The organism is Mesorhizobium norvegicum, assembly GCF_004919685.1.
GTDB classification, from domain to species: domain Bacteria; phylum Pseudomonadota; class Alphaproteobacteria; order Rhizobiales; family Rhizobiaceae; genus Mesorhizobium; species Mesorhizobium norvegicum.
This window is the reverse complement of the sequence record NZ_SMYZ01000079.1, coordinates 1-55,494: the sequence shown is the minus strand read 5'-3', so window position 1 is coordinate 55,494 and position 55,494 is coordinate 1. Positions and strand designations below refer to the sequence as shown.

Sequence of the window (55,494 nt, the reverse complement as noted above, 5' to 3'; positions counted from 1 at the left end):
CGCGAGGTGGGCAGCGGCGAGGCGTTGGCTGGGCGCCTGCGCCGTCCAGGGGCCGGCGGCAAGCTGAAGAGCGAAACGGATCCGAGCCTGATTGACGATCTGCGAGCGCTCATCGAGCCCGACACGCGGGGCGATCCGCAGTCGCCGCTGCTTTGGACCTGCAAGAGCCTGAGCAAGCTTGCCGGCGCGCTGTGCGACATGGGTCACCAGATCGGCCGCTCGCTGGTAGGCGAACTCCTGCACAAGCTCGGCTACAGGCTGCAAGCCAACCGCAAGACACGCGAGGGGGCGAACCATCCCGATCGCGACACCCAATTCCACTACATCAAAAACTAGGTCAAGGCGGCGCTGGCGGCCGGCGAACCGGCGATCTCGGTTGACACGAAGAAGAAGGAACTGGTCGGCGATTTCAAGCATACCGGGCGCGAATGGCATCCCCAAGGCTCGCCGCCGCAGGTGCGGGTGCACGACTTCATCATCCCGGAGTTGGGGCGCGCGGTGCCCTACGGCGTCTACGACATCGCCAACAATACCGGCTGGGTGAGCGTCGGCATCGATCACGACACGGCGGCGTTCGCGGTCAACGCTATCGGCAACTGGTGGACGCAGATGGGCCGCGAGCGTTACCCGGACGCCACGCGCCTGATGATCACGCGCCGACGGTGGCGGCAGCAATGGTTCGCGGGTGCGGTTGTGGAAACTGCAGCTCCAGAGGCTCGCCGACGACCTGCGCATGCCGATCACCGTCTGCCACCTGCCGCCCGGCACCAGCAAGTGGAACCGCATCGAGCATCGCCTGTTCTCGTTCATCACCGCCAACTGGCGCGGCAAGCCGCTGATCAGTCACAAGGTCATCGTCGAGCTGATCGCTGCGACGACCACCGATGCCGGATTGAAGGTGCGCAGCCAACTCGATACCAACACCTATCCGGCCGGCGTCAAAGTCTCGGAAGCTGAATTGCAAGCGGTCAATCTCGTCCGCCATGCCTTCGATGGCGACTGGAACTGCACGATCCAACCGAGCGCCCCGCCTCCAACGTAGTTATCATCCAGTACAGTCAGCATGTTGAGGGCGGCGGTGCCGAGTTCTATGCGGCTGTCGAGAAGATGGGGCTCGAAGGCATGGTATCGAAGCGCCGCGGTGGGCGGTATCTGAGCGGACCATCCGACTCCTGGGTCAAGACGAAGTGTTGGGAGATCGGCGACTTCGAATTGATGGGCATCAAGAGCGAGCCAGGCAAGCAGACGACGGCATTCATGGCTCGCGACATGCGCGATCGGTTATGGCAGCAGGTCCAGAAAGCGAGAGCCGACCAGCCGGTTGGTGTGCCGAAGGCCGTGACTGGCCCGGGCGTCGAGTGGGTCAAGCCCGGCATCAACGCCAGGGTCAGACATCTGCGCGGCGAGACGAAGCTTCGCCACGCCACGGTGCAGGCTCTGGTTGACGACGGAACCCGAGCTCGCCGCCGGTGCGGCTTTGCCGGAACACTTCGGCGTCTTCGATCTCGACGGTTTCCATGTGGGCGAGCTTGGAGGCCTTGAAGGTCCAGCGGCTGTAGCGGTGGACGGTCATGCCCTTCCGACCTTCGGTCGGTCATCCTGATCCGCGCGATATCTCTCGCGCAGATCGAAGAAGAGCTCCGAGCGCTCGGCTGGCTCGTCCGGTGTGTTTTCAATGAACCACCAGAGGGCTTCGACGAGCGGAAGCGTGGCAATGTAGTCTTTGTAGCTGGTCACAGCCTCATCTCCCTCACGAGGATTTGGTTTCTGCGGTGGCACCAGACAGCCAGGCGCTTCGCAGACTCGATCGCTGCCCTGGGCCAGCTGGCCGAGCGGTCGACGATCAGCTTCTCGATCGTGGCGTCAGGCTCGCTGACGTGCTGCCGGCCGACCAGCCAACGCACCTGCTGGATCGGGACTTTGGGGTGTAGCTTGTGGCGCTTGCCGTCGAGGGTGAACGATTTCACGGTCTTGACTCCCGGTCAGATTTTGGAACAGAATGAGAACATGCAGACTGAGAAAGACCTCGCTGCTCGCATCCTGGTGAATGCCAGGGCGGGCAAAGGCGTCCGATTGACAGCGGACACGGCCTACTTTGTGGGGCCGAAGCTCATGACAGCGTCGGAGAAGCCGACGCTTCGTGACATCGTCGCCGTGATCTGTGACTCGAAGTGCGATCAGCCCTGCTACGTCGATGAAACACATCGACATAAACCAGGCTAAGAGGAACATCCGAGCCACGCTCGGCACCCTGGAGGAATGGTATGTCCTCCTGGGCAACTGCTATGCATGCGAGCACATTGGGATGCTCGACCGTTGGGAGCTTCAGCGCCGGCTCGGTCGAGACACCCGGATTAAGGCATTGGAGGTGATGCTGGCCTGCACAAAGTGCGGGAACCGGCAGTTCAACGGCTTCTGCATCGCCAAGCAGAAGCGCTAGCTCTCCCACTTGCGATGGGAGGGGTGCGACGGCATGATTACCTATGACGCCGAAGAAGGCCGCGATTGCCGGCGTTGTGAATTGTGAGTAATGATCTTAAACCACGCTGCACCGGTCGGAGATCGTTCAGTGAGTCATATGCGAGAGCTTTCGGCCGAAGCAATGAAGGTGGAGGCGGCGCGCTTGGCGGCTGTGCGCCGCTACGAGATATTAGACACCCCCAGTGACGGCGCTTTTGACCGTGTCACGTCGTCCGATTTCCATTATCAGCCTGGTCGACCATGACCGCATCTGGTTCAAATCGCACCATGGGTTGGAAGCCGAACAGATCGACCGCGGTCCAGGCCTGTGCGCGTCGGCAATCCTTCACGACGGTCCGTGGTTGGTCGAGAACGCCCCGGCCGATCCACGTACTCTCGCGAACCCGCTGGTAGCCGGGGAGTGTGGCCTGAAGTTCTATTTGGGCATCCCGCTCAGAACCAGCGATGGCCACAACCTCGGAACTCTTTGCGTCATAGACCGCGAACCCAGGACGGCCAGCGACAGAGAAATTGCCCAACTCAAAGACCTCGCCTCCATCGTCATGGATCAGATGGAGCTTCGATTGTCGGCGCGAACGGCGTTACGGGAGGCGTCCGAAAACCTAGCCTCGTTAGCTGGCGCCGTCTCTGAAAAAGAAGCAGCGCTCAAGCAGTCGGAGTTGATGGCCAAGGAGATCGACCATCGCGTCATGAACAGCCTGCAACTGGTGTCCTCACTCTTGACCCTGCAAAGCCGGATCGCTGATGACGACGAGGCAAGCCGGCAGCTCGCCTCGGCCTCTACCCGCATCACAGCCGTCGCCCGCGTTCATCAGCATCTGTATCTGGGCGAAGAAGTCGAAGCCGTTGATGTGAAATCCTATTTGCAGCGCCTTAGCGATGATCTGTCGCGCGCCGTAGGGCTGCAGGAGGGTGGAACGATCATCGTTGAGAGCGAGAACGTGGAATTAACCTCCAAGCAGATCGTACCGCTTGGCCTTATCGTCAACGAATTGGTTACCAACGCGGCAAAACACGGCGCCGGACAGATCAAGGTGTCTTTTCGGAAGCTTAGCCTCGACGCTTATGAACTGGCCGTTTCTGACGATGGAGGTGGACTTCCAGCAGGGTTCGATCCTTCACAAAGCGGAGGGCTGGGAATGAAGGTTGTCGCCTCGCTAGCCCGGCAGCTCGGCGGTGAATTGGCTTACACCAGCGGGGGAAACGGCGTGGGAACAAGGTTTGCCGTTGATTTCTGACTCTGTTTTCGCGCCGTTGGTGCGAGCGCCGGTGTGCGCCTTTGCCCCAGGCCAGGTGTTTGTGGCGTTTGCCGCATCATTGTCCAAGGCCCATCATATCAGCGTCCACTGGAAATTCATCGTTGAGCTCTCGCCCGTCGGGGCTGTTCTCGCTGATGATGGCCTCGAACTCCGGCTCGCTGTGCTCCTTGAGGAAGTTCAGAGCCTGTTCGTGGAGCTGCGAGCCGGCGTGGGCCTGGGCGTAGACGTGCTCCCAGGCCTTCATGTCGCGCATGTCGCCTTGGAACTGCTCACCGTCGTCACAGGCTTGCAGCTGGAACGACCGGTCGCCGTTCTCATTGAGCTGCGAGCCCGACGCTTCGAAGATGTCCCAGCCCTCGGCCTGGGCCTGCTGCTGATGGTCAATGGGCCATTCGGTCATGGCTACTCCTGATATTTGAGGAACATGCTGCGCTGCCCGGTGAGCGGGCAATCGAACTGGCGCCACAGCTCCTGGCTCCCATCGTAGGGTTTGTCGTCCCAGAAAGAGCAGTTGGACGTGGTGGCGGTGCAGCCGGCGGTGGCGAGGAGAGTGAGTGCGAGGAGTAGGATTTTGGTCATGACGTCCTCTTTGGTCTTGGAAAGAACCTCATCAGGAACATGAGCTCGTCTCGAGCACTCTGGTCGTTCCATCGAGAATTGACCCATGTTTGAACCTTGCCCTGCGTGTTTTCAGCGGGGACTACGGAGTGATCGACATGGCATTATGGAGCGTGATCTCGAGAGCATTTATCGATCCGGGAGATTAGCCGCAGGACCGGCCTGTCTCGCAATACCATCCGCAAATACCTGCGGGTGGGCGGTGTGGAGCCGAAGTTCAAGGTTCCCGAACGGCCGAGCAAGCTTGACCCTTTTGCCGACCGTTTGTCGGCCTGGCTGAGGACGGAAGCCAAAAAGAACCGCAAACAGAAACGCACGATGAAGCAGCTTCATGCCGATCTGCTGAGCCTCGGCTATGAGGGGTCTTACGGTCGTGTTGCTGCTTTCGCCCGGGAGTGGAAGGCGGATCTTCAGAGAGAGCTGCAGACCTCTGGACGCGGCACCTTTGTGCCTCTGACGGAGGCATTCCAGTTCGATTGGTCCGAGGATTGGGCCATCATCGGCAATGAGCGCACCAAGCTGCAGGTGGCCCATACGAAGCTGAGTTACAGCCGCGCCTTCATCGTTCGAGCCTGGAGGCGGCGAGCATCGCTACTTCTCCCTGCCGAACTTTGGCGTCAAAACGAGACATGGGACGATTGGAGAGGGCATTGATGTCCAGTCTGACGGCGCATATGTCGTCGCACCTCCAAGCCGGCACATTTCTGGGAAGCGGTACTCTTGGTTCGAAAACCGTACCCTGAATCGCGCGTCGCTAAAGGTACTGCCCGGGCCTTGGGTTGAGGCAATCAGTGCTAAGACTAATACGACCACTGATAAGCCCGTTCTGCATCCGGAACCTGGCTCTTCGGCTAAAGGTTCAAAGCCTGTCGGGAAGGAAGACCTCCGACCTTAAAGACGCATAGGCCGCGGAAGAACGCGGAAATCAAACCTCAACAACGATCGCAAAGCTCGATCCGAAACTGCAGTTTCGGACGGAGGAGAACCTTTGCCTAACACCAACCCAAGGGAAAAGTAGAATGTCTCATCCTGGCTCTTTTCCAGAACGGCCACAGAGATGAGGAGGGTCTCTTGGCCGCAGCGCGAAACAAGCTGTGTGACCATAAGCGATTGTGAGCAGAGAATGCGGAAACGCCCATGAAGAAAGATGATGGACCTGCCCGCGTATCGGTCGTGTATTTCGGGGGCCAGTGGATCGTCCAAATCGTCGAGCAAGGACAACTCATTAAGCATATAGCTCGAACATGATGCCAGAGATTTTGCAGGAGGTCAGCGATCGCGCGTAGGACTACTCGCTGAAGGGCAGCCATATCCAGTTCAGTCAGGCGCTGCCGGCGAAGCGAAGGCCAGCTTCGCGGCGCACAGCACGTTGAAAGGCGAGTGCAGGCAAGGCAGGCGCTCCGCTGGCGGAGTGGATCAGCCCGATTGGGGCCAATGGGAATTCTCGAAGGCTAGGAAAAGCTGCGCCACGCCTCGCGAGTTCGCGAAGACTGGCTTTGGTCTTGGCTCGACGCCCACTGCCCAGGCATCTACCAGATGGACATCGCACCGCAGAGCGGCTGGTAAGCTGTGTTTAGTCCAGTGAATGGTTGATAGGCATTCCTTTCAACTGCGTGAAGTCGTAGTGCCGCGGGTCGCCGAGTGTTCTACGTCCATGAAGGCGTTCACGCGTTTCTAGCGGCTGAAGTTGCAAGAGCCTGGCAGACTCTTCATGGCTGGCAGGGTCGTTGATGCGTCGTCATTCCAATTCACCGACGTCGCCTCTTTGAAACAGCACCTTCTTCGTGGTTCCTCCGGCAGGTTTGCTCCACGCAATCACACCGGCGTGCTTGCCAGCAAGTGCGGATGCCAAAGCGATCGCGTCCTTTTCGCTTTCAGGCTGTGCGGGCTTATAGGAGGGGATCAGAACTCCGCTCTCGTCCAGATCAAAGGCCGTGACGACGAAGATTTGATCGACTGGATTCGACACTACTTATCCCCTGGGTAGCCGTGCGTTTCTCACGGAACGAGTCGATGCGGGTTATGTTCCAGGCGATGCCAACTGGTGTCGGGCTCGCCCAGGGGCGAGCAGTATGCCGACTGAATGTTCGGATGCCGTTTTCTTTTGGATAGCGGCGGCTTCTCACGAGCGAAGCGCACTTGCCAAAGCTCGTCGTGTCACCGGCGTTGTCGTCCACTGGCTTCAATGCTGCCGCCACGGCCACGCCGGTTCCTAACGGGTTGATCGCCACAAGCCATAGCCCTTGCGAGCGCGACACCGAAACTCTTACCTCATGGGCAAGAAAGGCACGCCATGTTGGCTGGGCTTTCATCAATGCTATCGAGACGTGGCAACTATGGCAAGCGGTCCCAGGATGCCACCGCGGCCCACAAGGCTGCTGCCAACTACGCTGGCGGGCCAAGCCCAGACCATGCTCGCTTGAAGCATTTGCGCGGCGAGGCACGCAACGGCGCGCTCTGCCGCGGCATATTCGACCAGAAGCGATCCGGTACGTCTAATGGGACTACTTCTTCACGATATTGCCGTGGTTCAGGTCGAAGGCCTGCGTGTCTCCGGCCTGCTTGTGAAAATCATCCTGCAGTTCTCCCCATTCCCCGAGATACGCGCCACACTGGCTGCAATGAATGGCCGTGTGCTCCTCCGCGTTGTTCGGGATGTCCAACAGGATCGTCCCGCACGCTTTGCAGTCCAGTTTGTGGTCGAGCCGCTTGCTGTCCATCGGTGCTGTATATCCTGTCGGTCAACAGCATTTTATCCGCAGGCTCGCACACCGTCCAGCCGTTCCAGGAGTATTGGCCCATGTCCCCGAGACAGCCGAAAGTGAGCGGCGCATAAGAGGCTTAAAACGCCTAAGCTTGGCGGCGCTCTTCCGTCTCAAGCGCCGCCCACAGTTCGTCCAGACTATTCGCGCCGTTCGTATATGCTGACATGATTAGCCAAGCGGCATCGTCACGGCCTTGCACGTCCGAAATACCATGGGTGAGGCAAGGGTGCCGTGCCGCGTATAGGCGCTGGCAACTGCCTTCTCGATCTCCTGGGCCGAATGGCCGGTGAGATCCTTGGCGATTTCGCCAATCAGAACGTCCGATAATTTCTGATGATAGTGCTTGCGCAGTTCGCCAAGCGTTCGCGGAGCGGCGATGATGATCAGGTTGGCGATTTGCCCGCCGAGGACCTGTCGGTTGAGCAGATCGGCGGTTCCGGCGGCGAAACTGTCCTCCTCGATCTGACTGTTGTCCGGATTGGCGGAGCTGCTCTGATGACGCGCACCGGATCCCTTGTTCTCGTTTGCCACGTCTTCCACGACCGAGGCCGTCAGTTTTGGATTGGCTTCGTCTCCTGAATTGCGGAACAGATTGAGCCTCTCGCCATCGGCTACAGCAACGGTCGCGCCTTTAGGAATATCCATGTGTAATGTTCTCCGAGATTGCGCCAGCCCTTGGCTACTCGGTTTGGGGGGCCTGCTGACGTCAGTCTTAACGCCCCAAGCCGCCAATGGATGCTTGGATCTGAGCCTTGCATCGGAACCCGGCCACCTGGGGGGCCGCGCCGGCCGGCCGCAAGCTCCCAAATAGCAAGGGGGCTTCATTGCGAGATCGGCATCAGCTGCCTGATGTTGGAGGGATAGGCCGCATTACACGTTGGGCTGGAACGAATGTCGTCGCGCCTCGTTCGCTAGTCGCGCCTCGTTCGCTAAGAGATGGTGGGACAGGGGTGACGCGATGCACGATGCTTTTTTCAGGGTTCCCGTGACGGTCGAGTTGCCAAATGGAGAACTTCGGGCTGTCCAGTGCGTCCGAGGCTGCGATCTTGCTGATGGAGAAGTGGCCTCAGGAGCACGGCTCGATATACCGGGACGCGTTGCAGGCCTGCACAGGCTCGCTGGCTTCGAAGGACGAGGTGGAGAATGCCCGGCAGGCGTTTCTGGCGGCAGCGGAGGAGGCAGGGCGACCGTTCAAGGCGTCCATTACGACGAGGACGCTCCATCGCCGCGTTCGGTAGAACAGCCAAAATCGTCATACATTGCCCATGAGAAACGGCGGGATCGCGGGCATAGGGAGGAACAAGAGGACTTTCTCGTCCGTTTCCTGGCGCGCGAAACCGGGATTACCGAAGCCCAGGCGAGAGATCTGATCAATATGGTCGGTACTGACCGTGGTTCACTTCTGCGAGAGGCCAGAATATTGAAGGCGCAGCATTGAATGCCAGAATTGGGTCCATGTTCCCAATGCCGGGATATTGGTAAGCCCCACAATCTCGGTAGGCTGGCGTTCAGTGCCTGAGGCCGCCGCCGTTGATTGTTGAACGCCAAGGCTTCTTCGGCCGTGTCGAAAGGCGTTGCGCTCAGGTTGCCAGAACGCCCGCCCAGGTACGGGAAACCGTTCATCGGTGGATAGTGACCACGTATACAGGTTGTGAATTTTTCATCACCCTTTGTAGAAGAAGGCGCGCGGGCATTCGCCAAGCAGGCTTCATCGGGGCTGGTGGTGGATCACGATACGCGGCAGCGGTGCATATGTCGGGCGCTCGAATCGGCATCTGATCTGTGTTTTTTCTCATACGCACGGAGGAATCGGGCTAATAGAACCGCCAGCTTCTGGTTTACAGCATCAGAGCCGTTCCTTTTTCGATACCGTTGCGAGTTTCCATGACGACAACCGCCGAACATCTAAAGCCCCTCCTTTGGGAACCCAAGAACCTGGTCCGAGCCATCGAAGCCGCAGGGGTCGCCCTGTGGTCGTGGAACGTGGATAGCGACGCATTGGCAATGGATGACCGAGCCTATGACCTGTGGGGCATCCCTCGCACCACAGACGTCAAGTTCGAAGACCTGTCCGCGCACATCCATCCGGCCGACCGCGACCGAGTACGGGCGGCCTTCAACGCCACGCGGGCGATTGTCGGCCCCTATGAGATCGACTTCCGGATCATGATAGGCGACGAACTCAAATGGATCTCCGCGCGCGGTCAAGGCGACGACGAAGGGATCGTCCAGCGGCTCATGTTCGGCATCTTCATTGATGTGACCGGCCGCAAACAGGCGGAAGAAAGCCGCGAGCTTCTCGCCGGCGAAATGAGCCATCGCGTCAAGAACCTGCTGACCATAGCCTCGGGCCTTACTGCCATCACCTCGCGTTCGACGACCACCACCAATGACATGGCGCGCGAGCTTACACAGCGGCTGACTGCTTTGGGGCGAGCCCATGATCTGGTGCGGCCGGTGCCCGGCCAGACCGAGGCCGCCTCAGCGCTGCTTGGCGACCTGCTTACGGTACTACTTGCGCCTTATGACGATCTGGGAGCGTTCAGCGGGCGCATTCGAGTGTCGGTACCAAGGATGAGCGTCGGCGAGTCCTCGGCAACTATCCTCGCGCTTATCATTCACGAGCTTGCAACCAACTCTCTCAAATACGGTGCCTTGTCTGCCGAGACGGGGACGCTGGACGTTTCCTGCTCGGCGCATGACGACGACGTCACCATCGTCTGGACAGAAAGTGGCGGACCGCTCGTTGAGGCACCTGCAGGTCCGCCCGGCTACGGCAGCAGATTGGTCGAGCGCAGCGTAACTGGGCATCTGCGCGGCTCGATCGCTTATGACTGGTCAAAACATGGCCTGGTCGTCACGCCGAAAATCCAGCCGCAGCGCCTCGCACAATAACCGCGCGCTCGCCTTCAAAGGCCGAAGCTAGTGATCGAGACCCGACCTACCCACGCCATGGAGGAGGAAGAACTGGCTGGCTGGCCATGTCAAGTTGAGACCAGGTCGCGTAAACTTCCCGCTATGGCTGCGTTGTCATACGGCTTGGCCTGACGTCGCTACAATTCTGACGGGTGGCCAGCGGTCGCGAACAGCAGCGGCGAGCTTTATGCCATCCATGCTCCCCGGCATGTCGATGTCGGTGAACATGATCTGGATCTGGGCATTGGCTTCGAGCAAGTCGATTGCCTCATCGGCATTGGCAGCCTCCAATACCTCGAAACCCTCGCCGAGCAGGAAATCCACGATGTCCATGCGGATTAGCGGCTCGTCCTCGACAACCAACACGCAGATGCTAGGCGCCAATGGACCCTCCTGCCAAGATGATGCTGGCGGTCCACAACTCTCTTGTGCCCAGATCGCTCCACAAAAACTTGCAATACAAGCATTTACGCCAAGAGCCGAAGTTCGCGGCCTATTAGCGTCGACGAGCAAGGGATTTGGGGCAACGTGATGCTTCGCGTCCGAAACCCGCCTGACCTAGGCGGGCTTTTTATTGGTTGTCGCTATCAACGCGGTCAATTCCCCTTTGACCCGAGCAAACCATTGATCTAAAAGTGAGCCGATCGGCGGCCCCAGCACTGCATCGATTTGCGCCAAGATGGCGTAGCATGCGAGTTCGACGGTTCGGGGGATGGGGACAGTCCTTTTTTCTCCACTTTGCCCGCGTTCGTAGTTCTCAATGGACCCTCGGGAAACGCCCAGCGTCGTCGCCGCTTCCGTCTGGCTGATTCCGAGGCTGTTGCGCCAAGCTTTAAATTCTTCAGAAGTCATGCACATTCTCCAGTCAGGGGGTGAGAGCTTTCCCCTTCGGTAAGGGCCGGGTTTCCAGGCTCCCTGTGACCTCTAGCTGAAGTAAAGGCCAAGGTTACCGGCCCGACCTTTTATCCTCAGCTTCTACAGGCCGAAGTCTATGGCTCAAGCAGGGCAGCGCCGTACTTGGCCCATAACCGCTCGCAGTCAATCAACCTAAGGCTTGGTGTGCCTGATTCCCCATAGAAGACCATCGCCGCGCGGACATCATATCCGAGCACTGAGGCATTTGCGACGAACTGGATTGCCTCTCCGAGGCGGGCGATGGGGAATTTGGCCTCCGTTTTGTTGTTGAGGTCGAGCACTCCAAGAATTTCCGCGTCGGCATTCCTGGACGACAGTGCCTCGGTCTCAGGCGCACTGCCCAACGCCAGCAGCATCACATTAGTCTCCACTAATATCTAACTACGCACCATACGCTTTGTTCCGTAGCCAATGCAGCCGCGCAGACGAGAGAGATCATTCATACCCGCACCGAGTTGCCGCCGAAATAGGTGACTTCGTCGACGAATTCATGATCCCAAACGCCACGCAGGCGGGGCGGCAAGAATTGACAGCCCGGTGCAGACGGGTTGCTTGAGTTATCCCTGACCTCGGTCGGCCTACCTATTCGAGCCGGAATTCAAGCAAACGCGCATCAGCCTCATTGATGAGGCCGCTGTCGACTGCAGCTTCGAACGCCTTCGCGAAATACTCGTCATCCGAGGCTTGGTGAACTTGGCCTGCAAGATCGATTGGCAGTGCGCCGATCACCCGACCGGTTGCCTTCTCGATAACCGTGACGGTCCGCTGCATCGATCAGGGTTTGTTGACAGTGTCGTCAACTGCGTTCGCCGTCGATTTGACGTCCCTACCGACGCCTCGGACGGTATTAGCGCAAGCGGAAAGAGCCAGGGCGCAGGCAAGAATAGCGATGGGGGCAAGGTGTAACAGTTTCACGGCGATGTCTCCTCTTCATGACGAAACCCACGGGTGCCCATCAAGTTCCAATCAAATAGACGATCAGCCGGAAAGCCGAGCGTAGGGTCCAACAACATCTTTTCGGCTTCCGCCCCACCTTGCGACTGGAGCACGCCTAAAACGAACAAGCCTATCAGGACGACAAAGAAAGCACTGGCAATCGCCACACCCCACATGAGGGTCTGGCGCCGTCTCGCCTGCGAGGTAGTTCCTTCAGCATTGCACCGGTCCTTTCATGATGGTGGGTGGAGAGCGAGCAACGCTCCTTCGTGATGCTTGTTCCCGCAAAACGCCCCGCGATTTAGACAAGTGTACAGCGTGCGACGAGATCTCTGGCTTATTCGACGGTGCAAGGCGGCGACGCGCGGATTTCGACGCCGAGCCTGGTCAAAATGTCGGTAGGAGACTGCCCGCTAACGTCGCGCGAGGCCCCGACTGCATGGTGGTGAAGTTGCATCCAAGGTTCAGCCGTAATGCAGTTCTGGCTTCGTCTCGGTACCATTGAACTGGACTCCGACTCGATCATTCCGGCGCCAGCGCAGTTTCGGGGCTCTGCATCTCCTCGACATCGGGCGGATAGTCGAAGTCTACGGCCGGATTCTCCTCGCCGCTCAGAGGAACTGGACCGGCACGCCGGGACTGAGAAGCTTGCCAAGTTCTCCAGCATCCCAATTGGTCAGGCGTACACAGCCATGTGACCCGGTCTTGTCAATACGGGCGGGCTCGGGGGTCCCGTGGATACCGAAGCTCGGTTCAGACAGGTCGATCCACACCGTGCCGACGGGGCCATTGGGGCCGGGCGGAAGGGTCAGGACCTTGTCGTTGTTGCCCTGTTTGAAATTGAGCTTGGGATTGTAGGTGTAGCTCGGGTTCGAGACCACCGCCCTTACTGTATGCATGCCGGACGGGGATGGGTTCTCCTCGCTGCCAATGGTGGCCGGAAAGGCCGCCAGGAGTGAGCCGTCTTCCGCATAGGCGCGAACCTGGCCTTCGGCCTTGTCTACTTCCAGTCTGACGGCCTTTCCGCGCTTCCCCGAGCCTAGATCGGCCACCGAAATCGTTTCTCCCTCGGCGAAGGTAGCGCCAGGATTGAGTGCCTTCAGAAAATCCTCGTCCATGTGGAAGCGCTCGGCCAGGGCCTCGCTTGGACGAGCGTAGCCGAGATACTTCATCTCGGCCATTTTGGCGTAGTCCTTCGGAATGGCACCCACCACCGTGGAAAGATCGTCCGCCGTGACGACGTAGCTGCCGATCACCTGCTTGTCCGCGTCTATGGCGGCGATGACCTGGGGCCCGATCTTTCCGTCGACCGGAAGGCCACGCATCACTTCAAAGGCTGCGATGGCGTGCCGCAGGTTGCCCCCATCAAGACCGTCAATCACTCCTGGCGACGCCCCTGCCCTGTCCAGCAATACCTGCAGGCGGACAATGGACGGTGAGGGCGTGTCGCTCACGGCGGCCGTGGTGAATTCCGTTGAAGGGGCGACGGCACCGACATTGAACGTGCTACCGGTGGTCAGCGGGTCGATCTTCGAATCTGGGGGCACATCCGTCGGCGAAATTGCTTCGAGGGGCGCTCCGTTGACGGTATCGGGGGTAAGCAATGACACGGCATGAGCCGGTGAGATGACAAACGTTGCCGTGCCAGTGCCTAGCGCCGTGCTAAAGGTGAGTGCAAGTAGACTGAGGCCGCGACGCATGTTGAGTGCTCCTGGCAGCGAAAAGAGGCCGCAAGCGACATTCTTCCGGATTGGTTACTGATCTCTTAACATCGGCCTCCTAATGAACCTCACATGTCCCCTGCAGACCTGATGGGGGAAGTTGGCGCCGTGACGCCCCTTGGGTTCCGAAGTCGTTCAGAAAGGATGCGATCCGCCCCGGTGGAGAGCTAGAAGGCTCTTATCCGTTTCCTTGCGCGCGAACCCGGATTACCGAAGCCCGGACGCGAGAACTGATCAGCATGGGCGGTACCGATCATGGATCACGCTGCGAGAGGCCCGACTATAAGGCGCAGCGGAATGCTCGACGTTACAGAAGCAACACGCCGTTGGAATGGGGGACCAAAATCTCGTTCTAAAGCTGACCAAGATGCGGACGATTAGTTGGTGCCTGCATGGCTGAATACAACGGTGCCGTCGTCCTTGCGAACCTCGACCGCTACAATACCGCGCATGTTTCGAGCGGAAAAGGTCGCCAGCGCGTTATCCCGTGCAGCCTTCTCGGTCTCGAACGACGCATTCTCGACGATGCCTTGCTTGCCGTACCAAATCACCGTGTAAGCCAACGTTTCGGCGTCCTTCTCTGCCTTAGTTTTCTTCGCGTGCGCTCGTAAGGGTGTCGAAAGGGACCAGTTGAGACATTACGCCTTGGGCAGGATATTACAAATCGAGGCATCAGACGTATCTCGGCGGGAAAGTTCGAACCGAGAGGTGAGCAGGTTTGAGGCAACGCCTATCCCGATCTCGCGTGGGCCTTGATGCCTGCCGCCTCTAGATCGACGGCATCGACATTGTAGGAAGCCCGGCAGTAGCGACATTGCCCTACTAGCGGCCAGTTTTTGGCCGCTTTGATTTGTTTACTCAGGCGTTGAGTCTCTCCGCGCCCGAGGCCCCTCGATCGTCCCGGAGAAACCGGTGTGTGTATGCAGAAGGCATAAAACGACGTCATGCCTATTTTTTCAGTGAGGCACTCGACTGTCTATCGTTACAGCCGACCTGTAAGGTTTGGCGAACACCGGCTGATATTCAGACCGCGCGACAGCTTCGACCAGAGACTTCTAGACCACGCCATGTTCATTGATCCCGAGCCGAAAGAGCTCCGGTGGATCCACGACGTTTTTGGAAACTGCGTTGCGGTGCTCGATTTCAAGGGGGCGGCTAAAGCACTGCACTTCGAAACAGCCATTCGGCTTGATCATACGCCTCAGCACGCCCCCGATTTCCGCATCGACGAAGCAGCACTCAGCTATCCAATGATCGCGGCTTTCCATGGAACGAACCTTTGCCTGGAGCGTTTTGTCCCGGATAGGGACACTCTCAGGGAGAGTTGTCATGATAAGGAAACTCCTACTCTCATCGGTGATCGTGGTCACTTGTGCTGTGACCGCCATTTATCCGGCAAACGCCGGCGGTGTCATTATCGGCTTTGGTAGTGGCTATGGCGACGATTATGGAGACAATTACGATTACTATGGTGATGGTGATCGGTACCCCGACTACTACGGTCAAGGCTATTCCCAATACTACGACATGTATGACAACGGCTATAGGCCCCGTTATTACCATCTGCATCATCGACACCATTGCCGCGTAGCGCTGATCAAGCATTGGCGTCATCACCACCGCGTCATCGAGCGAGTTCGCATCTGCAGGAGGTAATGGTATCAGGTCCGGCCAATCTGGCCGGACCTGCGCCATTTCAATGCTCGAGTTCTCTAGTTTTCGCGGCGGATTACGTTACGCGCCCGAACGGCGAGGGTTCTAATTAGGGGTATTGATCACCCGATCGCTACGGCCTTTTCGGCTCTGCGGACCTGCCCATTTAAACGGCCAGACACTGCTTTTCCCATCAACAACTCTGTTCCAGCTTCGCGGGGGTGTCCAGGCGGACCGACATTTGGCCGAGGGGAAGTTTAAATCTCTTCAACCTCCGGCGGCGGCGGCCAAAGCGGAAGCCTAGAGCCAGGTCGGTCCCGGCAATTGATAAAAGTCGCCTTGGGCCTGAGGCAGGTACCCGTCGCTCTTAGGTGACTGAGAGCGACGGGCGGTGTTGCCTGAAAATGCGGGACTGTAACTTAGCCGCAAGTGGGATGCTAAAACCGCACGGTAAATGAAGTCTTAAAAGGCCCCGTCGGGGTTTGAAAGACAAGCATCTTCGGTCAGCAGAGGAGGCCGGGCCATTGATCAGCTTGGCTGGCAAGGGTCTCGCGACTCGGCACTCTTTGCCGCGTCGCGAGACGCCGTTGTCAGTTGGCGCTGGCGACGGGCGCCACCAGCGGCGTGATGCGGCGAATAGCGACGCGGCGGTTCTGCCGTTCGGGCCCTGTCGTGTTCACCTTAAGATAGCGCTCGCCATAGCCTTGGGTCGTCAGGTTCTCTGGCGCGATGCCAAAGGCGTTGGTGAGGGCCTCGGCAACTGCCTCTGCTCGCTGGTCGGACAAGGCCAGGTTCGCATTGTCGCTACCGACGGCATCGGTATGGCCTTCGATCAAGAATGTTTCGGCCGGGTTCTTCTTCAGCAGCCGCTTCATTGCGTCCGCAACGCCTTGCAGCTTTTTGACTTCGCTGTCCGAGATCGCCGCCGAACCGGACTCGAAATTCAACGTGTCGAGATCAACCCGCCGGGCGATATCGCGCACACGCGCCGAGCGCTTGACCTCGTCGACCGAGTAGAGCCGCTGCACCTTTTCCACCGGCGGTTGCTCGAGGAAGGTATAGTAGTCGCCGGCATTCTCGACCAAATCGGACTCCAGGATGTATTGCTTGCGCGGGATGTTCAGCCGCATCGATGGCAAGTCATCTCCAGGATCGCGCCAATCCTGTACGTCCTGGTAATACCTCTCGTCGACATAGCTCAGCACATACTCGCGGCCGTCGGGCGTGATGCGGGAGCGCTGGAAGACGTCGCCATAGCGGTTGCGGATGGTGACGATTTGGTTGCCATTGTCGCGAACGATTGTCTCGCGGGTGCGGCCGCCCGGCAGATCCTCGTAGTACACATCCTTGGCACCACGGTTCATTCGCGGCGCTTCGTTGCTCTCGACAATCGTCTGGTTGTTGAACTGGATGATGACCCGGCCGCCAATTTCGGTGAGGACATCGGCGCCTTTTGGACGCTCCGGCGCCTGGCTATCTGGGGCCTTGTCACGGCGGGTACCCTTTTCGTCCGTCACCGGAACGATCTTCTCCGGCTTGATCTCCTGCTGCGCGGCCTTGTCGTCCGCAGGAGGCGGTCCGGAGTCTACGGGGGCAGCCGCAGGCTTGGGGGCCTGACCGCCATCGCTCTGCTGAGCGGGCGGTTTGCCGTCCTTGCTAGGACGTTTTGCATCCTTTTCGCTGTCGAGAACTGGTGCGGCGTTCGGATCTGCTGGCGCCTCGCCCTGTACTGGCTTTGAGCTTTGGGCGGGCGCCGCCGGCTCACCATTGGCTGGCTTTTCGGAGGCTGGAGGCTGCTGGTCGGTTGCAGGTTGCTCGCCAGTCACGGGCTGCGTTGGTGCAGGCGCCTCGGCGGCAGGTTTCTTTTCTGGCTTGCTCGTAGGTTCCGCCGGCTGTTCACCCTGGGCAGGCGAAGGCTGATCCGTCGTAGCAGGCGCCTGGGGAGCCGGGGTGGGCAAAGGTGCCTGATCTGCGGGCGGCTGGACCTGCTTGACTGGCGCCGATTTGTCGGGAGCCTGAGCGGGCGCAGGCTCGGCTGGCGGCGCTGGCGCGGCCGGTTGAGCAGGCTGTTCCTTCGCGGACGGTTCAGCCGGTGGGGTGGATTCTGGAACGGGAGCCGCCTCAGACGGAGGTGCTGCCTCTTTTGGCTGCTCCTGCGGTTTCTGAGCAGGCTGTGGTTCGGTCGCTGGAGCGTTTTCGGACGGAGCCTCCTGCCTCAGCGCGCAGGCTTCGGCGGACTCGCCCTCCTTGCATTTTAACTTGATAAGAATTGGCGGTGCGGATGCGACGAACCGTGCGGCACCGAATGCTGCGCTGCTGAGGGGCGCGAAGGGCCCGAACGGCGCGGACGCGATCAGCAGACCGAGTGCGGTGCTGGCCAAAATCGTTGGTCGGCGTGTCATTTGAATTCTCCATGTCGTGTCCCGACGATATCCAAACTGGGCACTGCCACATTCGTTCCCGCTAAATCTCGAATGACGCGCTTGCTAACAGACCACGGGCAGATTGCTTCGGCGGCGACGCCGCGAACCGGGCTTAGCCGGAGATACAATCCGTCGGAGGACGCCGCGGCCTGTTCCGGGGTAATCTGCGGTCTGTTGTATAAAACGCCCGCTGGCCGGGAGCCAGCGGGCGACGGGCCTTCCGGCCCTTTTGACCGCTTGGAGGGACCCAGCGGGCAAATGGCTTCAGTGCCGCGATCTGACTTCGCGCGCTGCAGGCGCACGACTTCAATCAGTGTCAAAAAATCCGGCCCCGCCCAGCGATCTCGCCCGGCCCAGCGATCTGGTTTGGATTGCTAACCGGAACCTGTTGCTTGTGCCGTTCATCGCCCTTGGTCGAAGGCGCAGGCGCCTCGGAGAGGCTGCCATGGTTCAGATGTGTGCAGTGCTCATAACCATGGTCGCGCGCACCGCATCGAGAACAGCACATAGGGAGTTGGTCTAACAGCATCTACTAAAATGCACGACTTGGATTTTGGTTGCCCCCCGGCCGAGCACGGTTGTTGGATTTCGGCAAGGCGCCGCCGTCTGCCTAAGGCCAATTTGCCAGACTTGTCATTACTGAGCAGGCTTTCTGGAGTCGCTTTTTTGGACAGTGAGCGGACAGGCCCCTTTTCGCGGCGGATATTCGAAAGCTAACATTTGGCCGCTATATAACCGCCCTGCCAGGCTGAGCAGGCTTCCGGGCAGCTAAGTAGTCTACTGCTCAGACGACCAAGGGAAATTTACATAGCGGTCGCGGCTATCATAGCAGGTGTTACCGTACATGGTCAGGTAAGCGTCCCGGCGGGCTGGGTCGGCGTATACGGACGCAGGGTCCATTAGGTCGGCCTCGTACTGCGAGAGGTTGGACCTCGTCAGCGCTATAGGAAGGATGTCCATCGCCTGCGGGATGCTTTTGCCCTCGAGCCAGTCGGCCGCAAACTCGCCCATGGCATAGCCGAAGACGGGCGAAGACAGCGAGATACTCGCCTTGTATGGACTGTTGCCTTTCCTGATTTCAGCAACCGCCTCCGCCTCGCCATCAATTCCACCAAGGAATTGGTCCGGCCGGTCTTTGCCCGCCGCGCGCAATGCCTGCAGCGCGCCTAGCACGACGGCATCGCCGCCAAGCACCACGTCGACATCCGGGTTCGCGATAAGGATAGTCTGCATGGTGGCGAACCCGCCTTCCTTGTTAACCGGCTTAGGCGCGATATCGGCGACGATCGTTACGCCGGGCATTGCATTCAGACCGTCGCGCATTGCCGCGAACCGCGGCGCCAGAAATTCCATCGTGTCTTGGGTCAGCAGAACGACCCTGGCCTTCCCACCGAGCTTGGTGTTGATATGCTCGATCGCCGCGTTGGTTAGCACCTTTCCCGTCTGATACTGTGGAGCATTAAGCAGCAGCGTTGCCGGTGGAGGCACGATGGTGCCGACAAACGCTCCCGACCAGATTGCCTGTTGAAGCGAGGGGCCGAAAGCCGCCGGATCCGAGGACGTGGCAACCATGGCGCCAACCTTCGCCGCGACGAAAGAATGAACCAGGGCTATCGCCTTTCCCACATCATTTTCCGCCAGAACTCTCCGATATTCTAAGCCACGATTTTTTGCCGCCAGGGACAGGCCATGGTCGACGCCCTGCAGGAAGTCACGGTCGTTCTCCTGCACATAGGCTAGCACTTTTGTAAGACCTGCCGGAGCGTTGCATGAGGACGCGTTCGGATCGAAGGCGGGGAACACCGTCCGCTGCTTAATGCCCGGGGCGCCTTCCTGGGCACCCGCAAAAGTCATCCCGCCCATCGTGGCAATTAAAAGCAGAGCTATCGCTGACCCGGTCGGCCAACGGCAGGCAGTCTTCTTCCGATAAAACACGTCTGTTCCCCCGTCGGCATCAGCCGCTGACGATTATCACATCAACGCTCGTGGTGCTGCCGCAGTTAGTTTTCCATCTTGCGATGGCGCGGTCTGCTATACTCCTGTAGCGCGCCGTGGTTTTGTCGAAAATACCAAATGAGCTACGGTTCCAGGCTGGAGAGTTCGATACTCGATCTTGGCGCCGAGGCTGATGCACATGGCATTGATGATCCTGCTCCCGACCCCAGTCCCTTTGGCGGGCGCGCCCTCGGCCCTTCCAACACCGTCGTCTTCGACCCTCAACTCGGCTTGGTCGCCTGGCACCTTGCTGAGCCGGACGCGGATTTCACCGACGCCATCCGGATAAGCATACTTGAAGGCGTTGGTCACAAGTTCAGTGACCACCACGCCGAGGTTGATGCTGGTGTCCGTTTCAAGCTCAATTGGCTCGATTTCATAAGACAAGCTTACTCCATGAACCTGACTGCGCAGCGACGTGCGCAGGTGGTCGAGCAGCCCAGTAAGATATTCGCCCAGAGCAACCGATCGGACGTCGGACGAGCCATAGAGCCGCCTGTGCACAAGCGAGATCGCAAAGATGCGATCCTGCGTTTCGGCGAGTGCGTCTTTGGAGGCACGATCTCCAACAGCCTTCGACTGCAGGTTCACGAGCGACGAGACAAGGGCAAGACTGTTGGCAACCCTGTGATTGACCTCCGACAAAAGCACTTCGGCCCGATCGCGCGCCTTTGCCAGGTCCTCGGTGCGGGTGGCGACGCGCTGTTCCAGTTCGCTGTTGAGCGCATTGACCTCGTCGCGCGTATCGCGAAGTTCTCTGGTGTAGCGAGCGGCCCCATAGGCTGCGCCACCAACCACGGCGACAATGACAAGCCCGCCAATTGCTGAAACTAGCCGTAGCCATCCGCTGTTGGCACGTTGCTCGGCAACGCCTGACGTAAGCCGGTCATCCGCTCGCCCAATGATCCCGGAGAAGAACACGTTGGCTTCGTCGGTCAGGGCTTTGCCCCTGTTGGTGCGGAATATCGTCAGTATCTCCGCGTCCCGCTGGTCGCGCTTGAGCGCTATCGTCTGGTCGAGTTCATCAAACTTGGTGGTTATGATTGCTGACAGCCTCTGTAGCGTGGAATCAGAATTGGGATAGGATTTCAGAAGGGTCTGCAGCGCTTGTAGGTAGCGTTGTGACTGGGCTTTGGCCGTTTGGTAAGGCCCCAGATAAATCTCGTTCCCGGTGATTACGAAGCCCCGCTCACTCGCCTCGGCTGTCTGCATTGCATTCCGCAACTCCACGGCCGCGACCCGCGTGTCCCGCGCCTCGATCGCCGCATCGAAATAGGATTGCGCTCGTTGACCTAGCCAGAAGTTGGTGGCGACGATAGCCGTCAAAGCCACGAACCCTATCAGCAGGGATGCGGACGTGAATCGAACGAGGTTACGGCTAGACACTGGCATCGGGGCATCTCTGCCGGATTTCAGGAGAACGCGCTATCATGTAGTGACGGCTTATATATGCAATTCCATTTACGAGTCCGTCGGGATGTGCGGAAAGTGTCCGAGGGCGCATGGGCGGACACGTCCCCAATGGCGGGCTTAGCATCGAGACGATCACCTTTAGATCCGGAGAGCTGTTTTCTCGTCGAAGTAGACTGCGCGCCAGTCAAGCAGTTCCAGTCGCTCGCCATCCAGCAGGATCGTGCCGAAAGGAATATCGGGCTGAGGTTTCGAACCCACCCTGGGAAGGCTGCCAGGCGCGACATTCCACTAAGATATCTGGCCGATCGACGCGAATAATATTGATCGAATTCCCCGCTTGACGACGCCGCGAAGAAACCGCTGTTCCTGCCTGGATTAGCAACGCCGCATAGCCGTCGATAAGGTAGCGCCTGGCGCTCGAACTGGCGCGATGAAGATGCTGGTGGCCAGACAATATCATGTCCACGCCACTGCGCGAGAATGCATCCATTGCGAGACTGGCACGGCCGACAATGCCATCGTCGCTTTCGAAATCCAGCCCTTCGAATGGGTGATGCGTGACCACTATCCGGGTAATTTTATCGGACTGACGTGCAAGTTTGGTTTTTGCCGCCTCGAGTTGACGGGCATTGATCCTGCCGTCCTTTATCGTCAGCGATCGTGAGGTGTTGATCCCGACGACAGCGAGCTCGGCATCGGAGTAGAACGGATCCGTATCCGCCTCGATGTAGCGTTTGTAGCGAGCCAGAGGCGTAAAGGCGCGTGCGAAGACATTCCAGAGCGGCACATCGTGGTTGCCGGGTACCACGATGCGAGGGCCAGGAAGGGAATCGAGGAAGGCTCGCGCCTGCAAGAATTCGTTCTTGCGGGCGCGTTGCGTCAAATCCCCCGACACGACGACTAAATCCGGACCGACGGAACGAACCTCCTCACCCATCGCTTCGACAAGCAGGCTCTCTGTTTTTCCAAAATGCAGATCGGAAAGATGGACGAGTGTCCTCACCAAATTGCTCCAGCGACAGGGCCGGCCACTAAATCGAATCCATTTTCGCAGGTGAAAGAACCTGCAACGCAGCTGGGCGAATTCGATAGTCCAGGGGCATATCCATACTGACGGCTTCGCCGTCCAGAGAAACCAGCATAGTGGTTCGATGCGACGTGATTTGGAGGGTTTTTGTTCGATACATCTCTAAATCTCGAGTTGAGTCGATCAAACCCAACGCGATTTTGAATGGGAGCAACGCCAGTCCGAACCACGACTTCCGTTTGACGACATAAACGCATAGCTCTTGTGAGGAGAGGCCTTTGCGACGGCCGAGATCGGCGATGTCGTAGAAATTGTTGCCGACAAACACGCAGGGCGTTCTCAACCTTTTGCGGTCGCCTTGAGCGGCAATATGGACAGCCTGCCAAGACGCGAATCTTAGTGTTCGCGTGAGAGCAGGGCCGATGGCGGCCAGCTTACCCAATCCGTGCCGCCGTTGCTCGGCGGAACGTTTTGCAACGAAGAAGGGATAGACGCCAATCGATGAGTTGTTGAGAAAAACACGGCCGTTGACCTCGGCCACATCGACTGCCATAGGATTGCTCGCCGCGATCGCATCGATCGCCGCATCGAGTTCGATCGGCAAACCTAGATCCTTGGCGAAGTGATTTAGAGTACCCAGCGGAAGGACGCCGAGCACCAGATTAGTTCCGGCCAGTGCCGAGGCTGCGGTGCCAAGAGTCCCGTCACCACCACCCACGACCAATACAGATCGATGGGCGGATTTCGAGTTGTCGGCAACGAAACCACGGGCAATCTCGCCAATCTGGCGCCCAGCCACTAGCTTCACGTCCGCCTCGATGCCGCGTTTCGCAAATCCATCTCGGACGAGCTTTTCAATATCACCGCTGCGAGCGGCAGCGCCCGCGCCTTTGTTGATGAGTGCCAAAATCCTCATTGTACTATCCACGAACTCGGGGCTGCTCTAACCGCAGAGCGACCGTCCAGCACAGGATTGCCCAGCCAGACCCAATGCACCATCCTGCCAGCACATCCGTGGGGTAGTGGACCGCGAGATAGACGCGGCTTACGCCAACAGCAACAGTCAGGAAGACAGCGAGGGCCATGAAATAGATTTTGACCCGCGAGTCAGCGTTAGCACGAGCAAGCAAGGCGCCCACGGTAAGGAAGGTAATCGCTGAAAGCATTGCGTGTCCGCTCGGGAAGCTCGCCGTGAAGACCTGCGTGACGTGGGGTATGTCCGGCCTAGGTCGGTCGAAGCTCCTCTTGAGGATCGTGCTGAGTAGTTCGCCGCCGAACACCGACACAGCCATCAAGATTGCGAGAACCCGTTTATGAATCAAAAGGAGGTACCCGACCCCGGCCAGCAGCACGAAGCCGAGAAACACCACGCTGCCGACCGATGTCACATCTCTGGCCGCTTCGTGAAGCCAGGGCGGACCGATCGGATTGGCCGGATTGCCGGCACTGCGCATTGCTGACATGATGACGAGATCGAAAGCGGTGGTTTCGCCTTCAAGGACTTCTTCAGCAAGCACGCCGAACGTAAGAACAAGGCCTGCCACAAGCAGCCCCGCACCAATAAGCCGATTTCCACCATGCCCAAACGGGCTGCGGATCCGAGACCACGGGTTCGGGTCGCGTCCAGCGAAGAACTTGCGCTCGTTATTTGGGCTCGATTGACGCAAGTGCACCACCTCATGTCCGAGCTCACAACGGACTTCTGAGAGCGAAGTTCCCGTGTTGTCAGCGCGGTATGGCCTGCTGCCGGCGCCCGGCTCGCCCTTGCAATCCGAGGCCGGCGCGAAATAGATGCGGTCGTAGCTCTCGTCATAGAACACACCCGTCGATTTGGGCGTGCCGCCGGTTACCTGTGCCACAAGGCCAAGAAACGAGTCGGACGGGGCGCTGGCGAGCGCATTCGGATAGAAAATCCCGGTACGGGCGAGCGCAGCGAACGAGCTTGTCGGATTTGCGGCGACATAGTTTGCCGATCGAGTGCATGAAGCCCGTCGACGCTGATGAGCAGTACGTGCTTGTAAGGTGCGGCGATGGCGCTGGAATCAGACAGCGCGCCACCCAACGCCGCCGTCAGCTTACGCTGTCGGTCGGGGAAGCCATGCCGCACGTCTTCCGATCCTCTCTCGGCAGCTGTCTCGCGGCGAAGCAGTCCGTGAACGCCGCTGGCGACTTCCTGCGCCAGCGGCTCATCTATTGCTTCTCCGTCAATCAGCACCAGTTGGGTCGCTTGAAATGATGATTCTGGTATAGATTTCAAACTGAGGCTCCACCGTAACTTTCGAGCGCGCCACACCATCCGCGTCCAGTTACCTGCTGCCCCTCGCCTGGTGGGACTTTAAGAATGGTGGCCATGAAAATCGGGGCGGCAACAGAGACAATCCGGGCTTAATAGATCCGATCGGTGCCACTCCAACCTCTTTCAGAAGCACGCGCATTTCGACTGGAGGCGCAAGACAGAAAGTTTGAAAAGTTTCCAAGAACCCCAGGCAGACTGGACGCCGCGGCGGACAATGAGGCTCACGGATATCCCGGCGAACATCCGCATTGGAGCGGTTAATATCGTCGGCAGAAGAGCGTCCGGAAAGGGCTGTCGGCGGCTCCGTCGTGGGAACGAAAAAAGAAGAGAAGCAGAACTTTCGTGTGCGATTTTTGCACACAATATCTTGTAACTAGCTGATTATATTTAACTATCTGCCCCATCCATCATGGGCGCCGTGGCAATTCTTCGCTCTAACATATTAATTTCATTATCTTTTTTCTGTCTCAGTCCGTCCAATACCTCGTTGGATTGACTGAGCAATTTGGAAAGAGCGAGCAGCCGAACGTAACCGAATTTACGATTATGCCGACGCAAACTGAAGGCCATTTAGCATATCACGCCGCTCACTGCACACGTGGTGCACACGAAAGCCGGTTGACCCTTGCCTTGAGCGGCATCAATTGGTGTGAGGTGATTTCGACACCAGAGAAGCCGATCCCATGAACGCGCGCGCTGCGCCTATGGTCCGGCTGCGAGACGATGGCGCATCCCAGCGCCATCGCCCAAAGCCAATTATCAGAAAAACCCCTGCGCTTTGGTCGAGTAGCTGACCAATAGATTCTTTGTCTGCTGATAGTGGTCGAGCATCATCTTGTGGTTTTCCCGTCCGAACCCGGAAGCTTTGTAGCCGCCGAAGGCGGCATGGGCGGGATAGGCGTGATAGCAATTGGTCCACACGCGCCCAGCCTGGATGCCGCGCCCTACCCGGTAGGCGTCGTTGCCATTGCGTGACCAGACGCCGGCGCCCAGACCATAGACGGTATCATTGCCGATGCGGATCGCATCTTCGACGGTCTTGAACGTCGTAACCGACAGGACCGGGCCGAAAATCTCCTCTTGGAATATCCGCATGCTGTTGTCGCCGCTGAACACGGTCGGCTTGAGGAAGTAGCCCTTGTCCAGATCGCCACCGAGATGGACGCGCTCGCCGCCAGTCAGGCATTTGGCGCCTTCCTGCTTGCCGATCTCGATATAGCCAAGGATCTTGGTCAACTGATCTTCGGAAGCCTGCGCGCCCATCTGCGTCGAAGCATCGAGCGGATCACCGACCTTGATCTTTGCAACGCGGACCACCGCGCGCTCCATGAACTTGTCGAAGATCGATTCCTGGACAAGCGCACGCGAAGGGCAGGTGCAAACCTCGCCTTTGTTGAAAGCGAAAAGGGCGAAGCCTTCAAGCGCCTTGTCGAAGAATTCGTCGTCGGCATCCATCACGTCGGCCATGAAAATGTTCGGCGACTTGCCGCCCAATTCCATGGTCTGCGGAATCAGGTGCTCTGCCGCGTACCCCATGATCTGCCTCCCCGTCGTGGTCTCGCCGGTGAACGATACCTTGGAAATGCGCGGATTGGCAGCGATCGCCCGCCCGACCGACGCACCCGGACCCGTGATGACGTTGAGCACGCCGGGCGGCAGGATATCCGCGGTGAGATTGGCGAGGATCAACAGCGTCAGCGGCGTGTTGGAGGCCGGCTTGATCACCGTGCAATTGCCGGCGGCAAGCGCCGGGGCAATCTTCCAGGCCGCCATCAGCAGCGGGAAGTTCCAGGGAATGATCTGGCCGACGACGCCCAGCGGCTCCTTGAAGTGATAGGCGACAGTGTCGTCATCGATTGTGGAAATGGAGCCTTCATCGGCACGGACACAACCAGCGAAGTACCGGAAATGATCGATGGCAAGCGGCACGTCGGCGCCCCGCGTCTCGCGGATCGGCTTGCCGTTGTCCAGCGTTTCGGCCAGCGCCAGCAGCTCGAGATTCTCCTCCATCCGATCGGCGACCTTGTTGAGCAGCCGCGACCGCTCGGCCGGCGACAGGCGCGCCCATCCGTCCTTGGCCTTGTAGGCTGCATCGAGCGCCGCTTCCACGTCCGCAGGCGTCGACTTCGCCACCTCGACGAGGCGTTGGCTGTTGATTGGGCTGTAGTCGGTGAAATACTGCCCGTCCAAAGGCGCGACCCATTTTCCACCGATGAAGTTGCCATAGCGGGCTGGAATATTTCCCTTGGAGCGGACGAGTTCGAGGGCGTGTTGGGACATGGCAATTTCCTTGTCTTGATGCCCCGGAACATTTCCAAGGCCACGGAAACCCCAGCTTTATGCCCTGCTCCGAGACGCACATTGATTTCGGTCAAAACGCCTTCCGCCCCAACACCTAGTCTGGCTTCATCGACAAAGGAGTTGGATTTCATGGTCAAGACAATGAAGGCCGCCGTCGTACGGGCATTCGGCAAGCCGCTTACGATCGAAGATGTTCCGGTGCCCGTGCCGGGGCCAGGTGAACTGCTCGTCAAGGTCATCGCCTGCGGTGTGTGCCATACGGACCTGCATGCCGCCTCCGGCGACTGGCCGGTGAAACCTATGCTGCCCTTCATCCCCGGCCATGAAGTGGCAGGCATTGTGGCCGCGCTCGGGCCAGGTGTGACCGATTTCAAGGAGGGCGATCCAGTCGGCGTGGCCTGGCTGCACGACGCCTGCCTGAGCTGCGAATATTGCGAGACCGGTTGGGAGACGCTGTGCGAGCATCAGCACGATACCGGCTATAGCTGCGATGGCGGGTTCGCCGAATATGTCATCGCTTCGGCAGCCTTCACCGCGCGCCTTCCAGCCGGTGTCGATTTCGCCCAGATGGCCCCGATCCTGTGTGCAGGCGTCACCACCTACAAGGGGTTGAAGGAGACCGAGGCCCGTCCGGGCGAGTGGGTGGCGATTTCAGGCATAGGCGGTCTTGGCCATGTGGCGGTCCAGTATGCCAAGGCAATGGGCTTCAAGGTTGTGGCGCTCGACGTCACGCCCGACAAGCTCGCTCTGGCACGTGCGACCGGAGCGGATGTGGCCATCGACGCCCGCTCTCCGAACGCAGTGGCCGATGTCCTCAAGGCGACGGGTGGCGGCGCCCACGGCATTCTGGTGACGGCCGTCTCGCCCCCCGCGTTCTCGCAAGCGGTGCATATGGTGCGCCGCAAGGGTACGGTTGCCCTCGTCGGTCTGCCGGCGGGAGAATTCCCGACGCCGATCTTCGATGTCGTGCTGAAGCGCATTACCTTGCGCGGATCAATCGTCGGTACGCGACGCGATCTCGACGAGGCCATTGCCTTCGCGGCCGAGGGCAAGGTGCGGGCCGAGATCACCAAGGCGCCGTTGAGCGACATCAACGCGATCCTTGCGCGGCTCAAGGCGGGCAAGATCGAGGGCCGTATGGTGCTGGATCTCACCGCGCCGATAGAGACAAGGGTAAGGCAAACAGAAGCCGCATACGCATAGATCCGGTGGCCGTCTGTCGGCCACCTGGATGCTGCTCAGGCCGTAGCCGTGCACGCGGGCAGGCCGGGGACGGACGGTCGCGATCGATGAACGCATCAAGGACATATACAGGATGGGATCTTGTCACCGAGCCACGCGCTCGGGGGCGCAGAAGCACCTCTTTTCAACACAGTCAGGTTCAGGCCGTCGAAATGCGTGGATAGAGAGGGGCTATGCCCGGCGTAGCGGGCTTCGCGATCGCGAGGATGGTCGACAGATAGCGCAGCACCGTCGCCGGATCCCGGACGAATTTCGAGAGGCGCGCATAGGGCTGCTGGTTTGATCTGGCGCAAGGACGGCGGCGATGTTCATGAACAGAATGGTGGCCGGGATGTATAGCGCTGCTGCTGCTGTCCTGAAGGGAGATCGCTATGAAAGGCATATCAAGAAGGGCAGCACTTGGGCTCGCTGCCGCGATGCTGATGGCCGGCAGTGCCGCTGCCGCCCCGGCTGCGACGCTCGTTCAGGTCTCGCTGTGGGACAAGGGCGCGGAAGTGCAGATGCCGATGGGTCTCGCCTACGCAACGCCAGGACTCGATCTCGCCAAGGCGACCATGGGCATCAAGGCTTTGCCCGGTGCAGTGAAGGCCGGGGACGTCACATTCAATGTGAAAAATGACTCCAAGGACACCGTTCACGAAATGATCGTGATGTACCTTGCCAATCCCGGCAAGCCGCTTCCTTACCTTCATGCTGAGAACCGGGTCGACGAAGACAAGGCTGGCGACAAGGGCGAGGTTTCGGAGCTCGATCCCGGCAAATCAGGTACATTGACCGTCGATCTGAAGGCTGGAAAATACCTGCTTATCTGCAACGTGCCGGGTCACTATGGGGCGGGCATGTGGGCCGAATTTACCGTCGATCCATAGAAACCTGAAGCAGGCAGCCCCTGAACCGGAAGCTGCGACCGTCCGTCATGCATCGGTGCTACCGTCGTGACGACGCTCGCCCACCTCATACCGGTTAGATCGCGGTGCCGACGACAGCGCCGATACCGGCGGTCAGCGCCATTGCCAGGGCGCCCCAGAATGTGACGCGAACGGTTGCCTTCAGCATATTGGCGCCGCCGGCTTTCGCGCCGACGGCGCCCAGTACTGCGAGGAACAGCAGCGAGGCGATGGAGACAATGGCGACAAGTTTTGCGGCCGGCGAAACGAAGACCATCACCAGCGGCATGGCCGCGCCAACGGAAAATGCGGCTGCCGAGGTCAGCGCCGCCTGGATCGGACGCGCTGTGGTCACCTCCGAAATACCGAGTTCGTCGCGCGCGTGCGCGCCAAGCGCATCGTTCGCCATCAACTGGTCCGCGACCTGCAACGCCAATTTCGGCTCAACGCCGCGCGCTACATAGATTTGCGCAAGTTCATCCCGCTCGAACTCGGGCTGCGTTGCAAGTTCGGCGCGCTCGCGGCTGAGGTCGGCTTGCTCGGTGTCGGACTGAGAACTGACCGAAACATACTCACCCGCCGCCATCGACATCGCGCCGGCGACCAGTCCGGCGACACCAGCAACCAGAACATCGGCGGCCGCAGCATTGGCCGCAGCCACACCAACGATCAAGCTCGCCGTCGAGACGATGCCGTCATTAGCGCCAAGCACCGCCGCCCGCAGCCAGCCGATGCGCGATATGAGATGGTTTTCAGCATGAAGGCGGCTCACTTTATCACCGCGCATGCCGAGAGGCTGGCCGCAGCATCCTCATCAGAACATCCGACTTCATGTAGAAATGCTGCCACAGCGCCGCAGCGGCATGGAGACCAACCACGACGATGATAACCGGCTTGGCCAGTTGGTGTATTTCACCCATGGCCGCTAAGCCGAAGTACCATGCTAACGCTCCGGTAATCGGCATCCCGAAAATAAACAGATACAGCAAGAAATGGGTGGCAGCGGCGATCCGCTTCAACACCGCGCTTTCTTCGGATGGTGCTGCCGGCACGCCATGCCTGAGACGGACCGCAAACCGCCAGGTCGCCAGCACCAGAACGGCCAAACCGACATAGACATGAACATTCGCATTGAAGATGTCGTCAGCTGCCGGTTCGGTGCCGCGCGAGAACGCCCGGTAAGCCGGTTTGATGTCCTCACCGATTACAAGCGGCAGGACGATCAGCACCGCGATTGTCCAATGCAGTAATATCTGGGTTCCGGAGTATCCGGTCGGCTCGTTGGCAACAGTCACAGGCAGCTACCTCGCTTGAGAGAACCTTCCTACCTCGCTGCTTATGCGACAACCTTGATCTAGGACAAGTCAATTTGCCGTCTCCCTTGAGCTTTCACAGGGCCTCGCAGCTCGACCTCGGCTGACAGCCAGTTGTCAGCTTGGTCGTGGGATACTGCATCCGAAGCGAACCAGATGGGTCGCCTCTGCAAGGTTCAATGTGGAAAACACACTTCCGATGAAACAGATTGCCCTGTCACTTTTGGTGATCGCCGCCTCCGGCGCTTATGTTTGGGATCAGGCCGGCAAACGGCCAGCCGACGATGTGCTCGGTTCGGCGCTGCCGGCGAACGCGACAGAGGTGCCCGCCGCAGCCGCGCCGATGTTCCGGACGTTGCCGGCGCCCTCACCCCACCTCAGAACAAGGTTCCCGATTGCAAGGGAAACGACGGCGGGCATAGCAATTGCCGCCAAACGGCCAAATGATCCGGTCAAGCAGAATGCGGTTCCGGTGGCACCACAACCATCGCCAGCGCTACCGGAGCAGCCAGTGGCGCCGGCTGTCACCGATCCCGCGTCATCAACGCCTTCATTCGCCGTGACTCCAGCCGTCTACATCCCTGTCCCGCAGCCGAGGCCGGCATATCCGGACGCGCCCGCACGCCTTGTCCCGGCGGGTATGAAGGTCGCCACACAGGGCTATGCCGACGGCGTCTACACCGGCCCGCCCGCCGATGCCTATTATGGCATCATCCAGATACAAGCCCTCGTACAGGGTGGGCAGCTTACGGCGCTGAAGGTGCTGAAATACCCATCCGACCGCCGCACCTCCATCAACATCAACAGGCAGGCGCTGCCCATGCTACGCGACGAAGCGATCAGCGCCCAAAGCGCCAATGTCGACATCATTTCGGGCGCGACGCTGACCAGCAGGGCCTTCATCCAGTCGCTGCGCGGCGCGCTGAAGAAAGCGTCGTCCTAGGTCCATGCGTGAAACGCGTATTTTGATGGGAATGCCCATTACGGTCGACATCGGCGGCGCGTCGAGCGGTGAGCTGATCGAGACGGTCTTCGGCTATTTCGAGCGTATCGACCGGCGCTTCAGCACATACCGGGCCGACAGCGAAATCATGGCCATCAACCGCGGCGACGTTCCCGTCGTCGAGTGGAGCGGCGAGATGACCGAAGTGTTTGCTCTCGCGCGGCAGACGAAAGACGAGACGGACGGATACTTCGACATTCGCAAGCCCGACGGGTCGCTCGATCCATCTGGCATCGTCAAGGGCTGGGCAATCCGCAACGCGGCAGTCATCGTTCAGCGAGCCGGCATCCGCGATTTCTTCATCGAGGCAGGAGGCGACGTGCAGTCCTGCGGCAAGAATGCCTCGGGCCAGGACTGGAGCGTCGGCATCCGCAATCCCTTCAACGCCCACGAGATCGTAAAAATCGTCTATCCCCGTGGTCGCGGACTGGCGACCTCCGGAACCTATGTGCGGGGTCAACACATCTACAACCCGCATGCAATTGACAGTCCGATCCAGGACATCGTCAGCCTGACCGTCATCGGCGCCGATGTGCTCGAAGCTGATCGTTTCGCCACTGCTGCCTTCGCCATGGGCCGGGACGGCATTCTCTTCATCGAGCAGACGCCTGGCCTGGAGGGCTATGTCATAGACACCAATGGCCGCGCCACACCGACACCCGGGTTCGGAGCCCTTTGCCTGCCATGATCAAAACCATCGACCGATTTCTCGATCATCTGACCATGTACCGGCTGGTCCTCTACTATCTGATGGCGCTCGTCAGCGCAGCGCTCGTGCTCGGCTTCGCCAAGCTCGTGCCACATGATCCGATTGCGCTCGCCTTCACGGCGGCTTTGGCGCTAGCCGCCTGCTGGCTTACCAACAAGGTCTTTGCGCATGTCTTTGCGGTCCCGGCCAACAACGAGTCGGTCTACATCACCGCGCTCATCCTTGCGCTCATCCTCGATCCGGTAGCCACCACGGACATCAAGGGAATCGCGGCGGTTGCATTCGCGTCCGTCTGGGCGATTTCATCCAAATTCATTCTCGCCATCAGCCGGAAGCACCTTTTCAATCCGGCTGCGTTGGGCGTGGCGCTGTCAGCGCTGCTGCTCGACCAACCAGCCACCTGGTGGGTTGGCGGCAATCTGCCGTTGCTTCCACTCGTTCTCCTCGGCGGCATGCTCATTGTCCGCAAACTGCGCCGGATTGATCTTGTCTCGACCTTTGTTGTCGTGGCGCTGGCGACCATTCTGGCGACCAGCGATCCGTCGCAGTACTGGACCGCGCTTACGGAGACACTGGGTTCGTCGCCTCTGCTGTTCTTTGCCTTTGTGATGCTAACCGAGCCGCTGACGGCACCGACGATGCGATGGCCGCGCATCACCTTTGCCGCCATCGTCGGCTTTCTGTTTGCTCCCAACATCCATATCGGCTCGTTTTATTTCACCCCGGAACTGGCGCTACTCGCCGGCAACCTGTTTGCCTATGCGGCAGGACCCAAGGGACGCTTTGTGCTGACGCTCGAACGCATCGAGCAATCAGCCGTCGACAGCTTTGACTTCATCTTCCGGTCGCCGCGCAAGCTCGCCTTTGAGGCCGGCCAGTATCTCGAATGGACGCTTGGCCTCGATCGTGCCGACAATCGCGGCAACCGCCGTTATTTCACGGTGGCCTCGGCGCCGACGGAGGAAACGGTCCGCCTCGGCGTCAAGTTCTATCCGCAATCAAGCGCCTTCAAGCGCGAATTAATGACCATGAAGCCAGGCAGCACGATCCACGCCGCGCAACTGGCCGGCAACTTCACGCTCCCCGCCCGGCGTGAAACCAAGATCGCTTTCCTGGCCGGAGGCATCGGCATCACGCCATTCCGCTCGATGCTGCAATATCTGCTCGACTGCAAGGAGCGGCGACCGATCGTCATCCTCTACGGAACCGAGGGACAGCAGGACATCGCTTATCGCGACGTGCTTGGCGCGGCCAGGCAGGAACTTGGCATCAAGACGGTCCACGCTGTGGCGCAAGGGGGCGAGCGCGGGCAGTATCCCGGCTACATCGACGAGCGCCTGATACGTCTGGCAATACCCGACTACCTCGAGCGCACTTTCTACATTTCCGGCCCGCAGGCGATGGTCAAGGCGCTGCGTCAGAAACTGCTGGCCATGGGCGTTCGCCGCTCGAAGATAAAGGTCGACTACTTTCCGGGTTTTGCCTGAAGCACGCTCAACTGTGTCGCGGCAAGGAAATGGTCACGACCAGACCCGGATCGGCGTTGGCCATGGCAAGGCGTCCGCCATAAGCTTCGACGATGTCGGAAACGATGGCCAGGCCAAGACCGCCGCTGCCGCCCTTGCTGTCGAGCTGGACGCCACGCGACAAGGCGGACTCCCGATCGGCATCCGGTATACCTGGGCCATCATCGGCGACAGTGACGATCACCTCCCCAGCGGTTGCGGATGCATCGACACGGACTGACGACTTTGCATAGCGCGCGGCGTTCTCGACCAGATTACCCAGGATTTCCGACAGGTCGCCTTCATCGATTGGCGCCATCAGATCTTCCGCGACCTCCATCGTAAAAGAAAGCTGCCTGCCGCTTGGCGTCCGTTTGACGACGGCAACGACGCCAGCCGCGACGTCCGACACCCCACAGGATGCCTTGCCCGAGACTCCGGGCGCGAGGCGGGCGCGCGCCAGCTCCCGCTCGACATGGCGCCGGATCGCTCCGGCGCTCTTCTCGATCTCATCGGCCAGATCCGTCTCGCCTTTCTTGCGTAAGGCACGGATGTCGGCCGACAGCACTTGCAGCGGCGTCTTGAGGCCGTGCGCCAGATCGGTGGCGCGCGAGCGGGCTCGCGCCAAGGCCTTCTCCTGCGCATCGAGAAGACGATTGATTTCGTCAGCGAGCGGCTGCACCTCGCTTGGCGCCACCACATCGAGCCGTGCCGCTCGCTGCGCAATGACGCTTCCGACGGCGACCCTTAACGTCACCAGCGGCGCAAGGCCGATGGTGATCTGGATGAAAAACGCGGCCATGAGAACTGCAGCGAGCATCAGGAGAGCCGGAGCAAGATCGCGAACATATTCGCTTACAGACACCTCAACGGTTCGATGATCTTCCGCCACGATTGCGCGAAAGGAGCGGTCTCCGGCATCGATGATCGTACGCTCGACCGCAATACTGAGTTCTCCGCCCGGGCCCGTGAACTCCTCGACCGTTCGCAGCCCACCACTTGCGCTCCGGGTAGGCAGGAGCAGCTTGGCGTCCCACAATGATCGCGAACGCTCGAGGCTGCCGGTGGCGATGTCCTCCACCTGCCAGTAGTAACCGGACAGCGGATTGGCAAACCGCGGGTCGGTCAGCACCGGGGTCACGACAAGGCGGCCATCGCTGGCGAAAGTAGTTGCGCCGATCAGTTCGTTGAGGTCGACCGTCAGCTCGCCCACCACGCGCCGCTCGACGTGAAGTTCGAACAGATAGCGCAAACCCGCGCCGGCGATGCCGAGTGCGACAAGAAGCGAGATGGTTGCCGCCAACCACAGCCGGAAGCGGATCGAGTTGCCCATCAGGCGGCATCATCGGGCATCAGATACCCGAACCCGCGTCTTGTTTCGATGACATCGCTGCCGAGCTTCCGTCGCAGCCGCGCTACAATGACCTCGATCGCGTTTGGATCGCGGTCGTTGCCCGAATCGTAAAGATGCTCAGCCAGTTCGGTCGGCGCCACCACGCGCCCGGCATGATGCATCAGAAACGCCAGGAGCCGGTACTCCAGCGGCGAAAGAGAAACGGGAATGCCGCGCAGCGAAATTCGCATCTGGCGCGTGTCCAGAAGCAGCGGGCCGGACCTCAGAACGGGTGCCGCCTGCCCTGCCGAGCGACGCAGGATGGCCCGCAACCGGGCGAGCAGTTCTTCCATTTCAAAAGGCTTGGGAAGATAGTCGTCAGCACCGGAGTTGATACCCTCGACACGCTCCGTCCACATCCCCCTTGCGGTCAGGATGAGAACCGGAAACCGGCGCGCGTTGGCTCGCCAACGTTTCAAGATCGTGAGGCCATCGAGCTTGGGCAATCCGAGATCCAGAATCGCGGCGTCATAATTCTCGACATCGCCTGCGAACCAGGCGGCTTCACCATCCCTTACAACATCGACCGCCATTCCGGACGCCTTGAGGGCAGTCGCGATATCGGCAGCGATACGGGGTTCGTCTTCGGCGAGGAGTATCTTCATCAGTCACCCTCCCCATCGCGCATGATGACACCGGCACCGGCATCGACGTCGACGGTCTTTCGCCGGCCATCGGCACCGACGACCTGGAACCGGTAGACCCATCTGTTGGCCTTGCGGATGAGCTCGACCGCCACGACATCGCCGGGAGCTTGGGCGCGGACAACGTCCAGTATATCGGCAAGGCCCTTGATTTCGCCGTGCTCGTACAAATCCCGCGCCCGGTCATGGTCGCCGTCATCGTCCTCATCGGCACGGGCAGCGACAGGCATGGCCAGGACAAGTCCAGCGAGACCCAGCACCGCCAAACGCTTCAACTGGCTTTTCATCGGCAAGGCATGTCGCACGTTGAAGCTTTCAATTTGCTGTCAGTCATCCTCAGCCCGCAGCAAGCAAAGGGTCCATATCAAGGCATCATCGCGTCCAATCATGGCCGCGCCGAGAAGGATACCAGACCATGCGCAATTCCATGCTTGTCCTTGCAGCACTTGCAGGCCTAACGATCTTTGCTCTGCCGGCGGCCGCTGAATCGGACGAAGGATCATGTGGGGCGCCATCGTCTGTTGACCCGTCCGGCCCGATCGACCTGCAGGCCATCCCGATGCAGGACGCCACCACCCCGAAAGCCATCAAGGGCGATGACGATGCGTGCGACGACCGGCAGGGCGATGAGGCCGACGATAACGACTAGCTCTCTCGTTCGCAGTGCGTGACCCGCCACAGCAGATAGCCCTCGCAAATGTCGTTGACCAAGGCCCGCTGCAAGGCTGGCAATTATCCAAGGTCCCCTACCAATTTCTGGAGAGTTTTCGTGGTCCCCATTCAACACATCCACCCCGTTCTTGTTCATTTTCCTATTGTTCTGATCTACACGCTTGCGGCTATCGACCTTGTAGCGCTGGCTGGCGGCAACGCCGTCACCAGGAAATCGGGCGCAGGCACGATCTCAACTTTTGTGGCCCTGGCTGCCGGAGTGTTCGCCATTGGGACCTGGTTCTTCGGTGGTCTTGCCCTGGATCACGCCGAAGCGGCCGGCTTCAGCAGCGATATCGCGGAAATCCACGAAAGCCTGGGGGGTATCACTGCCTTTGCCTTCCTGATCTGGGGACTTGTGAGGCTCGCGCTTTGGGTACGGAATCGCGAGTTTCGGGCTGTAACGATCGCCATCCCTTTGATCGAAATTTGCGGAGCGCTGCTGGTCACGGCGACGGCCTACTATGGTGGACTGCTTGTCTACGAGCTTGGCGTGAATGTCGCCAAAACCGCGATCGCTGGTTGACCGGCAGGCGCCCGTCATTCGCGACCCCACATTTGGACCATTTGCCTCGATGGCAAAATGATTCAGATCAAGGCGCTTCATGCATCGGAATTCTAAGAAGCCGGAGGTTTGGAAAACTCCGGAGAGCGAACATGCAAGCCGAAGCCATAATGAGCAAGCCAGTCGTCGGCATAGACCCGTCCGCATCGATCGCCGAGGCGGCCGGGTTGATGCTCTTCAAAAAGATCAGCGGCTTTCCCGTCATTCGCGGCGACGGCACCCTGGTCGGGATCGTCAGCGAGGGCGATTTCCTGCGTCGCGGGGAACTGGGCACGCAGCGCAAGCGCTCGCGCTGGCTGGAGTTTCTCGTCAGCCCCGGAAAGGCCGCCGATGAATATGTCCACGCCAACGGGCGACGGATCGAGGAGGTGATGTCGCAAGATGTCGTCACGGCATCCCCCACCGCATCGCTCGCCGAGGTCGTCGAGCTCATGACGCGTCACCATGTCAAACGCATTCCGGTCGTCGACGCTGGGAAAGTCGTCGGCATCATCACCCGCTCTGATCTCCTGCAGGCGTTGCTCGGCGTCCTTCCTGATGCGGTCCCTGTAGCCATCGATGACGAACAGATCCGCCAGAACATCATGACCGAGCTAGCGACGCAGAAATGGGCCGGCAAGGACTTGATCAACGTGAGGGTGAACAATGGCGTGGTGAAATTGAGCGGCGCCATCTTCGACGAACGCGAGCGCCAGGCGGCCATTGTTGCGGCCGAAAACGTCGCCGGCGTCAGAGCGGTCGAAGATGGTCTCTTCTGCGCCGATCCCGTGTCCGTCATCCTTGTTTCATAGCGGGGAGACGACCAGGCGAGTTGTCGAGAATGTCGGCATCACTCGCGAAAACCGTGCCGGAGGGCGACCGTGCCCAAACGAAAGTGTCCGCGTTTGACGCTTGCCATTCGGGCGATGGCAACGCGCCGGCGTTACCTCAATCTTCACCTGTGCCCTTCGCAGATGAACCAGCGCCAGGTTGACACCCGCCCACCGGCAAATCGCGGCGCCACGCAGCAAGACGTGCCGTCCGTTTCCGAAGATTGAGTGAGGTCAGCGATTCAGCCTGAGCGCTACCGATGGCCGTCAACACGCTGCAGTCGTGCGATAAGGTCGCGGTTGCGGCAATAGTCCGGCGGATCATCGGCTTGCTGGTGTTCGTCGAGCCAGGTCGAGCATTCGTCCTGATGCCCACAAGAGCGGCATCGGTCCACCGCCCGATTGGTGACGGCCGCATGACCTGCCACCGATTTCAATTGTCTGTCGACGCCGAGCTTCTGCATCATGCGACCCATTAAGGCGGTCCGGGCATCAACTGAAATCAGGTAGTCGAGAAAGCTCATAATTGATCACTCCTGCCTATTGGCCATCATTGCCATTGTTGGCGGCCGGTGGCGTTGATCTCGGTCAATCGGCGCCCCGCGCGGGGCGATCATTCCAGCCTCGGACTTGAAATTCCCGATGCGACCGACGGTCAATACGACATGAAGCGGTTGATGCTGCTCTCTTCCATCAGCGTTCGGGTGACGCCGCCAAACGCCCATTCCCGCAAGCGGCAATGGCCATAGGCGCCCGAGACGATCAGATCCGCATGGATCGAGCGTGCGAATGTCAGCAACCGCTCGCCATCAGCCTCGCCGGCGATCAGTTCGGTTCGCGCCTTGATGCCATGGTGTTCAAGAAAGACGGCGATATCGTCGAGGCTGTCACGAATGCTTTCGTCGCGGTTGGTGTCTATCGTGGCGACGACAACTTCGTTCGCCTTGGCCAAAAAGGGCAGCGCATCTGCCACCGCCCGTCGCGCCTCCCTGGTGTCCTTCCAGGCAACCAGAACAGTTTTTGCAAGGATATGTTCGGCGTTGCCTGCGGTGACCAGGACCGGACGGCCCGCGCCGAGTGCGAGGCTGCCGATATCCACGGCGCGAAAGACATTTTCTCCTTTCTCGCTGCCGACAACGACGAGATCGGCCGCTCTGGCGGAAGCGCTGAGGAACCGTGTCGGGCTGCAGACGGCCTGCCCCCATTCGCTTGTGATCGAAGCAGGAACCAGCCTCTCGAATTCGGCACGCAATTCGGCAAGCCGCTTTTCGATTTCCGTTCGCTGCATCTGCATGACCTCGCCTTCGTAGACCATGCCGTCGCCCGTCGCGACCAGAGGCGGGACATCCGCTGCCGCCAAGCCGATAAGATGGGCACCAAATCGTTCCGCAAGCTCGATCCCCACCTTTACAATGGGAGCGGGAGGCGCATCGATGGCGAGGTTCACGATGATTGACTTGTAGGACATTGCGGGCGCCTTTCGCTGATGGAATGCGTGATGATTGCATTCGCCAGCGCCCGGCGCCTTGATGCGGGTCAAAGGATGCGCTTTCTCAACTTGCCGATCCACCGTGGCAAGATCGTGCCTTGATTTGAATCACTTTCCGAAATTGCGCAGTGCGACATCGATCGGACGGCGCGCGAGGGCCTGCGAACATCGAACCGGCTCCTTGATCGTGATCAATTTTCTCCCCAGCGAGTGCACTATGGTTCCCGCTTCAAGGGAGAAACACCATGCAAAACATCAAGGTCGATGAAGCACTCTGGGCATCCAGCATGTTGCCTGAAGGCATTGTAGAGCGATGGTTCATCGCTAGCGGCGCCACAATCAAGGTCGGCGAGCGGATCGCGGAAGTTCGAATTGAAGATGCGCTGCACGAGATCGTCGCGCCAGCAAACGGACGCGCGACGATTGTCGCGGCTGCCAATACTATTATCGAACCCGGGGCGATCCTGGCGACGTTGGACACGCCGGGACGCCGCTAGCGGCATTCAAGCCAAACTGGGCTCGCTTTTTTGCGTGGCGCCGGTCATGTCTTGCGTGGCGCCGGTCATGGTCGCGGCAAGCTGCCAATATAGGCGATGATCGCTTCGATCTGAACGGGAGTTGCAACCCACTCGGGCATGTCCGGATGCCCGGTCGATATGCCCTCGGCGAACGCCTCCTCAAGATCGGTGAGCGGATAACGCTGCGAAAGCGTGCGAAAAGCAGGAGCATCAGGATGGCTACTTTTGTCTGTGCTTCCAATCGCATGACATCGCGCGCAATTGGCTTCAACCAGCGCCTTTCCATGCGATATGGGATCAGCGCTCGCCAAGACGGAAGAGAGGCCGAGCGCGGCAACAAGGACCGTCGCACGCGTGTAGTACGCCGAATGCCAGATCACGAATTTCAACTTCATTCAGAATACCTATCCGCCTGGCCGTCAATGGCCACGATTCAGAGCGCATCGGCTTCAGACAAACACACGCAAGCCAAAGCCATGTTGATGTGGATCAAAGTCGACCGTCCTTTTAAGCGCTCAGATGCGGTCCTCGGCAGCGCGAGCCGCACTGCTGAAGCCGGACGCGATGAACGTGGCAACGGTGGAAACGTGATACGGTAAGCCCGCGAGCCATGATCCAAACACGGCCTGCGAACGCCGACCAGGATACCGAGAAAAACAGGAAATCCGATCGATGCTGATCCGCACGCTTGCTGCCCTGGAATGTACGAATGTGCTGCTAGCCAATCGCGTGGGCCGCCTGGCATGCGCGAAAGACGGCCAGCCTTACGTCGTGCCGGGTGCACTATGCGTACGCCGACAATCATCTCTACGCGTTTTCCATGCCGGGCAAGAAGATCGACTGGATGCGCGCCAACCCACTGGTGTCCGTTCAAGTCGACGAACGCGGCGAAGGGCGGAACTGGAAAAGCGTGGTTGTCGATGGCCGCTATGAGGAACTGCCTGACCGGATAGGCCACAAGCTCGAGCGCGACCATGCATGGACGATGCTGAGCAAGCACACTGACTGGTGGGAGCCCGGCGCCCTCAAACCGGTTATGCCTCCGGTGTCAGATAGCACGCCACACATATTCTTCCGGATCCTTGCCGAGCAGGTGTCCGGCCGGGAAGCAAGTGAGTAGGCTGTTTCGGGGCCTCATACATCGACACCGTCGAAGAGCGCGGCCGGGCCGGCGCGGCAGTGCGAAAATCGCGCAGATCAGGCACCATCGTCGGACGCCTCCCAACCTTCGATCTGGCCCTGCCAGTAGACGGTTTCCTTGCCGTCGATTTCCCAGGCGACCTCTCCGGCAAATGGAAGCCACATATTGCCGTGACGACGATAGTCGGAGAAACGGCCGCGCCACGGAGTTGGCAGGATGGGTGCCGTGGCCGAACGCGGTCTATCGGGCGCAAAGGCACCGGCAATCCTCCCCTCGTTGTCGAGGCTGAGCGTGACTTCGGCCGCTGTCTCTCCCACGCCGGCGCTCACGGCCAGCCCGTGGGGACCGTCTTCACGCCAGCGCAGCGTGGCATTGAACAGGATGGCGTCGGGCGCCCAGGCAAGTTCGGCAAGGTATCGCATCAACTCGCCGCGCATCAGCGCCGACGAGCGCTCGGCGCGGGCGACCGGGATGACCCCGAGCGCCATGACATCCAACCGCCCCTGGCCGCCCTTCAACGCATCGCGCACCGAGATCATACCGAAGGGACCAACCCGTGCCCGCCAATCGAAGGCACATTCGCACGTGTCGATCGTTTGTGTTGCGGTAAATGACATCCAGGACGTGGCTCCAAGCCGCTGTTTCATCCGTCCTGTTTGCTTGAGCTTGACCGTCGTTCGGCGCATCTCGGGATTGGCGCCGAGTCGGCGAGCGAGGTCATAGACAGCGGCTGGCAACCGCTGCCTGATCAGAAGATCATCCTCAGCCATCATGCGGCCTTCCTCTATGTTGACGCATTGCTCCACTTCGCCAGCGTGGCCGCTATTCCGGCCACATAGAGGGTCCCGAAGATCAGCTTGTTGCGACGCGCAAGCCATTCTGGAAGATAGATATCGAAGTTGTCGCGGCGATCGTCGGTGTAACAAGCAGCAACGGATGTGAGGGGGCACTGCCATCCGTTCAGGACCAGCACGAGCACCTCCACCAGGACGACGCCGATCGACAGCGTCGCGTAGAAATAGTCACCCCGCAAGGCGAACACCCAGATTGCTAGGATGCACGCGACAAAAAAAGCCCAGACGACAGTGTGAATGGCCTTGATTGTCACGAGCCGTGCCGCCGATGAGGGCGGGCTCTGAACGGGAGCGTTCAAGATATGATTACACTTTCTGTTGGCCGGCGCGCCGAGAAGGGGAGCGCGGCTCCGTAGCCAAAGCGCATGACGAGGTCGGGACGTCGCTCGGGCAAGCCGACAAGCGTCGCCAGTTCCGGCCGCAGGCCAGCGACTTCGACGGGCTGATTGATGAAAGCGTGCTTGAGGCCGAGCGCGGTGGCCTGCAAAGCGAAACGCTGGCAGGCGCGGCCCGCCAGAACCCAATGCTCACGGTCTTCCTTTTGGGCGACGAAGACGGCGACGCCCGCCGAAGAGGCGAGCTGCCGTGCATATTTTTCGTTCTCGGCCTTGGCTTTGAAAACGAGATCGAACATGACCGGACCAAGCCATGCCGGAAGGGCGGGACTACCGCTTGTTGCGCTGAAGAGGCCGTCACCGGTCACGATTGCCTGCCGGGGGCTGAAGCGCAGCCAGGTCTTCAGTTCCTGCACGAACGCGGCGTCGGCGATCTGCGCATTGTTGCCCGCGACCACCAGGTCGCGCAGGCGGCCGATCTGTGGCCGATCCGTGATTAGAACCAGATCGACCCCCGGCACGGCCGCTGCAGCGTAAAGCGTCTGCAAGTCGCGGCTGCTGACGGCTTTGCCCTCATAGTCGCCACGTGTTGATTGCCGCTTCGGGATCGCATCGAACAGCGCCGGCTCGACAGGCGCCCCACCCCCGAACGCGAACATCACGGCGCCGTCATTCGCCGAGCTGAAGCTGAGTTCGCCAGGCTTTCCGCGCCCGCCGCTGGCGATAGCCAGATTTTCTGCCGCGCAACCGAGACTGGCGAAAAGATGGTGATTGTCCGGGTCGACGATCGCGATCTGTCGTGCCATGTCGGGCAGGATTTCTATCCCGACATCGCTGATCTTGAACTGCCACGGTTGGGTGTTGTGACTGTTCGCCGCAAGTGTCGCGTAACGGATCAAGTCGCTCGTCTCAGGCGCTTGCTTCAATGCTGAGCGCGTCGCGGCCACCGAGGCGTTGTATTCCGCCATCGACCCCATGTTTCGGAGCCCAAAATAGGTTGCTGCGGCGCCGGCGGCCATCAGGGCACCTCCGCCGACCAGATATTGCCGCCTGTTCATCGCTTTTGGCCGATCTGTCTTCGACAAGTGCGAAGCGGCCAGAAGTGACCGGTGCGGTTGTCTCTAATGACGTAACCTTCAAATGCGACGGAGGTTCCCCATGATAAATCGCGTCGAAGACAAGAGCGGCTATGCGCTTGCAACCGATTTGGGGGCGAACGCATATTCGAGATTTCCCATCGTCACCCCTGCGTCTCCCGTTCGCGGCATATCACCGGTCGATCTTGCCCGTTCATTGTGTTGGATCAAAGCCTCCTCCGATTTTTGCGACTTAGCTGTCGCGCGAAGTTTGAGGTGACCGTCAGCGCTGGCGAAACTCCGACGAGCATCAATCAAAATCGGAGGAGCATCCATGAACGAGTCTGCCCTGCGACGCGTATTGCTGACCACTGCAATCCTGGGTCTCGTCGTTGGAATCGGAGTCTGGCGAACCGGGCTCGGCCCCCTTGAGGCCGACACGATCTGGACGGTGGCGACCTTGCCCGTGGTGGCGGCTCTCGCCATCTCAATTCTGCGCGATTTCTGGATCGGCCGCTTCGGCGTCGATGCGATTGCGCTGGTGTCGATGTCCGCCGCTCTGCTGCTTGGCCAACCCCTGGCTGCAGTTGTGGTCGCGATCATGTATGCTGGCGGCACGGTGCTCGAGGATTTTGCCCGCGGCCGTGCGGAACGCAGCCTCAAGGCGTTGACAGATCGATCGCCGCGTGTCGCCCATCGGACGTCAACGCTGGGGACAGAAACCATCTCCGTCGAAGACGTTGCTGTCGGCGACGAGCTTCTGGTTCGGGCCGGCGAACTGCTTCCCGTCGACGGCATCCTGCTCGATGCTTCGGCCTCGCTCGACGAGTCGGCGGTGACCGGTGAACCGCTGCCGGAACGGCGGACAGCGGGCGATATGCTGCGCAGCGGCACCATCAATGCGGGTGAGACCTTCAGCATGCGGGCTTCGGCCTTGGCAGAACAGAGCACCTATGCGGCGATCGTGCGCATGGTTGCTGCAGCGCAGACGGCGAAATCCCCCTTCATCCGCATGGCCGACCGCTTTGCCCTGTTCCTACTGCCAGCCGCTCTGCTGGTTTCCGGTGCCGCCTGGTACATCTCCGGCGATCCAATCCGGGCGCTTGCTGTGCTGGTCGTCGCGACACCTTGCCCGCTCATCCTCGCGGCACCCGTTGCCTTCATCGGCGGTGTGTCCCGCGCCGCGCGCGCAGGTATCCTGATGAAAGGCAGCGCGGCTCTGGAGGGTCTTGCACAAGTCCGAACCGCGATCTTCGACAAGACTGGAACCTTGACCATCGGCGGCGCCGAGCTCATCGAAATCGAAGCAGCACCCGGCCGTGACGCGAACCATTTGCTACAGCTGTTGGCATCCCTGGAACAGGCCTCGCACCATGTGCTCGCCGACTCGATCATCCGGGCGGCGCGCGGCAGACAGCTGATGCTTTCGCATCCGCACGATGTCCACGAGCATCGCGGTGCGGGCCTGATGGGCCTAGTCGAAAACATGTCGATCGCGGCGGGATCGCGGGCTCTCGTGCTCGCCGACAAGCCGCTGCCCGGCTGGGCGAAAAGCGGCGAAGAAAAGTATCACGACGAGCCGGTGCTCAGGGTTTTTGTAGCACTCGGCGGACGACTTGCCGGTGTGTTCACGTTCGGGGACGCCCTGCGTGTTGATGCGCACGATGCACTCGGCAAGCTGCGCTCGGCCGGCATTACGCGCATGGTCATGCTGACAGGAGACGACGGCGTAGCAGCCAAGCGCATCTCCGCATTGCTCGAACTTGACGCCATAGTCGCCGATGCGACCCCTGCCGAAAAAGTTGCGACGGTCGAAGCCGAGAAAGCCTCGGCACCGACGATGATGGTCGGCGACGGCATCAACGATGCCCCTGCCCTGGCGGCCGCAACGGTCGGCATTGCCATGGGCGCACGTGGTGCCACCGCCTCCTCCGAGGCAGCTGACGTCATCGTGCTGACCGACAGACTGCAGCCCGTCGCCGACGCGGTTCGGATTGCACGGCGAACGCGATCGATCGCCTTGCAAAGCATCATCGCCGGGCTGGCTTTGTCCGGGCTGGCAATGATCGCGGCTGCCATGGGGCAGATCACCCCGGTTGCCGGAGCGCTGCTTCAGGAAGGGATTGACGTGGCGGTTATCCTGAACGCGTTGCGCACCCTTGGCGATGGAGACCTGCGGCGCGCATAGTGGTTGAGAGCAAAATCGGTAAATGGCCATGGCACAGCAGAATTTGGTGGTTTGCGGCAAATGTGGTGGGGTCAACCGCCTGCCGCCGGGCCGCAATGCCATGGAGGCGAAATGCGGAAAGTGTGGGAACCGACTGTTTTCGGGTCACCCGGAAGACGTCGACACCCGGGTTTTCGATTGTCAGATCGCGCGCAGCAGCCTTCCAGTTGTCGTCGATATTTGGGCACCATGGTGCGGCCCCTGCAAGATGATGGCACCGGCATATGAAGCAGCAGCAAGTGACATGGAGCCGCATGTCCGCCTGATCAAACTCAATTCCGAGAATGAGCAGGCTGTTGCGGCCAGGCTCGGCATTCGCAGCATCCCGACCATGATCCTCTTTCATGGCGGGCGCGAAATCGCGCGCACATCAGGCACAATGACGGCAGGGCAGATCGTCAGGTGGGTTCGCGACCGCCTGCCGACGGTCGCCGTCTAATGGATCCGCTCATCGCCCGGCTTGGACTGGCCCTTGCAATAGGTCTTCTCGTCGGCTTGGAGCGTGGCTGGCAGGAGCGGGATGCACCTGATCGCAGTCGAACGGCCGGCATCCGGACATTCGGTATATCCGGTTTGCTCGGCGGCGTGCTCGCCGCACTCGCCAACGCACTCGGCGCAGTATCCGTGCTGGTCGGCGGGTTCATCGCCTTTGCGGCAATCTTCGCTTGGTACAAGGCCCGCGAGGCGGTCCATGATGAGGATTTCAGCGTTACGAGCGTGATCGCAGGCCTTGCTGTTTTCGCGCTTGGCGCGCTGGCTGTCGCTGGCGATTATCGGGCCGCTTCCGCCGGAGGGGCAGCACTGGCGGCTGTTCTTGCCAGTCGCGAGATCCTGCACGGCCTCCTGAAGCGACTGACCTGGATTGAGCTTCGTTCGGCGTTGATCCTGGCGGTGATGACCGCGATCATCTTGCCCTTGTTGCCTAACCGGACGATTGACCCATGGGGCGGTTTCAATCCGTGGGAGGTCTGGTTCCTGACGGTGCTGATGGCATCGATCTCGTTCGCCGGCTATGTGGCTGTCCGTGTCCTGGGGAACACGCGTGGTCTGCTTGTCAGTTCGCTCGCAGGTTCACTCGTCTCTTCCACCGCAGTCACCTTGGCGCTGGCCCGCAATGGCTCATCCGCGAGCAATCCACTGCCGCTCGCAGGCGCGGCTTCGCTGGCAGCGATGGTTTCGGTGCTGCGGGTTTGCGCCGTGGTGCTGATCATCGAGCCAAGCGTGGTCGCTTCGGTCGGTATCCCCGCTATTGCCGCAGCGCTCGTCTTTGCGGCATGCGGCGCATTGTTGTTGGCCCGCAACGGGAGGGATGGCGAAGGCGGCACGATCACACGCAATCCATTCGAACTGGGCCCTTTACTCCTCTTCGCCTTGTTCTTTGCGTTCGTTGCTACGGCGAGTGCGGGTCTGGCAACTCAATTCGGCGGGCGGGGCCTGCTGGCAAGTTCGATGCTGGCCGGTACGTTTGATGTCGATGTCTCGGTGCTCAGCGCGTTGCGCCTGGTCAAGCATGCAGTCCCTGTCGATACCGTGGGACAGGCGGTGCTCGCTGCGCTGGCAGCAAACGCCATCGGCCGCGTATCGCTGGCAGTATTTGCCGGACCGATCAGGTTCTGGTTGCCGCTGGTTGCAGCAACCTTTATCGCCTTGATGGCCGGCTATGGGGCCATGCTGCTGCCGTCGAACTTCTGACAGCGCCGAGACAACCAATCGGCGAGGCTGCGTGAGTGGCATCAGGTTGGGCGCTCTCTTGTGGCGAGCGACGAAGCTGGTGGGCGCACAGATAGCAGCTGGCTCCCCACGGCTCTCTCTTCATCTGTGGGGATCACAAGCACGTCGACGCTGGAACCAGCAAGGCTGATCACCCCCTCGCCTCGTCGATTCAGCTTGTGGTCAATATCAACCCCAAGCCAGCCGGCCACAGCCCCGATCCTCTCCCGGATAGATGGCGCGTTTTCGCCAATTCCTGCCGTAAACACCAGCGTGTCCAGTCCGCCTATCGCAGCGGCCAGCGACCCGATCTCGCGCCCTATTCGATAGACAAACAGGTCGACGGCTTCGGCGGCCGCAGGACTGTCTGAGTCGATCAGCGTTCGCATGTCACCGGATATCCCAGACACACCGAGCAGACCTGATTGCTCGTAAAGAAGCGCGACCAGTTCTTCGGTCGAAAGCTTCTTCTCCTGCAGGAGATGGAGAATGATCCCCGGGTCGAGCGCACCGCAACGCGTGCTCATCACCAGGCCGTCCAGGGTCGAAAACCCCATCGTCGTCGCGATGCTTCTTCCGGCGTCCATGGCGCACAGGCTGGCGCCGCTGCCGAGATGGGCGACGATCGTGCGGCCGCCGGCGCGAGCGCCGTAGCGGTCACGCAGCCTCGAAGCGATATGGCTGTATGACAGCCCGTGGAAGCCATAGGAAACGATGCCCGCCTCGGTCATCGCGCGCGGCAGCCCGTAGATTTTGGCAAGCTGCGGCCGAGTCGAATGAAACGCCGTGTCGAAGCACCCGATCTGGAGGGCCTGCGGCAGGAGTTCAGTGGCCAGCGCGACAATCTCGAGATTGATCCGTTGGTGGATGGGCGCCATCGGCTCAAGCAAGCGCAATGCTTTGAGCGTGCGTTCGTCGAGCAACGCCGCTTCGGTGAGGCCACGCCCGCCGTGAACGATCCGGTGCCCAACCCTGTCGATGCGTCGCAGCAGATCACTTTCGGCGAGCACGGAGGTGACCGTCGTGAACGCCTTGTCCATATCGATCTGTGCTTCGCCCAGGCTCCTGTCGATCTTGGACCTGCCGGCCGCGGCCTCGACACGTAGCCGTGGTTGACGGCCGAGAGAGGAGATATTGCCGCGCAGCAGCAGCGGGAGTTGGTCACTTCGCTCGAAGACGGCGAACTTCAGGCTCGAAGAACCGCCGTTCAGGACAAGGATCGCATCGGTCATGAAGCCATCCGATATCTTGCGACCCCCTATGTGCTGAAGGTCGGGCAACCGCTCAATCTGGACGCTTTGGCGCCGCATCAGGATCCTGCCCCCACTTCCAGTCAAGGATCTCCGGCATATCCTGCCCATGGGCGCGAATATAGGTCCGGTGTTCTAGCAGCTTGCTGTCCATCGCCTGCCTTAACGCGACCCGGACGCTCTTGAGGCGCGGAACCCAGTCGAGGACGCTTTGGACGATATGAAAGCGGTCGAGACCGTTGAGCACCGTCATGTCGAAAGGCGTCGTCGTCGTGCCCTCCTCGTTGTAGCCGCGCACGTGGATGTTGTCGTGGTTGGTGCGCCGATATGTCAGGCGATGGATGGTCCAGGGATAGCCGTGATAGGCGAAGATGACGGGTTTGTCGGCGGTGAACAGCGCATCGAACTCGCGATCCGACAGACCGTGCGGATGATATTCCTTTGGCTGAAGAGTCATCAGGTCGACGACATTTACCACCCTGATCCTGAGATCAGGAACCTGTTGCCTGAGGATCTGCACGGCCGCCAGCGTTTCGAGGGTCGGGACGTCGCCAGCGCAAGCCATCACGACGTCAGGCTCAGCCCCATCGTCCGTTGACGCCCAGTCCCAGATGCCGACCCCTGCCCTGCAGTGAACGATTGCCCTATCCATCGACAGCCACTGCCATGACGGCGGTTTGCCGGCGACGATGATGTTGATCCGGTTCCAGGTCTGCAGCACATGGTCGGTCACGCAGAGCAAGGTGTTGGCGTCCGGTGGCAGATAGACCCGTACAATGTCGGCCTTCTTGTTGAGTGCGACGTCGATGAAGCCGGGGTCCTGATGGCTGAAGCCGTTGTGTTCCTGGTGCCAGACATGGCTCGACAACAGATAATTCAGCGATGCGATCGGCCGCCGCCACGGGATATCGCCGCAGGCATCCAGCCATTTCGCGTGCTGATTGAACATGGAATCCACGATATGGATAAACGCCTCGTAGCAGGAAAACAGGCCATGGCGCCCGGTGAGCAGGTAGCCTTCGAGCCAGCCCTGGCAGGTGTGCTCTGAAAGGATTTCCATGACCCTGCCGTCACGACCGAGATGAACATCTTCGGGTAGAATTTCTTCCATCCAGGCGCGCTCGGTCACTTCGAACACATCCTGAAGCCGGTTCGAGGCGGTCTCGTCTGGGCCCACGATGCGGAAATTCTTCGCAGCCTGGTTCAACTGCATGACATCACGCAGGAAGCTTCCCATCACCCGCGTCGACTCGGCCTTTATGCCGCCGGGACTCTCGACCGCAATGGCGTGGTCATGCAACCCTGGCAGCTCGAGAGACCTGCGCAGCAGGCCGCCATTGGCATGCGGGTTGGCGCTCATACGCCTTGTGGCTTGGGGTGCGGTGGCACGGATCGAGGCGACCGGAGCGCCGGCGGCGTCGAACAGCTCCTCGGGCCGATAGCTTTTCAACCACTCCTCAAGCAGCTTCAGATGCGCAGGGTTTTCCGCAAGGCCGGACAAGGGTACCTGGTGCGAACGCCAGAAGCCTTCGGTCTTCAGCCCGTCAACCTCTTTAGGTCCGGTCCAGCCCTTTGGGGTGCGCAGCACGATCATCGGCCATTTCGGTCGCGCCATCTGCTCGGAGGAATCAGCGCGCGCCGCATGCTGGATCGCGCGGATGCGATCGAGCGCATCGTCAAGCACATTGGCCATTCGTTGATGCATCAGGGCCGGCTCGTGGCCCTCGACGAACAGCGGTTCATAACCGTAGCCAACGAAAAGCGCGCGCAGTTCGTCTTCGGGAATGCGGGCCAGAATCGTCGGATTGGCGATCTTGTAGCCATTTAGATGCAGGATCGGCAGCACCGCGCCGTCGCGCGCAGGGTTTAGGAATTTGTTGGAATGCCACGCCGCGGCCAGTGGCCCGGTTTCGGCTTCGCCGTCACCGACGACGCAGGCCACGACAAGGTCGGGATTATCGAACGCGGCACCATAGGCATGGGAGAGCGAATAACCAAGCTCGCCGCCCTCGTGGATGGAGCCGGGCACGTCGGGTGCGGCATGGCTTGGAATGCCGCCCGGAAAAGAGAACTGCCGGAACAGCCTGCGCATGCCCTGCTCATCCATCGATATGTCCGGATTGAGCTCGCTGTATGTGCCTTCGAGATAGGTGTTCGCCACCATTGCCGGACCACCATGGCCGGGGCCGCAAACGTAGATCATATCTGCATCCCTGAGCCGGATCGCGCGGTTGAGATGAGCGTAGATGAAACTCAGGCCCGGCGATGTTCCCCAGTGGCCGAGCAGCCGCGGCTTGACGTGCTCAAGCCGCAGCGGCTCGCGAAGCAGCGGATTGTCGAGCAGGTAAATCTGGCCGATCGTCAGATAATTCGCGGCGCGCCAGTATGCATCGATGTCGCGCAACTGGCGCTCTGACAGGCGGTCGCTTGCGGTTGCAATGGTTACGTGTTCGGTCATGCTTGGGCTCCCGTTGCCTGGTTGCGAAATGCCGCAGGACCCGCGACTGGGCTGGGGTCGTCTCTCTCATGCGAATGAACACCAACGCGATGGCGCTCCATTTGGTTCACCACCACCGTGAAGTACTGCCGACGGACATCGGCGGCTGTCGTTCGCAACATTGTTGTGACGACGGACGGTGGGAGCTTTGATCCACCGCAAAGCGTCTGCGCAATCTCCAGTCAGATGCCACTGCGGGGATGGTGTGGCAGCGGCTGCGACCAGCACCTAATCTGCCTGCTATGATGTTCTAGGTAGTTTCCCGTAGGGACATACCCGAATTTCGCGACCCGCCGACACGCGCGACTGCTGTGCCACGGAATAACCGGGAAAACGTCCATGCACGCTTACACGACGTCCAGAATTTCGCTGCCGCCGCAATCCGCGCAGCCAACCCTGGCAGCGGCATTCGACGCGGCACCCCTGCAACCGATCTGCTTCTTTCCCGCGGGTTCGGAAATCTATGCCCAGGGCGAGAAGGCCGGAACCTTCTACCAGATCGAGTTCGGCGCAGTGCGTGTCTACCGCCTGCTTGCCGACGGCCGCCGGCAGATCAGCGCCTTCCATTTGGCTGGCGAAGCGTTCGGCTTCGAAGCTGATACGCGACACATCATTTCTTCGCCGAAGCGATCAACGCTGCTGCCGTCCGCGCCTTCCGGTTCGCCGCCGGGGTGGACATGTCCCGTCAGCTGCTGCCTCTGGCGCTCAAGGGGCTGACAAGGGCACAGGAACACCTCTTGGTCCTCGGCCACCAGAACGGAATCGAGCGCGTCGCCGTGTTCCTGGTCGATATAGCAGAGCGGCAGGGCGGATTGCGACAGGTCGAACTGCCGATGTCACGCTTGGATATCGGGGACTATCTCGGTCTCACAATCGATACCGTATCGCGCGTTTTCACCAGGCTTAAGGACAACGGCGTCATCCGCTTGCTTAATCTGCGCAGCATCGAAATCGTCAAGCATGACGCGCTTCACAATATGAGCGAGTGAACCGCCACTTTGCCGATCAAGCACAATGCTGCCCTCCCTCGGCGTCGGCGCTGGTTGGCCAAGGGTATCCCGGCGACAACGGAGCAGACGGAACCGTCAAAGTCCAAGAAATCGTAACCTTGATTTCGTGGCCCGCACTCGCCGGTCCAGTTCACACTTCATCACGATGTCGGGTGACCGGGAAACACCCAATTGAGCGACAGACGGCGGATGGTGGATACGGCGGCGATCCTCGTGGTCGAACTGGCGACTGGTAGCGGCACACGGCCAGGCAAGAGATTGATCGGCGGGTCTATCGCAGGATCGGAAATGGAATAGAAGCAGAACTTTCGTGTGCAGTTTTTGCACACGGCCTCTCATAACTATTTGATTTTACTTACTTTTCAGCCCCATCCATCATTACGAATTAGTGCTTGGCCAGAAAGAGGGGCTCGAGTCCACGCGGCGGGCCGCTCTGAAAATCACCAGCAAAATCAATTATTTATATAGGTGCTATGGTGGGCCCGGAGGTGGCGAACCGGACAAGACCTCCAAATGAGCACCCCACCCAGATTACAGCAGCACAGACGGCCTTGGTCGCAATCGACATCGATGTTGGTTGGCCGACCGGGGTTTGAAGTCCGGCCAGGATGAGCTTTGAAGTAGAGCGCGGCCTAGGCTTTTGGCTTCGCCTTTCTAACCTCCTCAACGGCGATGTTTAACGCCGTTTCAAAGGCGTGCCTTAAGTCAGCAATCTTGTCTTTCCTTAGCTCAGCGGTCTGTTTTGAGATAGGCGCAAGCTCCCAAATAAGCGCGTTCCCCGTCCCCAGAAGGTGAGCCAGAGCAGCATCCGTGGCCTCCGTCGTTTCCAAAAGATCCCGCGACTTCCCAATGTTCATCTGCAAATGACGCGTGAGCCCTTTTACATTGCCCGCTTCCGCATTGATCGCCTCTCTGCGCAACTTATGCAGGTACTCCACTGCTGCTCCGATTGGCATTTTTTCCTCCCTTGCTGTCGAATCGTCACTGATCATCGTACGCCCCATTCTGAAAGATGGCCGCGCGATATCGTGAGCTTGGCGACTTAGGCAAAACCAACTAGCATTTGTGTCTCCACCAGTAGGGTCTCCAAAAGCGTCCAACATCCGGGCGGGCAGCGAGCCGCGCCCGATCGAGGTCGCGGACGTTTCGACCGTCTCCCGCGTGTTCGCTGCTTCCGACGCGAGCAACACGATTTTCCCACCTGTCGCGTTCTTCACTCATGAGGCCGACAAGATCGCTGCCCTGGGCGTGACAGGCAAAGCTATCGACACCATCAACGCGGTCTGCGCCCAAGGCATCGAGGCGCGCTGCGTTTTCGTCCGCGTGGCACACCCGACCAAGACCGATCCGGCCGAGAAGGCCACCAAGGAAATGACCAACATCATCGACTCGGCCGCAAGCATGACGGGCGTTCACGCGCTTTCCTATGCGTGTGGACATGTCGGCATCGAGCCGGATCGCATCGTTACCGGCCGCGGCGTCCCAGCTAACCGGGGTGAGCGTACGATGACCCAATGGCCCCCTCGCCGCGTGTTTCTTGTCGATGACCATCCGGTCGTGCTGTCCGGTATCCATATCCGGCATATCGCCACCACAAAGTGCGTCGTCGGCTCGCCGTATTCTCGAAGCGACGGGTTCGCATTGCGCGACCATGCTGTCACACCGGCTTGCTTCTCCGCCACTTCGCTCTTCTCGTGGTCAGATAGGCTTGTGACTATCGAGAAAAGACGGTTAGATTGGGAATGAAACGGTTGCACTCCAGCATCTTCACGATAGGCTTTCTGGCACTTGGCATCGTTGCCACCGAGGCCAAGCCGGTTCAACTGACCGCCGATCAAATCGGAGTCGTCGAGCAGACCGTAAAATCCCTGCTGAAAGACCAAACGAACGTGTCATTCGGTAAACCCGGTGCCATTACGACTTCAACCGGATCAATCATGGTTTGCGGTAGGTACAATACAAAGAGCGGCTTTGCCGGGTATTCCGGCGAGACCGCCTACAGGGGCCAGTTCGATAGCGCCGACAGCGAGACAAAATACCTCCCGGCGTTCGACATTATCACAATGCCTGAAAATCAAACTGAAACCGACGATCTTGTAAAATTCTGCACCAATTCAGGCGTCGATCTGGCGCCGATCAGCAAATAGCCTGAAATGCTTCCCGCAGCCACGTGCCGACAGCGCTCGACCGCTTAATCAGTATGGCTGAAAGCGACGCCCCTTAAGGAGTTCTGGTCCACTTACGTCAGTTGGCCGCGTAGCGTGGCATGTCGCCCTTCGCCAACTCGGCCCGGACGAGCCATGAACAGCCATGGCTCGTCCGGCGAAGCGGCCACAGGATCGTAAGCGCTATCAATTCTCCCCACGCAGGCCAGGTGGATGTCGCCGGGAAAGGCGCTGCGAACGGAGGATGAAATGCTGACCAAGACACAGGCCGTGGATGGCGCAGCGATCAAGAAGGCCATCGAAGGCCGTGACGGAAGAATGTTGTCGAGCTTCTATACCGACGACGCGCTGATGCGGGTGATCGACCGCAATAATCCACCAAGCAAGGCGCGCGAAATCCGCGGAAGCGCAGCGATCAGCACGTGGTGCTCGCCGACGGCAATTTCGTCACGGCGAGCGAAACCGACAACGCCGACCTGCTCTGGGAGCTGCGCGGCGGCGGCGGCAATTTCGGCGTGGTCACGAGTTTTCTCTTCAAGGCGCATCCGGCCAAGATGGTCTATGGCGGGCCCATCATCTGGGAACTGGGCCAGGCGCGAGAAATCATGCGCTGGTACCGCGAGTTCGAGAAGACCGCGCCCGACAATTTCTACGCCTTTCTCGGGCTGCAGGTGGAGCCGCCCGGCGATCCGTTCCCGCGCGAGCACTGGAACAAGAAGATGTGCGCGCTGATGATCTGCCACAATGGCCCAGCGGCGGACGCGGAGAAGGCCGTCAACGCCCTGCGCGGAGCGCTGCCCAAGCCGATCATCGACTCGGCCGGGCCGTGCCCTTACCTCGCGATCCTTCCACGGCTCGGCACCCTGAAGCGAAAATACGACCCGCAGAACCTCCTCCGGGTCAATCATAATATCTCACCGGCGATGTAGCGCGACGATCATCCACGCCTCGGAAATTCCTGTTTAGGGTTCATTGGATTTTGAAGGCGCGGTTAACATGGACGTCGTGCGACCGGCGCAAGTGCCATGTCGACCGCACCTGGGTTTTCCAGAACGGGACGAGATGCCAGTGGCTCCTACTTAGGCTCGAGTAAGGATCCCGTGGATTTCCTCTCCGATCGAAATGGACCGCGAGTGCTTGGTCTACAGCGCACAATACGGCGTAACGCTCGATCTGATCGTCGGACAGCTCGCAATCGGGGACTTTGTCTCGCACGGACTGCACTGCTGAAAAGGTCGAAATGATGCGTCCTGGAGCACAGCAACCGACGTACCCCTGCACAGCGTCTATGACGTTATCAGAAATAAGAAAGTTAAAATGCCGCGAGTTAGGTGTGGTGGAAGCTACGGTCCGGTTTAACATTTCGCCTTCAGCAAGCCCCATCCGAGGGTAGCAGGTGGACGGATGTATCGGCAAGGACCGATCGATAACATGGGGTCGTTGTTCGCCGAATTCTAATATACTCGCGTAGGGGCCTTCCGATCCCTAACGAAGCCGTTCGCGCCCCACCAGTATCCCTCACAGTCGCACTTCGCTGCGGTTGATACCTCCATGGCATCAAACACTCTTCGTGCCGGCGGCATGATCCTGCTCTTCTTGCACCGAAGCTTCGCGACAGCCTCGCTCACGAACAATAATACGACACCTCATGGAACCTTCCCCCGAGACGCGAGTTCCGTGTTGACTGCGAGTTTCGCAGTCGGCTGCGGCACCCGTTTCGCC

General features: G+C 60.0%; 57 protein-coding genes and 6 pseudogenes (1 of these 63 only partly in view). 28 read left to right on the top strand and 35 right to left on the bottom strand.

Features of this window, described 5'->3' with window-relative positions:
* Window positions 1-1,042, top strand: a pseudogene (locus FCU66_RS29875) (ISAzo13 family transposase); it begins 171 nt to the left of the window's first position.
* 345 nt (window positions 1,043-1,387) lie between these two features.
* Here the strand turns inward: FCU66_RS29875 and FCU66_RS29870 are convergent.
* Genes FCU66_RS29870 through FCU66_RS29865 form a run of 3 tightly spaced genes read right to left on the bottom strand, consistent with a single transcriptional unit; the run spans window position 1,388 to window position 1,967 of the window.
* Entirely contained in the window at window positions 1,388-1,573 is a 186-nt protein-coding gene (locus FCU66_RS29870) for a hypothetical protein (protein ID WP_136619714.1), read from the bottom strand.
* Window positions 1,570-1,737 carry a hypothetical protein gene (locus FCU66_RS41355; protein WP_168991992.1) on the bottom strand — a complete coding sequence of 56 codons (168 nt, stop codon included), beginning with the start codon at window positions 1,735-1,737 and terminating at the stop codon, window positions 1,570-1,572. The genes FCU66_RS29870 and FCU66_RS41355 overlap by 4 nt, the downstream gene beginning before the upstream one ends.
* The gene (locus FCU66_RS29865; protein ID WP_136619713.1) at window positions 1,734-1,967 is read right to left on the bottom strand and encodes a hypothetical protein; all 234 of its coding nucleotides are present in this window, start codon (window positions 1,965-1,967) and stop codon (window positions 1,734-1,736) included. The genes FCU66_RS41355 and FCU66_RS29865 overlap by 4 nt, the downstream gene beginning before the upstream one ends.
* Before the next feature lie 227 nt (window positions 1,968-2,194).
* Between FCU66_RS29865 and FCU66_RS29860 the strand changes: the two genes are divergently transcribed.
* Window positions 2,195-2,440, top strand: coding sequence for a hypothetical protein (locus FCU66_RS29860; protein WP_136619712.1), 246 nt, complete (start codon window positions 2,195-2,197; stop codon window positions 2,438-2,440).
* Between the two features lie 223 nt (window positions 2,441-2,663).
* Entirely contained in the window at window positions 2,664-3,719 is a 1,056-nt protein-coding gene (locus tag FCU66_RS41700) for a sensor histidine kinase (RefSeq protein WP_206077154.1), read from the top strand.
* A 76-nt stretch (window positions 3,720-3,795) separates the two neighbouring features.
* Here FCU66_RS41700 and FCU66_RS29845 read toward each other — a convergent pair whose 3' ends face one another.
* Complete coding sequence (locus FCU66_RS29845; protein WP_136619711.1) at window positions 3,796-4,140, bottom strand: hypothetical protein; 345 nt, start codon at window positions 4,138-4,140, stop codon at window positions 3,796-3,798.
* Window positions 4,141-4,142: 2 nt separating this feature from the next.
* Window positions 4,143-4,319 (bottom strand): hypothetical protein, encoded by a 177-nt coding sequence (locus FCU66_RS41350; RefSeq protein ID WP_168991991.1) that lies wholly within the window; start codon window positions 4,317-4,319, stop codon window positions 4,143-4,145.
* Between the two features lie 137 nt (window positions 4,320-4,456).
* Between FCU66_RS41350 and FCU66_RS29840 the strand changes: the two are divergent.
* Window positions 4,457-4,934 (top strand): annotated as a pseudogene (locus tag FCU66_RS29840) (IS21 family transposase); the annotation flags it as partial.
* A 25-nt stretch (window positions 4,935-4,959) separates the two neighbouring features.
* Window positions 4,960-5,253: a bifunctional DNA primase/polymerase gene (locus tag FCU66_RS42900; RefSeq protein ID WP_136619725.1), complete on the top strand. Its 294-nt coding sequence runs from the start codon at window positions 4,960-4,962 to the stop codon at window positions 5,251-5,253.
* 843 nt (window positions 5,254-6,096) lie between these two features.
* On the opposite strand, the gene FCU66_RS29830 is transcribed toward FCU66_RS42900, so the two are convergent.
* The 3 genes from FCU66_RS29830 to FCU66_RS29820 form a co-directional block, all read right to left on the bottom strand.
* Window positions 6,097-6,327 (bottom strand): hypothetical protein, encoded by a 231-nt coding sequence (locus tag FCU66_RS29830; RefSeq protein ID WP_136619710.1) that lies wholly within the window; start codon window positions 6,325-6,327, stop codon window positions 6,097-6,099.
* Between the two features lie 535 nt (window positions 6,328-6,862).
* Complete coding sequence (locus tag FCU66_RS29825; RefSeq protein WP_136619709.1) at window positions 6,863-7,078, bottom strand: hypothetical protein; 216 nt, start codon at window positions 7,076-7,078, stop codon at window positions 6,863-6,865.
* 213 nt (window positions 7,079-7,291) lie between these two features.
* The gene (locus tag FCU66_RS29820; protein ID WP_425462875.1) at window positions 7,292-7,768 is read right to left on the bottom strand and encodes a host attachment family protein; all 477 of its coding nucleotides are present in this window, start codon (window positions 7,766-7,768) and stop codon (window positions 7,292-7,294) included.
* A gap of 359 nt (window positions 7,769-8,127) precedes the next feature.
* Between FCU66_RS29820 and FCU66_RS29815 the strand changes: the two genes are divergently transcribed.
* Window positions 8,128-8,361, top strand: a complete 234-nt coding sequence (locus FCU66_RS29815; RefSeq protein WP_246094085.1) for a DUF982 domain-containing protein — start codon at window positions 8,128-8,130, stop codon at window positions 8,359-8,361.
* A 646-nt stretch (window positions 8,362-9,007) separates the two neighbouring features.
* On the top strand, window positions 9,008-10,018 hold the full coding sequence (locus FCU66_RS29805) for a sensor histidine kinase (RefSeq protein ID WP_136619708.1): 1,011 nt from the start codon (window positions 9,008-9,010) through the stop codon (window positions 10,016-10,018).
* A 147-nt stretch (window positions 10,019-10,165) separates the two neighbouring features.
* On the opposite strand, the pseudogene FCU66_RS29800 reads toward FCU66_RS29805, so the two are convergent.
* The 6 genes and pseudogenes from FCU66_RS29800 to FCU66_RS29770 form a co-directional block, all read right to left on the bottom strand.
* A pseudogene (locus FCU66_RS29800) lies at window positions 10,166-10,372 on the bottom strand (response regulator); the annotation flags it as partial.
* Window positions 10,373-10,597: 225 nt separating this feature from the next.
* Window positions 10,598-10,891: a helix-turn-helix domain-containing protein gene (locus tag FCU66_RS29795; RefSeq protein WP_168991990.1), complete on the bottom strand. Its 294-nt coding sequence runs from the start codon at window positions 10,889-10,891 to the stop codon at window positions 10,598-10,600.
* A gap of 137 nt (window positions 10,892-11,028) precedes the next feature.
* On the bottom strand, window positions 11,029-11,310 hold the full coding sequence (locus FCU66_RS29790; RefSeq protein ID WP_136619706.1) for a hypothetical protein: 282 nt from the start codon (window positions 11,308-11,310) through the stop codon (window positions 11,029-11,031).
* Window positions 11,311-11,536: 226 nt separating this feature from the next.
* The gene (locus tag FCU66_RS29785; protein WP_136619705.1) at window positions 11,537-11,725 is read right to left on the bottom strand and encodes a hypothetical protein; all 189 of its coding nucleotides are present in this window, start codon (window positions 11,723-11,725) and stop codon (window positions 11,537-11,539) included.
* Window positions 11,726-12,501: 776 nt separating this feature from the next.
* A complete protein-coding gene (locus tag FCU66_RS29775) occupies window positions 12,502-13,590 on the bottom strand; it encodes a L,D-transpeptidase family protein (protein ID WP_136619704.1) in 1,089 nt (362 codons plus the stop codon).
* A gap of 398 nt (window positions 13,591-13,988) precedes the next feature.
* Window positions 13,989-14,174 (bottom strand): hypothetical protein, encoded by a 186-nt coding sequence (locus FCU66_RS29770; protein WP_136619703.1) that lies wholly within the window; start codon window positions 14,172-14,174, stop codon window positions 13,989-13,991.
* A gap of 381 nt (window positions 14,175-14,555) precedes the next feature.
* Between FCU66_RS29770 and FCU66_RS29765 the strand changes: the two are divergent.
* Window positions 14,556-14,861 (top strand): annotated as a pseudogene (locus tag FCU66_RS29765) (transglutaminase N-terminal domain-containing protein); the annotation flags it as partial.
* Window positions 14,862-14,940: 79 nt separating this feature from the next.
* The gene (locus tag FCU66_RS29760; RefSeq protein WP_342778219.1) at window positions 14,941-15,267 is read left to right on the top strand and encodes a hypothetical protein; all 327 of its coding nucleotides are present in this window, start codon (window positions 14,941-14,943) and stop codon (window positions 15,265-15,267) included.
* A gap of 587 nt (window positions 15,268-15,854) precedes the next feature.
* Here the strand turns inward: FCU66_RS29760 and FCU66_RS29755 are convergent.
* From FCU66_RS29755 to FCU66_RS29730, 6 genes are all read right to left on the bottom strand, one after another.
* Entirely contained in the window at window positions 15,855-17,666 is a 1,812-nt protein-coding gene (locus FCU66_RS29755) for an OmpA family protein (RefSeq protein ID WP_136619702.1), read from the bottom strand.
* A 798-nt stretch (window positions 17,667-18,464) separates the two neighbouring features.
* Complete coding sequence (locus FCU66_RS29750) at window positions 18,465-19,541, bottom strand: sugar ABC transporter substrate-binding protein (protein ID WP_246094084.1); 1,077 nt, start codon at window positions 19,539-19,541, stop codon at window positions 18,465-18,467.
* Window positions 19,542-19,718: 177 nt separating this feature from the next.
* Window positions 19,719-21,008 carry a sensor histidine kinase gene (locus FCU66_RS29745; protein WP_246094083.1) on the bottom strand — a complete coding sequence of 430 codons (1,290 nt, stop codon included), beginning with the start codon at window positions 21,006-21,008 and terminating at the stop codon, window positions 19,719-19,721.
* A gap of 271 nt (window positions 21,009-21,279) precedes the next feature.
* Window positions 21,280-22,098, bottom strand: coding sequence for a metallophosphoesterase family protein (locus tag FCU66_RS29740; protein ID WP_136619700.1), 819 nt, complete (start codon window positions 22,096-22,098; stop codon window positions 21,280-21,282).
* A 28-nt stretch (window positions 22,099-22,126) separates the two neighbouring features.
* Window positions 22,127-23,038, bottom strand: a complete 912-nt coding sequence (locus FCU66_RS29735; protein WP_136619699.1) for a diacylglycerol/lipid kinase family protein — start codon at window positions 23,036-23,038, stop codon at window positions 22,127-22,129.
* A gap of 4 nt (window positions 23,039-23,042) precedes the next feature.
* Window positions 23,043-24,035: a phosphatase PAP2 family protein gene (locus FCU66_RS29730; protein WP_246094087.1), complete on the bottom strand. Its 993-nt coding sequence runs from the start codon at window positions 24,033-24,035 to the stop codon at window positions 23,043-23,045.
* Window positions 24,036-24,103: 68 nt separating this feature from the next.
* On the opposite strand from FCU66_RS29730, the gene FCU66_RS42215 reads away from it, so the two are divergent.
* Complete coding sequence (locus tag FCU66_RS42215) at window positions 24,104-24,358, top strand: hypothetical protein (RefSeq protein ID WP_246094082.1); 255 nt, start codon at window positions 24,104-24,106, stop codon at window positions 24,356-24,358.
* Window positions 24,359-25,177: 819 nt separating this feature from the next.
* On the opposite strand, the gene FCU66_RS29715 is transcribed toward FCU66_RS42215, so the two are convergent.
* Window positions 25,178-26,698: an aldehyde dehydrogenase family protein gene (locus tag FCU66_RS29715; RefSeq protein WP_136619697.1), complete on the bottom strand. Its 1,521-nt coding sequence runs from the start codon at window positions 26,696-26,698 to the stop codon at window positions 25,178-25,180.
* Between the two features lie 150 nt (window positions 26,699-26,848).
* Between FCU66_RS29715 and adhP the strand changes: the two genes are divergently transcribed.
* Together adhP and FCU66_RS29705 are read left to right on the top strand one after the other, a co-directional pair.
* Window positions 26,849-27,922, top strand: coding sequence for an alcohol dehydrogenase AdhP (adhP, locus tag FCU66_RS29710; RefSeq protein ID WP_136619696.1), 1,074 nt, complete (start codon window positions 26,849-26,851; stop codon window positions 27,920-27,922).
* Between the two features lie 461 nt (window positions 27,923-28,383).
* On the top strand, window positions 28,384-28,830 hold the full coding sequence (locus FCU66_RS29705; protein WP_246094081.1) for a cupredoxin domain-containing protein: 447 nt from the start codon (window positions 28,384-28,386) through the stop codon (window positions 28,828-28,830).
* Window positions 28,831-28,924: 94 nt separating this feature from the next.
* Here FCU66_RS29705 and FCU66_RS29700 read toward each other — a convergent pair whose 3' ends face one another.
* Window positions 28,925-29,620 carry a VIT1/CCC1 transporter family protein gene (locus FCU66_RS29700; protein ID WP_136619694.1) on the bottom strand — a complete coding sequence of 232 codons (696 nt, stop codon included), beginning with the start codon at window positions 29,618-29,620 and terminating at the stop codon, window positions 28,925-28,927.
* A gap of 4 nt (window positions 29,621-29,624) precedes the next feature.
* The gene (locus FCU66_RS29695) at window positions 29,625-30,143 is read right to left on the bottom strand and encodes a cytochrome b (RefSeq protein WP_136619693.1); all 519 of its coding nucleotides are present in this window, start codon (window positions 30,141-30,143) and stop codon (window positions 29,625-29,627) included.
* A gap of 217 nt (window positions 30,144-30,360) precedes the next feature.
* Here FCU66_RS29695 and FCU66_RS29690 point away from each other — a divergent pair, with 217 nt between their 5' ends.
* Genes FCU66_RS29690 through FCU66_RS29680 form a run of 3 tightly spaced genes read left to right on the top strand, consistent with a single transcriptional unit; the run spans window position 30,361 to window position 33,360 of the window.
* Entirely contained in the window at window positions 30,361-31,104 is a 744-nt protein-coding gene (locus FCU66_RS29690; protein ID WP_136619692.1) for an FMN-binding protein, read from the top strand.
* 25 nt (window positions 31,105-31,129) lie between these two features.
* On the top strand, window positions 31,130-31,852 hold the full coding sequence (locus tag FCU66_RS29685) for an FAD:protein FMN transferase (RefSeq protein WP_246094080.1): 723 nt from the start codon (window positions 31,130-31,132) through the stop codon (window positions 31,850-31,852).
* Complete coding sequence (locus FCU66_RS29680) at window positions 31,849-33,360, top strand: FAD-dependent oxidoreductase (protein WP_136619690.1); 1,512 nt, start codon at window positions 31,849-31,851, stop codon at window positions 33,358-33,360. Before FCU66_RS29685 ends, FCU66_RS29680 begins: the two co-directional genes overlap by 4 nt.
* A 7-nt stretch (window positions 33,361-33,367) precedes the next feature.
* On the opposite strand, the gene FCU66_RS29675 is transcribed toward FCU66_RS29680, so the two are convergent.
* From FCU66_RS29675 to FCU66_RS29665, 3 genes are read right to left on the bottom strand one after another with little or no spacing between them, the layout of a single operon-like run.
* Window positions 33,368-34,711 (bottom strand): sensor histidine kinase, encoded by a 1,344-nt coding sequence (locus tag FCU66_RS29675; RefSeq protein WP_136619689.1) that lies wholly within the window; start codon window positions 34,709-34,711, stop codon window positions 33,368-33,370.
* Window positions 34,711-35,376 (bottom strand): response regulator transcription factor, encoded by a 666-nt coding sequence (locus FCU66_RS29670; RefSeq protein ID WP_136619688.1) that lies wholly within the window; start codon window positions 35,374-35,376, stop codon window positions 34,711-34,713. Before FCU66_RS29670 ends, FCU66_RS29675 begins: the two co-directional genes overlap by 1 nt.
* A complete protein-coding gene (locus tag FCU66_RS29665; protein ID WP_246094079.1) occupies window positions 35,376-35,690 on the bottom strand; it encodes a PepSY domain-containing protein in 315 nt (104 codons plus the stop codon). Before FCU66_RS29665 ends, FCU66_RS29670 begins: the two co-directional genes overlap by 1 nt.
* Before the next feature lie 140 nt (window positions 35,691-35,830).
* Here FCU66_RS29665 and FCU66_RS29660 point away from each other — a divergent pair, with 140 nt between their 5' ends.
* The 3 genes from FCU66_RS29660 to FCU66_RS29650 all read left to right on the top strand — a co-directional run bounded on the left by FCU66_RS29660 (window position 35,831) and on the right by FCU66_RS29650 (window position 37,482).
* The gene (locus FCU66_RS29660) at window positions 35,831-36,064 is read left to right on the top strand and encodes a hypothetical protein (RefSeq protein WP_136619686.1); all 234 of its coding nucleotides are present in this window, start codon (window positions 35,831-35,833) and stop codon (window positions 36,062-36,064) included.
* A 120-nt stretch (window positions 36,065-36,184) separates the two neighbouring features.
* A complete protein-coding gene (locus FCU66_RS29655) occupies window positions 36,185-36,652 on the top strand; it encodes a DUF2231 domain-containing protein (RefSeq protein WP_246094078.1) in 468 nt (155 codons plus the stop codon).
* Window positions 36,653-36,783: 131 nt separating this feature from the next.
* On the top strand, window positions 36,784-37,482 hold the full coding sequence (locus tag FCU66_RS29650) for a CBS domain-containing protein (RefSeq protein WP_136619720.1): 699 nt from the start codon (window positions 36,784-36,786) through the stop codon (window positions 37,480-37,482).
* A gap of 272 nt (window positions 37,483-37,754) precedes the next feature.
* Here the strand turns inward: FCU66_RS29650 and FCU66_RS29645 are convergent, their stop codons facing one another.
* Together FCU66_RS29645 and FCU66_RS29640 are read right to left on the bottom strand one after the other, a co-directional pair.
* Window positions 37,755-38,024 (bottom strand): DUF6455 family protein, encoded by a 270-nt coding sequence (locus FCU66_RS29645; protein ID WP_136619684.1) that lies wholly within the window; start codon window positions 38,022-38,024, stop codon window positions 37,755-37,757.
* Between the two features lie 131 nt (window positions 38,025-38,155).
* Window positions 38,156-38,968 (bottom strand): universal stress protein, encoded by an 813-nt coding sequence (locus FCU66_RS29640; protein ID WP_136619683.1) that lies wholly within the window; start codon window positions 38,966-38,968, stop codon window positions 38,156-38,158.
* Between the two features lie 266 nt (window positions 38,969-39,234).
* Here FCU66_RS29640 and FCU66_RS29635 point away from each other — a divergent pair, with 266 nt between their 5' ends.
* Window positions 39,235-39,486, top strand: a complete 252-nt coding sequence (locus FCU66_RS29635; RefSeq protein ID WP_136619682.1) for a lipoyl domain-containing protein — start codon at window positions 39,235-39,237, stop codon at window positions 39,484-39,486.
* Window positions 39,487-39,551: 65 nt separating this feature from the next.
* On the opposite strand, the gene FCU66_RS29630 is transcribed toward FCU66_RS29635, so the two are convergent.
* Window positions 39,552-39,902, bottom strand: coding sequence for a c-type cytochrome (locus FCU66_RS29630; RefSeq protein WP_136619681.1), 351 nt, complete (start codon window positions 39,900-39,902; stop codon window positions 39,552-39,554).
* Window positions 39,903-40,179: 277 nt separating this feature from the next.
* Between FCU66_RS29630 and FCU66_RS29625 the strand changes: the two are divergent.
* Window positions 40,180-40,627 (top strand): annotated as a pseudogene (locus tag FCU66_RS29625) (pyridoxamine 5'-phosphate oxidase family protein).
* Window positions 40,628-40,704: 77 nt separating this feature from the next.
* Here FCU66_RS29625 and FCU66_RS29620 read toward each other — a convergent pair.
* The 3 genes from FCU66_RS29620 to FCU66_RS29610 are packed head-to-tail and all read right to left on the bottom strand — an operon-like array spanning window position 40,705 to window position 42,856.
* On the bottom strand, window positions 40,705-41,421 hold the full coding sequence (locus FCU66_RS29620; protein WP_136619680.1) for a DUF6544 family protein: 717 nt from the start codon (window positions 41,419-41,421) through the stop codon (window positions 40,705-40,707).
* A gap of 11 nt (window positions 41,422-41,432) precedes the next feature.
* Window positions 41,433-41,756 carry a hypothetical protein gene (locus FCU66_RS29615; protein ID WP_246094077.1) on the bottom strand — a complete coding sequence of 108 codons (324 nt, stop codon included), beginning with the start codon at window positions 41,754-41,756 and terminating at the stop codon, window positions 41,433-41,435.
* Window positions 41,757-41,797: 41 nt separating this feature from the next.
* Window positions 41,798-42,856 carry an Acg family FMN-binding oxidoreductase gene (locus FCU66_RS29610; protein ID WP_342778217.1) on the bottom strand — a complete coding sequence of 353 codons (1,059 nt, stop codon included), beginning with the start codon at window positions 42,854-42,856 and terminating at the stop codon, window positions 41,798-41,800.
* 391 nt (window positions 42,857-43,247) lie between these two features.
* On the opposite strand from FCU66_RS29610, the gene FCU66_RS29605 reads away from it, so the two are divergent.
* From FCU66_RS29605 to FCU66_RS29595, 3 genes are read left to right on the top strand one after another with little or no spacing between them, the layout of a single operon-like run.
* On the top strand, window positions 43,248-45,101 hold the full coding sequence (locus tag FCU66_RS29605) for a heavy metal translocating P-type ATPase (protein ID WP_136619677.1): 1,854 nt from the start codon (window positions 43,248-43,250) through the stop codon (window positions 45,099-45,101).
* A 28-nt stretch (window positions 45,102-45,129) separates the two neighbouring features.
* Window positions 45,130-45,579, top strand: a complete 450-nt coding sequence (trxC, locus tag FCU66_RS29600) for a thioredoxin TrxC (protein WP_136619676.1) — start codon at window positions 45,130-45,132, stop codon at window positions 45,577-45,579.
* The gene (locus FCU66_RS29595; RefSeq protein ID WP_136619675.1) at window positions 45,579-46,832 is read left to right on the top strand and encodes an MgtC/SapB family protein; all 1,254 of its coding nucleotides are present in this window, start codon (window positions 45,579-45,581) and stop codon (window positions 46,830-46,832) included. The genes trxC and FCU66_RS29595 overlap by 1 nt, the downstream gene beginning before the upstream one ends.
* A 41-nt stretch (window positions 46,833-46,873) precedes the next feature.
* Here FCU66_RS29595 and FCU66_RS29590 read toward each other — a convergent pair whose 3' ends face one another.
* A complete protein-coding gene (locus FCU66_RS29590; protein ID WP_136619674.1) occupies window positions 46,874-48,082 on the bottom strand; it encodes an acetate/propionate family kinase in 1,209 nt (402 codons plus the stop codon).
* Between the two features lie 52 nt (window positions 48,083-48,134).
* Complete coding sequence (locus FCU66_RS29585) at window positions 48,135-50,558, bottom strand: phosphoketolase family protein (RefSeq protein WP_136619673.1); 2,424 nt, start codon at window positions 50,556-50,558, stop codon at window positions 48,135-48,137.
* A gap of 378 nt (window positions 50,559-50,936) precedes the next feature.
* On the opposite strand from FCU66_RS29585, the pseudogene FCU66_RS29580 reads away from it, so the two are divergent.
* Window positions 50,937-51,586: pseudogene (locus FCU66_RS29580) on the top strand (helix-turn-helix domain-containing protein).
* Between the two features lie 192 nt (window positions 51,587-51,778).
* Entirely contained in the window at window positions 51,779-51,904 is a 126-nt protein-coding gene (locus FCU66_RS42595; RefSeq protein WP_281285557.1) for a hypothetical protein, read from the top strand.
* 335 nt (window positions 51,905-52,239) lie between these two features.
* Here the strand turns inward: FCU66_RS42595 and FCU66_RS29575 are convergent, their stop codons facing one another.
* Window positions 52,240-52,599, bottom strand: coding sequence for a hypothetical protein (locus FCU66_RS29575; RefSeq protein ID WP_136619672.1), 360 nt, complete (start codon window positions 52,597-52,599; stop codon window positions 52,240-52,242).
* A 169-nt stretch (window positions 52,600-52,768) separates the two neighbouring features.
* On the opposite strand from FCU66_RS29575, the gene FCU66_RS41345 reads away from it, so the two are divergent.
* From FCU66_RS41345 to FCU66_RS41340, 3 genes are all read left to right on the top strand, one after another.
* Window positions 52,769-53,353, top strand: a complete 585-nt coding sequence (locus FCU66_RS41345) for a hypothetical protein (RefSeq protein ID WP_168991989.1) — start codon at window positions 52,769-52,771, stop codon at window positions 53,351-53,353.
* Window positions 53,350-53,754, top strand: a complete 405-nt coding sequence (locus tag FCU66_RS29570; protein ID WP_168991988.1) for a hypothetical protein — start codon at window positions 53,350-53,352, stop codon at window positions 53,752-53,754. Before FCU66_RS41345 ends, FCU66_RS29570 begins: the two co-directional genes overlap by 4 nt.
* A gap of 440 nt (window positions 53,755-54,194) precedes the next feature.
* A complete protein-coding gene (locus tag FCU66_RS41340; RefSeq protein ID WP_168991987.1) occupies window positions 54,195-54,701 on the top strand; it encodes a BBE domain-containing protein in 507 nt (168 codons plus the stop codon).
* Window positions 54,702-55,494: the final 793 nt, after the last annotated feature.

Coding starts and splice junctions, on each gene's coding strand:
- FCU66_RS29870 (WP_136619714.1), bottom strand. CDS start 1,573: ATGACCGTCCACCGCTACAGCCGCTGGACCTTCAAGGCCTCCAAGCTC.
- FCU66_RS29860 (WP_136619712.1), top strand. CDS start 2,195: ATGAAACACATCGACATAAACCAGGCTAAGAGGAACATCCGAGCCACG.
- FCU66_RS29845 (WP_136619711.1), bottom strand. CDS start 4,140: ATGACCGAATGGCCCATTGACCATCAGCAGCAGGCCCAGGCCGAGGGC.
- FCU66_RS41350 (WP_168991991.1), bottom strand. CDS start 4,319: ATGACCAAAATCCTACTCCTCGCACTCACTCTCCTCGCCACCGCCGGC.
- FCU66_RS29825 (WP_136619709.1), bottom strand. CDS start 7,078: ATGGACAGCAAGCGGCTCGACCACAAACTGGACTGCAAAGCGTGCGGG.
- FCU66_RS29820 (WP_425462875.1), bottom strand. CDS start 7,768: ATGGATATTCCTAAAGGCGCGACCGTTGCTGTAGCCGATGGCGAGAGG.
- FCU66_RS29815 (WP_246094085.1), top strand. CDS start 8,128: ATGGAGAACTTCGGGCTGTCCAGTGCGTCCGAGGCTGCGATCTTGCTG.
- FCU66_RS29805 (WP_136619708.1), top strand. CDS start 9,008: ATGACGACAACCGCCGAACATCTAAAGCCCCTCCTTTGGGAACCCAAG.
- FCU66_RS29795 (WP_168991990.1), bottom strand. CDS start 10,891: ATGACTTCTGAAGAATTTAAAGCTTGGCGCAACAGCCTCGGAATCAGC.
- FCU66_RS29790 (WP_136619706.1), bottom strand. CDS start 11,310: ATGCTGCTGGCGTTGGGCAGTGCGCCTGAGACCGAGGCACTGTCGTCC.
- FCU66_RS29785 (WP_136619705.1), bottom strand. CDS start 11,725: ATGCAGCGGACCGTCACGGTTATCGAGAAGGCAACCGGTCGGGTGATC.
- FCU66_RS29775 (WP_136619704.1), bottom strand. CDS start 13,590: ATGCGTCGCGGCCTCAGTCTACTTGCACTCACCTTTAGCACGGCGCTA.
- FCU66_RS29760 (WP_342778219.1), top strand. CDS start 14,941: ATGATAAGGAAACTCCTACTCTCATCGGTGATCGTGGTCACTTGTGCT.
- FCU66_RS29755 (WP_136619702.1), bottom strand. CDS start 17,666: ATGACACGCCGACCAACGATTTTGGCCAGCACCGCACTCGGTCTGCTG.
- FCU66_RS29750 (WP_246094084.1), bottom strand. CDS start 19,541: ATGACTTTTGCGGGTGCCCAGGAAGGCGCCCCGGGCATTAAGCAGCGG.
- FCU66_RS29735 (WP_136619699.1), bottom strand. CDS start 23,038: ATGAGGATTTTGGCACTCATCAACAAAGGCGCGGGCGCTGCCGCTCGC.
- FCU66_RS42215 (WP_246094082.1), top strand. CDS start 24,104: ATGAAGCCCGTCGACGCTGATGAGCAGTACGTGCTTGTAAGGTGCGGC.
- FCU66_RS29715 (WP_136619697.1), bottom strand. CDS start 26,698: ATGTCCCAACACGCCCTCGAACTCGTCCGCTCCAAGGGAAATATTCCA.
- adhP (WP_136619696.1), top strand. CDS start 26,849: ATGGTCAAGACAATGAAGGCCGCCGTCGTACGGGCATTCGGCAAGCCG.
- FCU66_RS29705 (WP_246094081.1), top strand. CDS start 28,384: ATGGCCGGCAGTGCCGCTGCCGCCCCGGCTGCGACGCTCGTTCAGGTC.
- FCU66_RS29690 (WP_136619692.1), top strand. CDS start 30,361: ATGAAACAGATTGCCCTGTCACTTTTGGTGATCGCCGCCTCCGGCGCT.
- FCU66_RS29685 (WP_246094080.1), top strand. CDS start 31,130: ATGGGAATGCCCATTACGGTCGACATCGGCGGCGCGTCGAGCGGTGAG.
- FCU66_RS29680 (WP_136619690.1), top strand. CDS start 31,849: ATGATCAAAACCATCGACCGATTTCTCGATCATCTGACCATGTACCGG.
- FCU66_RS29675 (WP_136619689.1), bottom strand. CDS start 34,711: ATGGGCAACTCGATCCGCTTCCGGCTGTGGTTGGCGGCAACCATCTCG.
- FCU66_RS29670 (WP_136619688.1), bottom strand. CDS start 35,376: ATGAAGATACTCCTCGCCGAAGACGAACCCCGTATCGCTGCCGATATC.
- FCU66_RS29660 (WP_136619686.1), top strand. CDS start 35,831: ATGCGCAATTCCATGCTTGTCCTTGCAGCACTTGCAGGCCTAACGATC.
- FCU66_RS29650 (WP_136619720.1), top strand. CDS start 36,784: ATGCAAGCCGAAGCCATAATGAGCAAGCCAGTCGTCGGCATAGACCCG.
- FCU66_RS29645 (WP_136619684.1), bottom strand. CDS start 38,024: ATGAGCTTTCTCGACTACCTGATTTCAGTTGATGCCCGGACCGCCTTA.
- FCU66_RS29640 (WP_136619683.1), bottom strand. CDS start 38,968: ATGTCCTACAAGTCAATCATCGTGAACCTCGCCATCGATGCGCCTCCC.
- FCU66_RS29635 (WP_136619682.1), top strand. CDS start 39,235: ATGCAAAACATCAAGGTCGATGAAGCACTCTGGGCATCCAGCATGTTG.
- FCU66_RS29630 (WP_136619681.1), bottom strand. CDS start 39,902: ATGAAGTTGAAATTCGTGATCTGGCATTCGGCGTACTACACGCGTGCG.
- FCU66_RS29620 (WP_136619680.1), bottom strand. CDS start 41,421: ATGATGGCTGAGGATGATCTTCTGATCAGGCAGCGGTTGCCAGCCGCT.
- FCU66_RS29610 (WP_342778217.1), bottom strand. CDS start 42,856: ATGGCCGCCGGCGCCGCAGCAACCTATTTTGGGCTCCGAAACATGGGG.
- FCU66_RS29605 (WP_136619677.1), top strand. CDS start 43,248: ATGAACGAGTCTGCCCTGCGACGCGTATTGCTGACCACTGCAATCCTG.
- trxC (WP_136619676.1), top strand. CDS start 45,130: ATGGCACAGCAGAATTTGGTGGTTTGCGGCAAATGTGGTGGGGTCAAC.
- FCU66_RS29595 (WP_136619675.1), top strand. CDS start 45,579: ATGGATCCGCTCATCGCCCGGCTTGGACTGGCCCTTGCAATAGGTCTT.
- FCU66_RS29590 (WP_136619674.1), bottom strand. CDS start 48,082: ATGACCGATGCGATCCTTGTCCTGAACGGCGGTTCTTCGAGCCTGAAG.
- FCU66_RS29585 (WP_136619673.1), bottom strand. CDS start 50,558: ATGACCGAACACGTAACCATTGCAACCGCAAGCGACCGCCTGTCAGAG.
- FCU66_RS29575 (WP_136619672.1), bottom strand. CDS start 52,599: ATGATCAGTGACGATTCGACAGCAAGGGAGGAAAAAATGCCAATCGGA.
- FCU66_RS29570 (WP_168991988.1), top strand. CDS start 53,350: ATGAAACGGTTGCACTCCAGCATCTTCACGATAGGCTTTCTGGCACTT.